A 56,956-nucleotide genomic window follows, 5' to 3' on the forward strand; every position below is an offset into this window, starting at 1 on the left:
GCGCGGGGTCGCCGCCGTACGCGTCGGTGCGGCGGTTGAGCCGCGGGTTCAGGAACTGCGGGAACAGGGACGAGCCGAGAGCGTGGATCTCAACGCCGTCGAACCCGGCCCGCCGCGCGTTCGCGGCCGCGCGCCGGAACTCGGCGACGGTGTCCGCGATGTCGGCGGGCGTCATCGCGCGCGGCGTCGGCGTCGCCTTGAACCCCTCGGCGGTGAAGGACTGTTCGTGCGGGTTCACCGCCGACGGCCCGGCCGGGAGAGCCCCGCCGAGGTGGTCCGGGTGCGAGGCGGCACCCGAGTGCCACAACTGCTGCACGATGCGCCCGCCGACCGCGTGCACCACGTCCGTCACCCGGCGCCAGGCGGCCACCTGCGCGTCGGAGTGGATCCCGGGCACGTTCAGGAATCCGACCGCCCGCTCGCTCACCCACGTGCCCTCGGTCACGATCAGTCCCGCGCTCGCCCGCTGCGCGTAGTACGCGGTGTGCAGTTCCGTGGGCGTCCGGTCCTCGTTCGACGCCCGGGCGCGGGTCAGTGGGGCCATCACGACCCGGTTGGGCAGGGTGAGCCGGCCGAGCCGGACGGCCGCCAGCAGCGGCTGGTCCAGGGTCGCGGCAACGCTCGTACGCATGGTGTTCCTCCTCGTCACGGGCCCTTCCCCGGACCGCGGGACCATCCTGCGAGCGCCCGGCCGGGACAAGGAGGCCAAGATCATGCTGGTACCGGCAGGGCGACCCTCGGCACTCCGGTCCCGAGGGCCGCCCGGCGACAATGGGCGTATGGACCGCACCGACCTCGGCAGCTCCCTGCGCGCATGGCGCGACCGCCTCGGCCCGGCCGAGGCGGGCCTGCCCGTAGGACAGCGCCGCCGCGCCCCGGGGCTGCGCCGCCAAGAGCTGGCCGCCCTCGCCGGGCTCTCCGTCGAATACCTGGCCCGGCTCGAACAGGGACGGGCCGGCCGACCCTCCGCCGCCGTCCTCGGCCCTCTCGCCCGGGCGCTGCGTCTCACCGACGACGAGCGCGACCACCTGTTCCGCCTCGCCGGGCACGCCTCGCCCGCACCCGGCATCGCGTCCACGCATGTCACTCCCGGGGTGCAGCGCATCATCGACCGCCTGCACGACGCCGCCGTCGTGGCGGTGGACCCGACATGGAACGTGGTGCTGGCCAACTCGCTGGCCGTCGCCCTGCTCGGCGACGACGTGACCGGCGACGACGGCGAACCCAACGTCCTGCGGCGCCACTTCACCGGCCGGCCGTCGCGCGTGGTGCGTACGCCCGAGGAGGCGGCGGCCTTCGAGGCGTACGCCGTCGCCGACCTGCGCGCGAGCCTCGCCCGCTATCCCCAGGACCCGCGCGTACGCGGGTTCATCGACGAACTCCGCTCGTGCAGCCCGGTGTTCGAGTCCCGCTGGACGGGCGGTGCGGACATCTCGTCCAGCACTTCACAGCTCAAGATCGTCCGGCACCCGGAGGTCGGCCGCCTCGCGCTGGACTGCGATGTCCTGGACGCCACCGGATCGGCGCTGCGACTCGTCGTCTACACCGCGGCCCCCGGTTCGCGCGACCAGGAGTCGCTGGACCTCCTTGCCGCGCTGGGCACGCAGTCGTTCTCCACGCGGCCCTGACATGGGATCCTCGACGTCCGGTACGTCGTCCGGTACGTCGCGGGAACGGCCATTGGGGGGGCGACATTGCTGTGCGCACGCTGTGGCGGTTGGTCGACGCGAAGCGCGGGGTGCACCAACTGCGGTGAGAGGTTCGACGACGCGAGGCAGGACCAGGGCGAGGCGCACGGCTACGGTGACGGCGGGGACCAGGGTCGGGACCACGGCCGGAACCGGGCCTGGCCCTGGGACCCGGCCCGCACCGGGCACGCCGGGCACCCCGAACAGGCGGGGATCGCGGGAGACGCGGCCTTCGTCGGACCGGACCTGCCGCGCCCCAGAGGCACCGGCCCGCTCGCCGGTTCCGTGTGTGCCCTCCTCGTGGTCGCCGCCGCGGCGAGTGCCGCCGAGATCTTCGCCCGGCTCCACCGCGCCCAGATCGTCCAGGACATCGTCGACGGCGACGGAAACCCCGCACACGACGTCGTGGCCGCCGACGGCTGGGTGGTCGGTACCGATGCCGTCGGATTGGTGTGCGGGGTCGCCGCCGCGCTGGCGTTCGCGGTGTGGTTGGTGACGGCGCGCGCCGACGCGGCCTCGATGCGCCTGCGGTGCGCCGACGCCGTGGGCTTCCCCGCGCGAGCGATCGGGAACGGAGTGCCCGGCCGCGGCCCCCTGTTCGGAGGATGGCTGCTCGTCGTCGCGGCCGCGGCGGCCACCCAGGCCACGGTCGGCGGCGGCGTCTCCTTGGGGACCCGGCAGCTGATGTCGTCCAGCCTTTCGGACCTGGTGGGCCTCCGGGACGACGACCGCGCCTCCGTCGTACCCACACTGGCCTGGATCGCCGTGTGCGGCGCGACGATCACGCTCGTCGCCCTGGTCACCCGGCGGCAAGCGGACCGGGAGCGCGAGCTATGGGTCGAGGCGGTGTACGCCCACGCCGCCGCGGCGGCCGAGGATCCCGCCGACAACTCCGCCGACGACCCCGTCGTCCACTCCGTCGACGACACTGCCGACAGCAACACGCCCAAGCAGCGACCGCCGGAGCCGCCCTCGGCCACAAGTGGGCCCTCTGCCGATCCCAACGTCGACCATTAGCGCGGCGTTGCCGACGCGGCTCGACCGGCCGCGCTACGCCGCGGCGGCCCGCTCCGCGGAGTCGAGGGTCTGCTCGAGGAGCAGCGCGATCGTCATCGGCCCGACGCCTCCGGGCACCGGGGTGATCAGACTCGCCCGTTCGAGCGCGCCCTCGAAGTCCACGTCGCCGACGTTGCCTTCGTTGTACCCGGCGTCCACGACCACCGCGCCGGGCTTGAGGTCCGAGCCCTTGATCAGCCGGGCCCGCCCGACCGCCGCGACCACCACGTCCGCCTGCCCGACGATCTCCGCCAGGTCCCGGGTACGCGAATGGCAGTACGTCACCGTGGCGTTCCGGGCCAGCAGCAGCATCCCGGCCGGCTTGCCGAGGATGGCGCTGCGGCCCACGACGACCGCGTGACGGCCGGCCAGTTCCACGTCGTACGCGTCGAGCAGCCGCATGATCCCGCCCGGCGTGCACGACACGAAGCCGGGCAGCCCGAAGCTCATCGCCGCGAACGACATGCTGGTGACGCCGTCCACGTCCTTCTCGGGGGCGATCGCGTCGAACGCCGCGCGCTCGTCGATGTGTTCGCCCACCGGGTGCTGGAGCAGGATCCCGTGCACCGCCGGATCCGCCGACAACGCGCCGATGGTGTCGACGAGTTCGGCCGTCCCGACGGTCCCGGGCAGCGCGATGTGCCGGGACTCGATGCCGGCCTTCGCGCAGCGGTTCCGCTTCATCCGGACGTACGTCACCGACGCCGGGTCCTCACCCACCAGCACCGTCGCCAGGCACGGCACCACACCGGTCCGCTCGCGGAGGTCTCGGGCGCGCTCCGCGGTGTGCTCCACCATCCTGCGGGCGAGGTCCGTGCCGTCCATGAGTCGCGCGGTCATGTGCGTCTCCCGAGAGATCTCGTGTCGAGGTCGCCCAGGCGCGCGGCACGCGGGGTTCGCGTCCGACCGACGTCAGTCCGGTCGGGTGGGCCGCTCCACGGTGGTACTCCACCTCAGCGCCAGTCACGGCCCCGCCCCATTGTAGGTCGAGCCCCCGAAACCGCCCGGAAGCAGCCCACCGGCACCCACCAAGGCCCGGAACACCCGCGGCCCGCGGCCCGCCGCGGCAACCGTGCCCCCGATCCGCCGGCACGCGCGGACCACCGCGCGAGAAGCCGGGGTTCCGCGCGCACCCCCCCCGGCGCCCCCGCACCTCTCGCCCGCCTGGATCTCCCACCCGCACCGCGGCTACTCCGGAGTGGACCGTCCTGGGCGGAAGACCGGGCCGTGGCCGGGGATGACTGGGTCGGGGGCGAGGCCGAGGACCAGGCGGCGCGACGCGCGCAGCTGCTCGCGGGCGGGTCGAGGATGTCGCGTCGGTCGGCGACCATGCCCGGGTCGACGACCACGAGCGCGTCGCCGTCGCGCAGGAGGGTGACGCTGCTTGCGACGTGCGTGGCCTCGCCTCCGCCGTGGGCATGCCGGCGTATCCCGTGCCGGGATGTCGACGACTGCCGAGGATGTCGACGACGGTCATGCGTGCCTCCCGAGGTCCTGCGCGGCCGGTCGCGGAGCCGGGTCCGCGGCCGCCGTGGGGACTCTTCCCCTCGCGCGGCGCTGGTACGTCTGGGGCACCCCGTCGCTCCGCCGGGTCTGAAAGGGCGCCGGAGGAGGTATCCGTCGGGGGAGCGACGGAGCGTACCGGCGCTCCGCCCGGGTGCGCGCGGGGCGCGGGTGACCCGGGAGCGCTCGGGAGGAGAGGTCGCGTGATGGCGGCGGACGAGGCGTCGGAGTTGTTCGGCGACGTGGCCGGGCTCTGCGCTGCCCTCGTCGACGGCACCGAGGCCGGCGTCGCGGTCTTCGACGCCGATCTGCGCTTCCGCTACGTCAACCCCGCGCTCGCCCGCATCAACGGGGTCCCGGCCGCCGACCACATCGGGCGGCGCGTCCGCGAGGTGGTGCCCGAGGTCGACGCGCGCGAGGACGTCATGCGCCTGGTGCTGGCGGACGGCGTCGCACGGGTGGGCGTGACGACCGGCCACACGCATGTGTCCTCGCCGCACGAGCAGCGCTACTGGCGCGGGAGCTTTCACCGCATCGCGCTCGGCGGCGGCCGGCCGGGCCTGGCCCTGGTCATCCAGGAGGTCAGCGAGGACCGGAGGCTTCTGAGCGAGCTGGAGCGCGCCCGGGAGCGCCTGCTGCTCCTCGACGCGGCCGCGGTTCGGATCGGCACCACACTGGACGTCGAGACGACCTGCCAGGAGCTCGCCGACCTGCTGACCGAGGCCATCGCGGACGGCACGACCGTCGAAGTGCTGCCGGGGCGGGGCGAGAACGCGCGCTCGCCGAAGGGGCGGACCCGGCTGCGGCGTACCGGCATGGCGGCGCGGCCGGCGCTGCGGTCGGCGATGCGCGGGTTCGGCGTGCCGGGACAGTACGTGGACTACCAGGCGACGGCGACGATCACCCGCGTGCTGCAGACCGGCCGTGCCGAGGTCGACAACCAGCTGGACGACGAGGCGCTGGGCCGCCGGGCGCCGAGCCCGGACCGGGTCGGGCCGTACCGCGAGGCGGGCATCCACTCGATCCTCGTCGTCCCGCTGTCCGCCCGGGGCGCCCGGGTGGGCACCGCGACGATGGTGCGCCAGGGCGACTCGCCGCCCTTCGACGACGACGACGTGGCGGTCGCGCAGGCGCTCGCGGACCGGGCGGCGATCAGCCTCGACAACGCCCGGCGGTACGCCCGCGAGCACGGCATCGCCGTCGAACTGCAGCGCAGCCTGCTGGCCACGCCCGGGCGGCCCGGCGACGGCCTGGAGGTCGTCGGCCGCTACCTGCCCGCCGGGGCGCAGGACCTGGTCGGCGGCGACTGGTTCGACTCGGTGCGGCTGCCCGGCGGCTGGACGATGCTGGCCATCGGGGACGTGATGGGCCACGGGGTGGAGGCCGCGGTGGAGATGAGCCAGTACCGGGCGGTGCTGCGCGTGCTCGCCGCGATGGACATCCCGCCGAACGTCATCCTGCAGCGCATGGACACGCTGCTCACCTCGCTGAGCGGGGAGCGCCCCGCGACGCTGCTGCTCGGTGCCGCGGACCCGACCAACCGGGTCTGCGCCTTCGCCAACGCGGGGCACCTGCCACCCGCGTTCATCGCCCCGGACGGGTCGGTGTCGCTGGTACGCCTGCCCGAGGCGCCGCCCATCGGGGTCGGAGTCGCGGGCCCGTACAGCACGGTCGTCGTGCGCTGGCCCGAGGACCACACGCTGCTCCTCTACACCGACGGCCTGGTGGAGCGCAGGGGTGTGGACATCGACCACTCGCTCGACCAGTTGGCCGGGCTGCGGCTCACCCCGGGGGCGTCGCCCGAGACGCTGATCGACGAGATCGTGTCGGCGCTGGCCCAGCCGTCGCCCGACGACGACACCGCCGTGCTGCTCGCACGAGTGGTCCCGCCGGAAGCCGGGAAGGGCTGACCCCTCCCTCCCGCGGGTGGGCGGCCCGGCCCGGGTCCGGAAAGGCGTGCGGCCCGCCCGGCGGATGCCGGACGGGCCTTTTCGCGTCCCCTTCGCGACGCCGCGACGGTCAGCGGCCGCCCGCTCGGGCGGTCAGTGGCCGCCGCCCTGACGGGCGTGCTTGGGGAGCAGGAACCCGAGCACGAACGCGACCGCGGTCAGAGCCAGCGCGATCAGCGTGGTCGTCGCGACCGCGTCCACCGCCGACTGCCGGTGCATGTGCGCGCCGCCCTGGCTGAAGAAGACGGTCCCGAACACCGCCACGCCGAGCGCCGCGGCCAGCTGCTGCATCGACTCCAGCGCGCTGGACGCCGACCCGACCTCGTGGTCCTTGACGTCGCCCATGATGATGTCGAACAGCGGGACGAAGATCATGCCCATGCCGAGCCCGAAGACCAGGAACGGCGCCACCAGGCTCCAACTTCCCAGGTCGGTCGTGGCGTTCGCGAAGACGAAGTACAGCCACGTGATGCCCACGGCCATGATCGACAGGCCGATGTGCAGGACCTTGCGGCCCAGCTTCCCCATCACCACACCGCTGATCCCGGAGCCCACGAACGCGCCCAGCGCCCACGAGCCCATCGTCAGGCTCGCCCGCATCGCGCTGAACCCGAGCCCGAGCTGCAGGAACAGGCCGATCGCCATCGACAGGCCGGTGATGGCCCCGAAGAACACGATCACGAACAGCACGCCCGAGCTGTACGAGCGCTTCGCGAACACGCTGAGCTGCACCAGCGGGGCCTTGCCGCCCTTGGCGGTCCGGCGCAGGGTGTACGCCACGAACCCGGCCAGCACCGCGACCGCGCCGGCGAGCATCGCGAACATCCAGACCGGCCAGCCCTTCTCCTGGCCCTGCACCAGCGGGTAGACCAGCATGAACATCCCGCTGCCACCGATCAGCACGCCGAGCAGGTCCATCGACTTGTCGTCCTTGGCGACCGGCGGCTTCGCGGGCAGCGCGAACCGGCCGACCAGCAGCGCGAACAGGCCCAGCGGCACGTTGATCAGGAAGATCATGCGCCATCCGGTGCCGAACAGGTCGGCGTCCACCAGCGCACCGGCCACGATCGGGCCGAGGATCGTGGCCAGGCCGATCGCCGGGCCGAACATCGCGAACGCCTTGCCCATCTCCTGCGGCGGGAACAGGTCGCGGATCAGCCCGAAGCCCTGCGGGATCATGACCGCGCCGGCGAGCCCCTGCAGGACGCGCGCGGTGATCAGCGCCTCCGGCGACCACGCCACCGCGCACAGCACCGACGCCGCGACGAACCCGACGATGCCGATCTGCATCATGCGCTTGCGGCCGAAGATGTCGCCGAGCCGTCCGCCGGTCAGCAGCCCGGCGGCGAGCGTCAGCGTGTACGCCGCCGCCATCCATTGCAGGGCCGAGTACGAGCCGCCGAGGTCCGCACGGATCGCCGGGGCCGCGACGTTGACCACCGTCGCGTCGAGCAGGTTCATCAGGGTGGCCGCGAGGACCACGCCGAGGCCGAGCCACTTGCGGTCGGCGCCGGTCCGCTTCGGGGCGGTGGGTCCTGCGTGGATCGGGGCGTCGGCTGCCACGGTCGGCGCCGCGGACTCCAGGACTGCGCTCACGGGACTGCTCCTCAGAGATGCTCGGAGACGTTCAGATGTCACGAACAGGGGGACGGTCTTGCCTTTGCCGGGAGTTCGGTGGCCACCGCTCATCTCCACTGTTTGAACTCTAGGAGGCCATTAGGCAAGCTTCGTTCCTAAAGGAAAGGCAGACTCGAAATATGTTGGAGACCTCGGCACGACTCTTGCGTCTGCTCTCCCTGCTGCAGACCCACCGCGACTGGACCGGCACCGAACTGGCCGACCGCCTGGACGTCACCCCGCGCACCGTGCGCAACGACGTCGAGAGGCTGCGCAACCTCGGCTACCCGGTGCACGCGACGCGCGGCGCCGCGGGCGGCTACCGCCTGGGCGCGGGCGCGTCCCTTCCCCCGCTCCTGCTCGACGACGAGGAGGCCGTGGCCGTCGCCGTCGGCCTGCGCACCGCCGCGGGCGGCACGGTGTCGGGCATCGAGGAGACCTCGCTACGGGCCCTCGCCAAGCTCGAACAGGTGCTGCCGAACCGGCTGCGCCGCCGCGTCAACGCCTTGCAGACGTACACCGTTCCGGTGCCGGGGCAGGAGGGGCCGCGGGTGGACGCGGAGGTGCTCACCACGATCGCGGCCGCCTGCCGCGACCACGAGCGCCTGCGGTTCGACTACCGGGACCACTCCGGGGCCGCGACGCTGCGGAACGTCGAGCCGTACCGCATGGTCAACTGGGGGCGGCGCTGGTACCTCGTCGCGTGGGACACGCAGCGCGACGACTGGCGGATCTTCCGCGTCGACCGGGTGTCGCCGCGCACCCCGACCGGGCCGCGGTTCACGCCGCGCGACCTGCCGGCCGAGGACATCGCGGAGTACGTCTCGGCGCGTGTGGCGGCGGCTCCGTGGCGGACGCGCGTACGGGTGACCGTCAAGGCCCCCGCCGCCGAAATCGCCGCCCGGGTCCCGGGGTTCGCCGGATCGGTCGAGCCGCTCGACGACGACACCTGCGTCTTCTCCACTGGCGCCGACAACCCCGAGACGCTGGCGATCTGGCTTGGCATGCTCGGCGCCGACTTCACCGTGGAGAACGCCCCCGAACTCGTCGACCACCTCAGGTCCCTGGCCGAGCGCTACGCCCGCGCCGCCGCCAACTGATCGCGCGGCACGTCCGCCGCGACCGCCCGTGCCACCGCGCCGGGGCGACACATCGCCCCGGCGCGGCAGTTGGCGCACATTGGTCAGCGGATCACACGGGCGGGTCCTGGAGGCCGGCGATGCGCGAACCGTCCAGCGGTACGCGGTACCAGACGTCGTTCGTCGAGCCGTCGCCCCAGTACTGCGTGACCACGACCGAGGCGTAGCCCATGCCGCTGCCCTCGTACCGCACGGTCCGGTCGGCCGGCACGTTCTGCGCGCGGAAGACCGGGTCGGCCTGGTTGGCCTCGGCCCAGGCGTCGAGCTCCGCGTTCAGCTCCGGCGTCAGGAACTCGCCGCGCACCTCCGCGGGGTTCATCACCGGGTTGGTGCCCAGGACCGCGGACTTGTACTGGTCCCAGAACGCCGTCACCCGGTGCACCACCCCCGCCTCGTCGGCACGCGGACCGGACGCCTGATGGGACTGCGCGACCCCCGGCGGCGAACCGCTCACGGCCAGAGCGGGCGCGGCCGCTCCGGCGCCGAGAAGCAGTCCCGAGGCCACCGCGATCGTGGCCGCCTTGCGCATCTTGTTCCTCATTTTGTGCCTCCGGATCACTCGGATCTTTCGGTCCCCCGTGCCTAAATGAGACGCATGGCTCGCCCATCGGGTTGGTAGTACATCCCGGTTTTGCCGTATCTATACGTAACTTGCTCCGTAACGCCCTCGCCTGCCGACCCTGCCTGCCGCCCCGGTGCATGATGGCCCGATGGACGATCACACCCTCGTGCCCGACGCCGTCCCGGGCCCGTCGCCCCTGGTCCGCCGGGCCCGGCCGCACGACCTGCCGCGGATCGTCGAACTGATGCGGGAGCACACGGCGTACGAGAAGGCCGCGCCGCCGACGGCCGACGTCGCCGACCGCCTGGGCCCGCTGCTGTTCGGCACCGACGCGCCGCCGCGCCTGCACTGCGTGGTGGCCGAGCTCGCGGGCGGCGAGGTCGTCGGCTACGCCACGTGCGCGGCGGAGATGTCGACATGGGACGCCCGCGAATACCTGCACATGGACTGCCTGTTCCTCCGCGACGGCACCCGGGGTCACGGCCTGGGACGGCAACTCCTCGACGCCGTCGTGGCCGTCGCGCGCGAGCTCGGCCTGACCGAGGTCCAGTGGCAGACCCCGGTCTGGAACGAAGGCGCGGTCCGCTTCTACAACCGCCTCGGCGGCGGGGCCAAGGAGAAACTGCGCTACACCCTTCCCGTGCCGCCGATCGGGTAGTTCGGGTGGGCGCCGCAGTGGGGTGGTCCGGACGGCTCGGGCTGATCAGCCGGTCCAGGCGGTTCGGTTCGGTCGGTTCAGATGGTCCCCGTACTGCGGGGTGGGGCACGGGGCTTCGCGCCGCGTTGCCGCCTGATGCCGTGTTCTGCCGTGCAGTGTCGTAGGGCCCCGGCGTCCCAGTGGGAGGCGCCGGGGCCCTGCGTAGTGGGTCAGGCCTTCGCGTGCGCCCTGGCGGGTGCCTCGGTCTGTGCCTCGGCCCGGGTGAGCTGGGCGATGAGGTCGGTGCGTGCCCGGGCGACGCGCGAGCGGACGGTGCCGATCGGGCAGTCGAGGATCCGGGCGGTCTCGGCGTATTCGAGGTCCAGGATCTGGGTGAGCACGAACGCCTCGCGCCGCGCGGGGTCCAGCGCGGCGACCAGGTCGGCGAGGGCTATGCCCTCCTCGAACCCCGGCAGGTTCGCGGGCCGGCGGCGCTCCAGGAGATCCGCCCAGTCCTCGGCGTCGACCGTGCGCGGGCGCGCGGCCGCGGCCCGGTAGCGGTCGACGACGACGCGGCGGCCGATCGACAGGAGCCACGTGCGCGCCGACGACTGGCCCGCGAAACCGGGCAGCGCCTTGAGCGCGCGCAGGTACGTCTCCTGCGTGAGGTCGTCCGCACTCTGCGGGTCGCCGAGGTACGCCAGGAACCGCCACAGGTCCCGGTGGGTGGCGCGGACGAACTCCTCGACCGCGCCCGGTGTCCCGGCACCCGCGGCCAGGGCGGTCGAGGTCACCGCGTCGTCGTCCATGCGGAACCCCCTCGGTGGTGGGCGCGGTCGGGCATCGGCGACGATGGCCGCATGGAGTGCGGAGATTGGCAGGAGGTGCTGTCGGCCGTCATGGACGGCGAGGTGGCGGAACTGGATGCGGGTGCGGGCACCGGTGCTGATGGATACGCGCAGGCGCGCGCCGCGCGGCGGCACGCCGCCGGGTGTCCGGAGTGTTCGCGGTGGGCGGCCGGCGCGGCGGCACTGCGCGAACAGGCGGCCGACGGCGTCGAACCGGGAGCGGACGCGGTCGAACGCGTGCTCAAGGCACTGCGCGGCGGCGCGGTGTAGGCGGTTCGGGAGCGGGCGTACGCACGCAGGCGTGGTCGCCGGATCTGGGGGGTTGTCACGAGTCTGGGTCCTCACGGGCAGGCGGGGACGAGGATCGGCCCGTGTGGGCGGATCCCGTCGCCGAAGCGGTCTCGGTCAGGCGAAGACCGTGAGGGGTGGGCCGCGGCGGCTGAGCGGCCGGAAAAGCGGGCGTGCGGGCGCGCGGGCGGTGCGCGGCCGGACGCACGGCACCTGCGGGAACGCCGGTTCCCCCCAGCGCAGCCAGGCCCGGATCAGCGCGCCGAGGCAGCGGGTCCGGGACGCCAGCAGGTGGAACAGGTCGAACAGCGCCCTGTCGCCGCGCCAGAGCCACAGCGCGCTGCCGATTCCCGCGGCGAGGTGCGCGAGCAGCATTCCCGCACCGCCGTGAGTGGGCAGCACCGATGCGGCGTGCGACCCGTGGGCGGCGGCCGCAGTACTGATGTCGTGCGCGGCTCCGGATCCTGTCCCGAGGCCGGTCCCCGTGCCCGCTCCGGAGCCCGTGCCGAAGCCCGAACCGCCCAACGGCCCCTGCCCGGGCGGCACCGCGGCCAGCGCGGGGTCCAGGCCCATCTGGTCGAGGAGCCGGGCGGCGGACCGCGTCGCCCCGGCGGGCGCGGGCACGTCCTCGTTGCACAGCAGGACGCGCAGCCACGCGGCCTCGATCTGCCGCGCCGTGGAACCCGCGTGGGCAGCGGAGCCGGTGGTGGCCGCACCGGAGCCGGCCGCCGCGGCCTGTTGGGCCCAACCGAACAGGCCGTGCAGCACTGACTGCGCTCCGACGAGTGCCACGCCGATCGCGGGGAGCCCGCGTTCGCGTCCAGCAGCCGCCCAGGCCAGTGCGGTCAGGACCGGCGTTGCGGCGGCCGGGGCCCACCAGGGCACCGGGCTGTCCGACATGAAGACGTGCCCGGAGACCGCGAGCGTCACGCACACGGCCGCGAACAGCGCGGCGCGTACGGCTCGGAGGCGTGACCAGGCAGGCATCGTCCGCTCATGCTGCCACCCGGGGAAGCCCCACGTGACGGCGGGGCGGCGGCGTCGTTTGGCCGCACACGGGAACTGTGCCGCACCCCGCGCCGACTACCTGGTCGGACGTGGGGCCGGAGGAACACGAGCACACGGAGGGCCGACGATGACAACCGCCACTGCCACTGCCACCGCCGCCACCACTGCCGCCACCGATGACGATGACGGTGAACTGCGCGGCTGGGGCAGGTCCGCGGCCTTCGTCGCGATCATGGTCCCGGTGTTCGTCTCCGCGCTCGTCATCGGACGCCTCACCGGTCCCGAGGCCCCCGACGCGGACCGCCCGCAGCGTCCGGCCGCCGTGCCGTCGCAGACCTCCGGGGGAGGCGGCGGGGGCGGCGGACACAACAACCACGGATCGGCGCAGTTCGGCACGGCTTTCGCTCCGACCGGCCCCTGAGTCCGGCGTACGCGCGAGGACCGGTAGTTCGGGCGAGTTCGGGCGCCGGGGCGGATCGGTCTCCGCATGGCGGCGGATTCGCATCGTTCAGGTTGCCGTGCCGTCACGAGTTCGCCGAAGCCTTGCCCCGACGGGCCGAACGGGCAGACCCTGCGCTGTGAGCTGCGCGAACGGTTCCCGCGCGACCACGGCCAGCGGAGCGACCGAGCCCGCGAGGTTCCCTGCTGTCCGATCGGCAACCGTCCCGGACGGCAATGCGCGGGGCGTGGACGGTGATTGGAGAGCGACGGACTCGTGCTGCCCTTGACCGCCGCCCAGCGCGGCGTACTGACCGGGCATCTCATCGCGCCGAACCCGGGTGCCTACAACATCGCCGAGTATGTCCGCATCGACGGTGAACTCCGGTACGGATACTTCGAGTCCGCGCTGCGCCGTGCGGTCGGTGAGGCGGACGCCCTCGGCATGCGCATTGTCGCCGGCCCGGCAGGTTCGGTCGGCCCGACCGGGCCGGGCCAGATCCCGGGGGCCGCCGTACGCTGGGCGCCGCGCTTCGTCGACCTGCGTGCCGAACCCGACCCGGAGGCCGCCGCCAGAGCCTGGATGGCGGACGACGCCGCGACCGCCGTCGACCCGTTCGGAGCCGAACCGCTGTTTGGCCACGCGGTGTTGCGGACGGGCACGGCCATGCACCTCTGGTACCACCGGATGCACCACGTGCTCTTGGACGGCTACGGCGTGGCGATCGTCATGCGCCGGGTCGCGGCGCTGTACACCGCCCTGGCCGCAGGCACCGAGCCTGATCCGTCGCCCTTCGGACGTCTGACCTCCGTGCTGGACGAGGAGGCCACCTACCTGGACTCCTCCCGGCGCCGGGAGTCCCGGGACTTCTGGAACGAGCACCTTGCCGACCGGCCGCCCGCGATCGGTCTCGGACGGGTTGCGGCCCACCCGTCCGTGCGTACGCTGCGCCTTGAGGCGGCGCTGCCGCACGCCACCGCCGAACGGGTCCGCGTAGTGGCCCGTGCCGCGAGGGCGACCTGGCCGGTGGCCTTGGCCGCGGGCGCGGGCATGGTCCTTTGCCGCCGCGTCGGCGTGCCCGAGACCGTGGTCGGTTTTCCGATGATGAACCGGGTCGGCAGCGCGGCGCTCCGGGTGCCCTCCATGGTCCTCAACGTGCTGCCGCTGCGGATCCGGGCCGGCGCGGGAGACTCGATCGCGGACGCCACGGCGGACGTCGCGCGCGAACTACGCACGGTACGCCGACACCAGCGCTACCGATACGAGGACATCGCGCGGGACCTCGGGCTCGTCGGCGGCGACCGGCGGTTGTTCGCGGCGGTGGTGAACGTCATGCCGTACGGCGAAGGACCGATGTTCGGTGCGGCGCGCAGCACCGCGGGGAACGTGTCCGCCGGACCGGTCGCCGACCTGTCGGTGAACGTCTACGACCGCGGCGAGGCCGGCGGCGGCATCCACGTCGCGTTCGACGCCAACCCTTCGTGCTGCACGGCGGATGATCTGGCGGAGTACGCCCAGGAGTTCCTGGCGGTGCTGGCGGGTGAGAGCGGTGCGGGGACCAGCGTCGTGACCGGCTCCGCCGCCCGCACCGGATCCGGGCCGATGCCCGGATGCCCGCGGCCTCCCGCGCCGGATGTGCTTGACCTGCTGCGCAGATGGGCCCGCGAACGGCCCGATGCGCCGGCGGTCGACTCGGCCTCCGTACGGCTGACGTACGGGGAACTGACGGCCGAGGTGGGGGCGTTCGCGGCGCGACTCGCCGATCTCGGCGTGGGGCCGGAGGACGTCGTGGCAATCTCCCTGCCACACGGGGCCGAGGCGGTTATCGCGCTGCTCGCCGTCCTTGCCGTAGGCGCCGCGTACATGCCGCTCGACCCGGAAGGTCCGCCGGGGCGCAACAGGTTCGTCGTGGACGACGTGCGCCCGGCGCTGGTGGTCACCCCGGAGGTGTACGCCGAACTTGCTTCCGGCGCAACGCCGGTGCGTGGCAGCGCGGTGCGTCCCGTGCGGCCGGACGCGGCGGCGTACATCATCCACACGTCCGGTTCCACAGGGCGCCCGAAGGGCGTTGTCGTGTCGCGCGCGGCCCTCGCGTCTTTCGTCGCGGCGGCGGGCGAGCGGTACGGGCCCGCTTCCGGCTCGGACTTCGGTTCGGACCTCGACTCGGGCTCCGGCCCGGGCTCGGGTTCCGGTCCGGGCTCGGGTTCCGGTTCCGGCTCGGGCTCGGGCTCGGGCTCGGGCTCGGGCTCGGGCTCGGGCGAGCGTCTACTGCACTTCGCGCCCCTGCACTTCGATGCCGCCGTAGAGGAGATATTCCTCGCGCTGGGCGCCGGAGCGACCTTGGTGCCCCGGGGGTCGGGGGCGACCGAGTCGGTGGCCGCGCTGCTGCGTACCTGCGCCGAGCAACGGATCACCTGGCTCGGCCTGCCGACCGCCTACTGGCACGAAGTCGCCTACGCACTGGGTGGTTCGGCCGCGAATGCCGTGCCGCTGCCGAGTGCGTTGCGAACGGTGGTGATCGGCGGAGAGCCGGCGCTGCCGGAGCACGTGCGCTCGTGGCGCCGCGCCGCGGGGGCGGATCGGGTGCGGCTGGTGAACACGTACGGTCCCACCGAGGCCTGCGTCGTCGCGCTGACCGCCGAACTCGCCGGCCCGGCGGCGGTGTACGACGGAAGCGGGGATGTGCCGATCGGGGCTCCGTTACCCGGCATGCACACAGTTGTGCTGCGCGGTGACGGGTCGGAGGTGGCACCGGGCGAGACGGGTGAGTTGTACGTCATCGGCGACCAACTCGCCGACGGCTACCACGGTCGTCCCGAGGAGACCGCGGCGCGCTTCGGCCCTGTCGGTGCGGTGTCCGGCTCGCCGCGTGCATATCGGACAGGGGACTTGGTGCGCACGCGTTGCGACGGGCTGCTGTGCTTCGTCGGCCGCGCCGACGACGAACTCAAGATCAGCGGACACCGGGTGCACCCCGCCGAGGTGGAGGCGGCCTTGGTGGCGCTGCCGGGCGTGCGCCACGCCGCCGTCGTCGGGCACGAACACGCGCCGGGGCTGTGGTCGGTGGTCGCATTCGTGGCGGCGGAGCAGCCGACCGCGCTCCCCGGGGTCGACGCGCTGCGTGCCCGTCTGCTGCGGGAGTTGCCGAGTGCGGTGGTGCCGAGCACGTTCCACTTCGTCGACGAGTTGCCGTTGACGCGTGCCGGAAAGACCGACAAAGCGGCCCTCCACGGGCTGCTGCCGGCCGCAATGCGGTCGCGGTCGCCGTCACCCTTGCCCGCGCCGTCGGCGTCGCATACCGAAGAGGGGTTACAGGCTCTCGTCGCGACTGTGTGGGCCGACGTACTCGGCGTCGACGCACCCGCACCCGACGAGGACTTCTTCGCGCTCGGCGGGCAGTCTCTCCAGACGATCCAGGTAGCGAACCGCCTGTCGGTCGCGACCGGCACCGAGATAGCCGTGGCGGCGGTCTTCGCGCGGCCGACGCCGCGCGAACTCGCGGCCTACCTCGGCTCGGTGACGGCCTCGGACTCGCCGTCGGACCTGGCTTCTGCTTCAGGCCGGTCCTCGGGCTCGGAGCCCGGCTCGGACCGCGGCTCGGACCGGGGCGCGGGCTCAGACCGCCAAGGGGCGGTGCTGCCCGGGCATGTACGACCGGCCCGTCGCGTACCGCGACCCGGCACGTCCGCCCGTCGCATCCTGCTCACCGGCGCCACCGGATTCGTCGGAGCCCACCTCTGCGCCGAACTCCTGGCGAACTTCGAGGACGTGCACCTCACGTGCCTGATACGCGGCGACGCGCCGTCGAATCGGCTGCACAGAGCCCTCACCTCGTGGGGTCTTCCCGCCGATCCACCGGCCCACCGCGTCGCGTTCGTCCGAACCGACCTGGGCCGACCCGATCTCGGACTCGCGGCAGCCGACCGTCGAGCGCTCGTCGACAACCGCGCGACCCGTGTCGACACGATCGTCCACGCGGCGGCAGAAGTCAGCCTGTTGCGCGGCACCCGTTCGCTTCGCGCGGTCAACATCGACGCGACTGCGGCGGTACTCGAACTCGCCGCCGAGGCAGGGGCCTCCGTCCACCACCTGTCGACACTTTCCGCGGCGCGGCCTGAACCCCCGCATATAGCCGACGAGCTCATTGAAGTCGGTGATGAGGGTGACGGGTACGCGCACAGCAAATGGATCGCCGAACGGCTGGTCGAACAGGCCGCGGCTCGGGGAGTTCCGGCCGCCGTGCACCGACTCGGCCGCGTCACCGGGGCGCGGAGCACCGGCATCGTCAACGAACGCGACATCCTGTGGCGCATCCTCTTCGCCGGGCTGCCCCATGGGCGGCTGCCGCAGCTCCACGACGCGGAGGTCTGGACGCCCGCCGACGAACTCGCCCGCGATCTGGCCCGCCTCGTCACCCGGTCTCCCGAGCCCGGGCTGGTCCTGAACCACGCGCCACAGGGGACGGTGGCGTTGGTGACGGTGCACGAGTGGCTGCGGGCGTACGGCTACCGCTTCGCCGTCGTTCCGGCCACGACCTGGGCGGCCGACCCGGCGCTGCGAACGGACGACGAATCGGCGGCGACACTGGCGTTGTTCGACGGGTCCGCGCCCGGGGCGCGAGCGGTTGCGGCAACCGCGAGGGTGATCCGTGCCGCGTCCCGGTTTCGTGCCCTCGGCGGGGCCGGATCGTCGGTGCGCCCCGTCGACGCCGCCCTGATGCACCGCTACCTCGACCACTGCGTCCGCCGAGGCCGACTTCCCGCCCCGGGCGCCCTGGCCGCCGCGGCCGCACACCCGCCCGCGCAGGCCGGGAACTCCGACCGTGCCGCGTCCGACTACCACTGAGCACGGCACGCGCAGGAAGCGTGTCGGCCCCACCTCGGCGCCCCGGGGTGCGGCGGGTAGGAGGAGGAACGATCCCCGTGAAGCTCCGGACGCGGTTGTGTGCGGCCGTACTGGTCATGTCGGCGTTGCTCGGCGCGGCGGCCTGCGGTGATGACGACGCGGGGTCGACGTCCTCTTCGTCCGCGGCGAGTCCGGGTAGCCCGGGGAGCCCGGCGAGTGGCGGCGTACCGAACAACGGGGCCGCGTACCCGGTGACGATCGAGAACTGCGGCAAGAAGTACACCTTCGGCAAGGCTCCTTCGCGGGTCGTGGTCATGAACGGCGGCTCGGTGGCCGAGGTCTCCGCGCTTGTCGCGCTGGGGCTCGGTGATCGCATCGTCGCCAACGCGCAGTCGTACGGGGCCTCCGACGAGCCCGGCCGCGCCGAGGCCATTGCCGCGCTGCCCACCGGCGGGATCAAGCTCAACGACGCCATGGACATCCCACGCGAGGCAATGCTCGGGTTGCGGCCGGACTTCGTGATGTCGACGTACGGCGGTGGCTTCGCCGCCGACAGCGGCTTCGCGACGCGTGAGGACCTGGCCGGAGTGGGCGCCAACACCTATGTCCCGCGGGCGACATGCGGCGGTGCCGGCGAAGTGGCGGGCAGCCAGACGATCGAGGACAGCTACGCCGTGTTGCGTGACCTGGGGCGCATCTTCGGGGTCAGCGGCAAAGCGGAGTCGCTGATCGCCACGTCGCAGAAGCAAGTCGCCGAGGCGGCGGGCAAGGTCGCGGGCACGACGTCGAAACCGAAGGTGATGCTGATCATCCCGGGCATGACGATGGGAGCCGCCGAGTTCAGCTCGATCGGCGCCAACGGGATCTGGAACGACATCATCGGCAAGGCCGGCGGCGTGAACGCGTTCGAGGGCAGCACCAAGGGCATGTTCGCGAACCTGAGCAAGGAGCAGGTCGCGGCGGCCCAGGTCGACGCCGTGGTCATCGTAGCCTTCATGAACCCGGACCCGGCCGGGGACGCGGCCAAGCTGTTCGCGCAGTTCCCGCAGTGGGAGGCGGCCAAGAGCAACCGCTTCGTGGTGCTGTCGGACTCGGTGTACCTGGGACCCGACAACGCGACGGCCGTGGACAAGCTGGCACGGGTCATCCACCCCGACCGGTTCTGAGATGAAGGCCGTCCACGGCAGCAGCAACAACACCAACGGCACCAACAGCAACGGCAGTACGGGCACGCGCGCCGACACCGGCACCGGCACCGGCACCAAGGGCACCGCGGGCGCCGACGCGCGGCCCGTTGGGAGAGGACGCGAGACGCGACCATGGCGACACCTGCCACGTCGCCAGGGCTCGGCCCGCGAGGCCGCGCGTCCCGCACCGCTGCACCAAATGCCCTTGGCCCCCTGCATCATCGTGCTCTCGGTCGTGCTGGTGGCCGTCATGCTCCTGGCGGTGGGCATCGGGTCGGTGGACGTGCCGGTCCGGGACTCGTGGCGCATCGTCGTACGGCACCTGACGGGCGGTTCGCGCGAAGGGCTCGACCCGGTCCAGGACCAGATCGTCTGGGAGTACCGGATGCCGCGCGTGCTGCTCGCGGCGCTCGCCGGCGCGGGACTGGCTGTCGCGGGTGTCGTGTTGCAGGCACTGGTCGCGAACCCGCTGGCCGATCCGTACGTGCTCGGGATCAGTTCCGGCGCGTCGACCGGTGCAGTGCTGGTGATGACCGCCGGCAGCGCGTCGACCGGCGGACTCGGTGTGTCGGCGGCGGCGTTCGTGGGGGCCGGGGTCGCCACGGTTCTGGTCTTCGCGTTGGGGAGGCGCGGCGGCCGCTTGTCGCCGCTGCGGCTGGTGCTGGCCGGGGTGGCCATCGGCTACCTGTTCCAGGCGGCCACCGGATACCTGCAACTCCAGGCCAGTCCCAACGAGTTGCGGCGGGTGATGTTCTGGTTGCTCGGCTCGGTGGCGGGTGCCCGATGGGACCAGCTCGAAGTCGTCGCGGTCGCGGTGGTCGTGCTGACGGTGCTCCTGCTGCTGTGCGGGCGGCGGCTGAACGCGCTCGTCACCGGGGAGGAACAGGCCACTGCTCTCGGGATCGACGTGAACCGGTTGCGCGTACTGCTGTTGGCCGCTTGTGCGTTGCTGACCGGGACCATCATCGCGGTCACGGGCGGCGTCGGTTTCGTGGGGCTATTGGTCCCGCACATCGTGCGGCTCGGCTTCGGCGCGGACCATCGGCGGGTGTTGCCGTTGTCGGCACTGACGGGGGCGTTGTACCTGGTGGCGGTCGATTTGCTGTCGCGCACCGTCGACTCGCCGAACGAGATTCCGTTGGGGATCTTCACGGCGGCGGTGGGCGCGCCCGTGCTGTTGTGGCTGCTGCGGCGCGACGGGGGAGCGGGGCGAGGCGTGTGAGGCTCGACCTGTCGGGCGTATGCGCTCGGCTCGGTGCGACGGAAGTCCTCGGCGGCGTCGACCTGTCGGTCGGGGAGGGCGAGTTCGTCGGCCTCGTGGGTCCGAATGGAAGCGGCAAGTCCACGCTGCTGCGGACGGTGTACCGGTCGCTGCGCCCGACGGGCGGAGTCGTGGTCGTGGGCGGGGACGACGTATGGGGGATGTCGGCGCGGGAGGCGGCGCGGCGTACGGCTGCGGTGCTGCAGGACAGCCCGGCGCCGGACGGGGTGACGGGCGGCGAGTTGGTGGCGTTGGGGCGTACGCCGCACCACGGGTTGTTCGACCGCGACACGGAGCGGGACCGGGAGATCGTGGCGGACGCGTTGCGGAGGACCGGCGCGGACGCGTTTGCGCATCGCGTGGTCGCCGGGTTGTCGGGCGGGGAGCGCCAACGGGTGTTGTTGGCCCGGGCGTTGGCCCAGGAGCCGCACGTACTGCTGCTCGACGAGCCGACGAACCACCTGGACATCCGGGCGAGGTTCGAACTGCTCGGTGTGGTGGCGGAGCTCGGGTTGACGACGTTGGCCGTGCTGCACGACTTGGATTTGGCGGCGCGTACCTGCGACCGTCTCGTGGTGCTGGACCGGGGTCGGGTGGTGGCGGCCGGGGGAGTGTTGGAGACGTTGACGCCCGGGGTGATGCGGGACGTGTTCGGGGTCAACGCGGAGGCGGCGCGGCATGCGGACGGGGTCGTGCGGATCGGCTACGACGCGCAGCCGCTCGCGCGGTTCGGGTCGGGGCCGGTAGTGGAGGAACAGCCCGCCTGAGGACGGGTTTGGCCGTGGGGCGCCGGGAGGGCCGAGGGCCGGTCGGACACCCTGGAGCACGCGCGGCCGTCGGGCGTATCGTGCGGCGTATGGCGACCGAGGCGGACGATCCACGCAGTGAACCCTTGCGCGACGCGGTGGACGAAGACGGGGCGGCCGACGCCGACTCCGGCGGGGGGCAGGCGGAGAAGCGCCACGTGCCGATGTCGCTGATCGACCGCATCGGGCGCGAGCGCGCGCAGGAGTTGATGGCTGAAGCGGTACGCAAGGCCATCGAGGAGCACCACGCCCTGGGGTTGCCGACCACCCACGGCGACGGGAAGGGGCGGTACTACCGGCTGTATCCGGACGGCAGGCAGGTGTATCTCGACGAGCAGGGTGACGAGCCGAGCGAGAAGTAGCAGGAGGCGAAGGTGCACCAGCCGCGATGAGCAGGGCGACTTCAACCCTGCTTCCCTGAACCCACCCCTTCACCCACCCGTTGGGTGGGTAGGGGGCCTCACCCCGCCGATTTTCCCGACTCGTGATCGCCAGAGCCCCTCCCGGCGCCCCACACCCACCTGTTGCCCCGCGCCCACTGCCCCGCGCGCGTATCGCGCACTCCCCGCCTCCGGCCCCGTGTCCGCGCCACCCGCTAGCGTCCCTGCCCGTGACCGAACGCATGGACGACGCGGCGCGCGTACACCCCGCCGCACGCACCGACGTCCGCATCGACGCCCGCCCCGACTTCACCGGTGACTTCGAGACGCACGTCACCGTGTCGGCGGCCGGACCGGCCACCGACACCCGACTGCGCGAGTGGGCCGCCCGCAACGGTGCGAAGTACACGCGGATCCTCCTCGACGCCGGCCGCGTCCCCGACCAGCCCATGCTGACCCTGCGCGGCCGCGGCACCCTCACGACCCAGCGCGCGGCCGTTGCCGCCCACACCGCCGACCTGCGCCGCGCCGGTTTCGACGTCGTCCGCGTCAAGATCGAGGCCGCGCCCTCCAACCAGGGGGTCCCGCGCACGTCAGGCGAGGCGAAGACCCTCCCGCCCGACTGCTATTTCGAGCACCACGTCAAGCTCGTGCTCACCACCCACGCCGACATCGGCCAGGTCACCGCAATCGCCGTACGCCACAGCGCCCGCGTCTCCCGCAACGCCCGCCGCCTCCGCCCCGACGCCGGCGGCCACGAGCGGTTCGTCACCCAGCGCTGCCACGGCGTCGGACGGCCCGAGGCGCACAGCCGACTGCGCCTCCTCCGCGACGCCCTCGCCGAAGCGGGCTTGCAAGTCGTCGAGATCGAGCAGGAGTTCGTCGTTCACGACGACAATCCGGCAGTCGACGCCGGGTGGTTCGGCGCAGTCGGCGGGGCAGTATGACCCACGCACCCGGCACCGACGCGTGGGAACGCGCCCACCGCGCCGCCCTCGACCACGTCCTCGCGCTGGTCTCGACGGCCCCCTGGTCCGACGCCCTCGTCCTGCGCGGCAGCATGGCCATGGTCGCGTGGGCGGGCCACCGGGCCCGCCCGCCGCGCGATCTCGACTGGATCGTGCTGCCCCCCGCCGCGGTCCCCGTCGACCGCCTTGACCCGTACCCCTACGTCGACAGCGTCGACCGCGTCCAGGACTGGCCGGAGGCCGACGGGGGAGCGACCGCGTACGAGTTGTATCGCGACGAGGGCGAGTTGCTCGACACCGGCGGCCGCCACCCCGTCGTGCCGCCGGAGGGCACGCACTGGGTGCAGGATCCGTACGACGACGAGCGCGATCCGAGCGGCGCCGTACTGTCGTTGCTCGAACAGCGTCCGGTGACCCCATGCGGCGTACGCCTCGCGCCGAGCCGGTACGACATCGACTCGACCTGGGACTACGACGAATACGACTTCGGACCGACCGGCGGCGGGGGTGTCCGCGTCCGCCTGCCGTGGCACGCCGACGGCGGTCTCGAGGGGCAGGTGCAGCTCGACTTCGCGCTGGACGAACCGATGCCTGAACCGCCGGTGTTCGCGCTGGTGCCGCGCGCCGACGAGCTGGGGCCGACGGTCGTGCGTACGGCGAGCCGCGAACTCTCGCTGGCATGGAAGCTGTTGTGGCTGCACGTGGACTCGACGGGCGACGACGGAGCCCGCGGCAAGGACCTCTTCGACGCGGTACTGCTCGCCGAATCGCCGCGCACCCGCCTCGAACCGGGGCTGCTGCGCCGCGTGTTCGCCAAGGCGGGCGCGCTCGGCATCGGCCCGTTGACGGACCACGACGTACGCAACTGGACGGTCGACTGGCGCTCCTTCCACGCCGAGCACCCCGCCGTACGCGGTGACGCCGACGCCTGGCAGGCCCGGCTCGCCAGGGCAATCGCACCACTGCTGGCCGAGCACAGCGAATCGCCGTCATAGCCCGCCCCCAACGCGCGCCAAGGCCAAACAAGGGGGGCGATCGCATCTCCCTCGCAGTCGACTGGCCTCGCGCGGCGGACCTCTTGTTCGGCGCCGAACTCGGGTTGCGGACCCCGGTCCACTGTCAGTAGTGGAACCGCACCCCACAACTCCGCGTGCGTGCCGCGGCGCCCGGGGATCGGGACGGCCGGCACGCTGTCCGCGAATGCCCGCGGCGGTGAGGGGGTTACTCGTCCGCGCCGGGGAGGTGCGGTTCTTGGCCGGCCAGCGATTCGGCGAGCAGGTCGTCGTCGGTGGCCCCGCGGCGCCAGTACCCGGTGAACGTCACGGCCTTGCGGTCGATGCCGCGGTCGCGGACCAGGTTGCGGCGCACGGCGCGGACCATGCCGGCCTCGCCCGCTATCCAGGCGTAGACCACACCGTCCGGGAGCTCCGCGCCCTCGACGGCCGCTGCGAGCGTGTCGGGGCCGCCGTCGCGCACCAGCCACCGCACGTCGACCTGGGCGGCGCTGGGGAGTTCGCGTTTGTCGCCCGCATGGTCGACGGACAGCCAGACGCGTGCGGGCAGGTCCGCGGGCAGCCAGCGCAGGATGCCCTCGACGGCCGGAAGCGCCGTCTCGTCGGCGGCGATCAGCACCCACTCCGAACCCTCCGGCGGGTTGAAGTCCGCACCGCCGTTGTCGGGTGCGGACGGGCCGATCACGATGACGCGGTCCCCGGGCTGCGCGCGGCGCGCCCAGCGCGACGCGGGGCCGGTGTCCCCGTGCATCGCGAAGTCGATGTCCATCTCGTCCGGGTCGCGGCGGGCGTCGCGTACGGTGTAAGTGCGCATGACGGCCCGCTCGTTCGCGTCCATGGCCGTCCAGGCGGCGAACCACTCCTCGCCCGCCTCGACCGGCACTATCGGCGCGTCCTGTCCCTCGTGTGCCAGGAAGAGCTTGAGCCGCTGGTCGCGGCCGTCGCTGACAAGGGCCTTCAGGTCCTCGCCGCCGAACGTGACGCGGACCATGCCGGGACCGACCTGCGCGACCCGCAGCACGTGCAGGTCGAAAAACCGGAACGGGACCTCGGGGTTGCCCATCGCGTGACTCCGATCGTGATACGTGCTGCGGGTTCCCGGCCGCCTGCGGCGGCGGTCGGCGTGCGTGGCGTAGGAACCGGGAGCGCGGGGCCGAGTTGGGCCGCCGGTGCGGGCCGGCCCGGGCCGCCCCGCGCGCCCGGCGAGGGTCACGCGAGCTTGCGCGACTTCTGGACGGCGGCGGCGAGTTGCTCGATCAGCGGGGCGACGCCCGCGTACGTGAAGCGCGGCTCGCTCGCCCACGGGATGACCTGGCCGGCCTTGACGGCGGGCAGTTCGTTCCAGGTCGGCTTGTTGGTGAGGTCCTTGGGCTGGAGCGCCACCGAGCGGTTGTCCATCATGATCACGTCGGCGTGGTACGCGCCGGCGTTCTCCCAGCTGAGGACCTCGAAGTAGCCGTCCGCGTCGAGGTTCTTCGGCAGCACGAACTCGACGCCGAGCTCCTTGAAGTAGCGCAGGTCGGCGGAGGGGTCGGGGGTCGACACGTAGAACTGCTCGGCGGCGCCCGACGCCGCCATGACCTTGAGGCCGCCTGCCGCCTTCGCCGCCTGGCGCAGGGTCTCGGACGCCGCCTCGAAGCGCTTCTTGGCGTCGACGGCCTTCGGGGCGTTGAGGTCGGCGCCCAGGGACGCGGCCAGTTCGGCGTTGCGTGCGAGCGGTTCGGTCAGCGACACCTTGGCCACCCGGATGCCGACGCTGGGGGCGAGCGGGAGGATCTTGTCCGCGCTGTCGTCCGGCACGTACCAGAGGGTGTTGTTGTCGTAGACGGCGGAGACGAGCAGTTCGGGCTGGAGGGCCGCGTACTTTTCGACGGAGAACTGGCCCCACTCCTCGCCGAGGATCGTGAGCTTGCTGATGTCCATGTCGCCGGCCTGCACGTTGGGCTTGCCGTCGGTGCCCTTCGTCGGGCCGAACACGCCCGTGCACTCGATGCCGTAGTCGTACAGCGCGGCGGCGCTGCCCACGAAGGCGACGATCTTCTTCGGCCGCTTCTTCGCGGAGACGTCCTGGCCGCGGTCGTCCCGGAAGCCCCACGCCCCGTCCGCGGAACCTCCGTTCGGTGCCGTCGAACCGCCGGTGTTCCCGGCGCCGCCCGCGCTGTCCTTCTTGTCGTCGCCGCACGCGGTGGCGAGCGCTCCGATGCCGAGGGCGGCGCCCGCGGCGAGGATTCTGCGCCGGGTCGGGGAGACGGCGGGAACGTGCGGCATGGACTGCTCCTTGTGCTGGACGTGCGGACTGCTGTGGTTGCGGGGACCGGCACGCGTACGCCCACCACCGCGAGAACGCGGCCGCGGCGGGTAGCTACCGGCGGGTCAGGAGGCTTAGGTTAACCTAACCTTCGTTTCTGTCCAGGGCCGGATGTGGGGGAACGCCGGCAGGCGCGCGATCGGAGCACGTGAGTGGGACCCGCGCAGTCCAGTAGCCCGCCGGTGTCCGGACGGGCCGATGCGGTGTCGCCCGAAGTGGGTGCCGGAGCAGGCCCGTTGGCCGGTCACCGGACCGCGACGGGTGCCGGCCGCGCCGCCCCGCCCGCCATCGGCGCGGGCGCCGCCGAGCGGAAGACGCCGCCCCGCCGCCACATACCGACAGCCGTCGGCATGGCGGTCGCGCTCGCGCTTCTCCTCGCGGCCGTCGTCCTCAGCCTGGCCCTCGGCTCACGCCACCTGAGCCCGGGTCAGGTCTGGAACGGCCTGTTCGACGCGGACTCCACCGGCTACACGGTTGTGCACGACATGCGCCTGCCGCGCACCGTGCTCGGTCTGCTCGTCGGACTCGCCCTCGGCGTCGCCGGTGCGGTCATGCAGGCCGTGACCCGCAACCCGTTGGCCGATCCGGGACTCCTGGGCATCAACGCGGGCGCATCCGCCGCCGTCGTCACGGCAATTACGGCGCTCGGTGTGTCAACATTCTCCGGATACGTGTGGTTTGCGTTCGCGGGTGCGGCCGTCGTCTCGGTCCTCGTGTACGCCGTCAGCGGCGGCCGCGGCGCCACTCCCGCCCGCCTCGCCCTGGCGGGCACCGCACTCAACGCGGCGCTGTACTCGTACGTCCAGGCCGTCATGCTCCTCGACAGCTCGGCCCTCGACGACCTGCGCTTCTGGACGATCGGCTCGCTCGCGAGCGCCGAGATGGGCACCGCCGCCAAGGTCGGCCCGTTCATCGCCGCCGGCCTCCTGCTCGCCCTCGGCCTCGCCCGCCCGCTGAACGCCCTCGCCCTCGGCGACGAAGCCGCCCGCGGACTCGGCGGCAACCCGGCCCGCACCCGCGCCGGGGCCATGCTCACCGTAACGCTGCTCTGCGGCGCAGCCACCGCCGCCTGCGGGCCGCTGGTCTTCGTCGGCCTGATCATGCCCCACGCGGTACGCGTCTTCACCGGACCCGACCTGCGCCTGCTGATCCCCTATTGCGCGATCCTGACTCCCGCGCTGCTGCTCCTCGCGGACGTCGTCGGACGCCTGGTCGCCCGCCCCGCCGAGGTGCAGGTCGGCACCGTCACCTCGGTGGTCGGCGGCGTGTGCTTCCTCATCCTGCTGCGCCGCGCGCAGGCGGTGCGCGCATGAGCGGCAGCCGGCTGACCGCACCCAAGTCGACGTCGGCCTCGACCTCGACCGCAGCCTCGCCCCCCGCCTCGACTCCTGCCTCGACGCCTGCCTCGACGTCGCGCCCGGCCTCCGGCGCGGCCTCGGACCGTGCCCTGCGCGTCGGACCGATGTCCGTCCGCTACCGCCCCCGCGCGATGGCCGCCGGCGCCCTCTGCCTCATCGCCGCGCTCGCCCTGGCGGTCCTGTGCATCGGCAGCGGCGACTACCCGATGGGCTTCGGCCGCGTCGTCGACGCCCTGCTCGGCAGCGGCAGCCCCGCCGACGAGTTCATCGTCCGCGAACTCCGGCTGCCGCGCGCGGGGGTGGCCCTGCTCGTCGGCGCCGCGCTGGGCCTGTCCGGGGCGGTCTTCCAGGCCGTCGTACGCAACCCGCTGGGCAGTCCCGACCTCCTCGGCTTCACCGCCGGCTCCGGCACCGGGGCGCTGTTCGCGGTCGTCGTGCTCGGCGGCGGCACGGGCGCGGTGGCGTTCGGCGCCGCCGCGGGCGGGCTGACCGCAGGCGTGCTCGTGTACGTCCTGGCCTGGCGCCGCGGCGTCCACGGCTTCCGGCTCATCCTCACCGGCATCGGCGTCACCGCGATCCTGACCGGCGTGAACGGCTACCTGCTCACCCGCGCCAAGCTCGCCGAGGCGTCCCGTGCGCTGCTGTGGCAGACCGGCAGCCTGGACGGGCGGGACTGGACCGACGTCATGCCGCTCGCGGTCGCGATGGCGGTGCTCGTCCCGGCGATCCTGATCGGGTGCGGTCCCGCCCTGCGCATGCTGGAGATGGGCGACGACGCGGCGGCGGCGCTCGGCGTACGGGTCGAACGCGTACGACTCACCCTCCTCTTCGGTGCGATCGTGCTGGTGTCACTGGCCGCCGCGGCCGCCGGACCGGTGTCGTTCGTCGCGCTGACGGCCCCTCAGCTGGCCCGCCGCCTCACGGCCGCGCCGGGGCCCAACCTGTTGCCCTCACTGTGCATGGGCGCCGTGCTGCTGGTCGGCTCGGACTGGATCGCACAGCGGGCGTTCGCCGACGACCCGCTGCCGGTCGGCGTGGTGACCGGCCTGCTCGGTGGCGGCTATCTCGTGGTGATGCTCGCGGCCCAGCGCCGCGCGGGAAGGATCTGACGGACAGTGAAGACCTCAGGAACGACCGGCACTCCGGACACCGTCACGGCCCCGGCGGCCGACAACGCGGTCGACCCGACGGCGGTGGACGACGACACCCGCGGCACCACTCCGGGCGCCACCGCGTCGACCCGCCTGCACGGCGACGCGATGACCCTCGGCTACGACAAGCGCGTCATCACCAAGGACCTCAGCGTCGCGATACCCGACCGGTCCTTCACCGTGATCGTGGGACCGAACGCGTGCGGCAAGTCGACGCTCCTGCGCGCGCTCGCCCGCATGGTCAAGCCGTCGTCGGGTCAGGTGCTGCTCGACGGCCGGGACATCTCGTCGATGCCCGCGAAGCAGGTCGCCCGCACCCTCGGCCTGCTGCCGCAGAGTTCGATCGCGCCGGACGGCATCACCGTCGCCGACCTCGTCGCCCGCGGCCGCTACCCGCACCAGAAGCTGCTGCGGCAGTGGTCGCCGGAGGACGAGCGCGTCGTCGACGCGTCGATGCGGGCGACCGGCGTGTTCGAACTCGCGGACCGCGCGGTCGACGAACTCTCCGGCGGACAGCGGCAGCGCGTGTGGATCGCCATGGCGCTCGCCCAGGAGACGCCGCTGCTGCTGCTCGACGAGCCCACGACGTTCCTCGACATCGCGTACCAGATCGAAGTGCTCGACCTGTGCGCGCGGCTGCACCGCGAGGAGGAGCGCACACTCGTCGCGGTCCTGCACGACCTCAACCAGGCGACCCGGTACGCGACCCACCTCATCGCCATGCGCGAGGGCCGCATCGTCGCCGAGGGCCGCCCCGGCGACATCGTGACCGCCGAACTGGTCGAGGAGGTCTTCCACGTGCCGTGCCGCATCATCGACGACCCCGAGACCGGTACCCCGCTGGTGATCCCGGCCGCTCCCGGCACCCCGCTGAGCATCCGCTGACCGCCGGCCGGGTCGGTGACCGACCCGGCCGGTCCGGTCAGCCCGCACGGATCCGGTCGACCGCGTCTACGACAACCCCGCGCCCAACGCCACGAACCCGCAGATGAGGACGAACAGGATCGCCAACAGCGGTGCCACGAACCGCAGATATTGGTTGTAGCCGACCTTCGCCAGCGACACGCCGCCCATGATGACGGCCGTCGTCGGGACCCAGAGGTTCATCCACCCCGACGCGGCTTGCCACGCCGTCACCACCAGCGCGCGCGGCACGTCCGCGAAGTCGGCGAGCGGGGCGAGGATCGGCATCGCGAGCGTCGCGTGGCCCGAGGTGGACGGGATCAGGAACGCCAGCGGCAGGTTCACCACGAAGATCAGGATCCCGAACACCGCCGACGACGTCCCCGACACCGCGCCCTCCATCGAGTGCAGCACGGTGTCGGTGACCTTGGAGTTGTTCATGATCACCGTGACGCCGCGGGCCAGCATGATGATCAGCGCGGGGGACACGAAGTCGCCCGCACCCTGGATCAGCGTCGCGCTCAGCTTCTTCTCGCCGAGCCGCGCGAGCACCCCGACGACCACCGCCGCGACGATGAACAGCGCGGCCAATTGCGCGAAGGACCAGTCCAGTTCCCAGCCGTACGGAGTGGCGTCCGCGTCGCCGGTCAGCACCTGCGCCCACGGGATGATCGAGAAGATCATGAACACGAAGGTCACCGTCACCGCGACCAGCACGATCTTGTGCGTGCCGGTGAGCGGCTCCGGCTCGGTGCCCGCCGACGCCTCCGCCTGCTCCCGGTCGCCCGGCAGGAACCCGACGATCGAACGGGACGGGTCGGCCTTGACGCGCGCGGCGTAGCGCACGACGTACGCGATGGTCACCGCGGTCAGCACCACCAGCATGAGCAGCCGCAGCACGATGCCGTCGCCGAGCGAGATCCCGGCGGCGGACGAGGCGACGCCGGTGGCGAACGGGTTGACCGTCGAACACAGCACGCCCACCCCCGCGCCGAGGATGATCGTGCCGGTGGCCACCATGCGGTCGTAGCCCAGCGCCAGCATGAGCGGCACGATCAGGCCGTAGAAGCCGAGCGTTTCCTCGGCGAACCCCTCGACCGATCCGAGCAGTGAGAACACCGCCATGATGGCGATGATCAGCACCGCGCCCCGGGTCCGGAGGCGGTGCGCGAGCCGCGCGATGCCCCGGTCCAGCGCGCCGGTGGCGAACACGACCGTGATGAACGCGCCGATGGCGAGCACGAACAGGAACACCGCGGCGCCGCCGTACAGATCGCCCGAGTTGTCCGGACCGACCTGGCCGGTCTGGGTGTCCTGGATGCCGTAGAGGCCGTTGACGGGCGACAGGAACAGGTCGTTGAGCCGCTGGACGAAGTCCTGGGGGGACGAGATCTCGCGGAAGCTGCCCTGCACGGGCTTGCCGTCGGCGTCCCGTTCGTACTGCCCGGACGGGATGAGGAAGGCCAGGGCCCACACCGCGATCGTGACGATCGCGAGCACGGTCAGCGCGCTGGGGAAGCGGAACCCGCGGCTTTCGGGCGGCTGCTCCTCGGTATCCGGACTCGCCTCGGCGCTACTCATGCCCCCACCTCGCTACGCTCGGTGGCCGCATTCGCGAAACGCAATCTCTCGCCGCTTCGCTCGCTTCGCTCCCTCATGCACGCAGCATCGAGACCCGGACCCGTCACCGGGTGGCCGACACCCCGCTGTTCACCCGGATGGCCCGCGGCCCGCAGCACACGCTCCGCGGTCCCACGCCCGCGGCCCCCGCGTCACGCGGCCTGGGCGCGCTCCCGCAGGAGGTCGGTGACGGCGTCGACGTACGCGCGCATCCGGGCGTTCTCGGCGGCGGTGCGCCACACCAGCGCGTGCCGCAGGTTGGGGACCCCGCTGAGCGGGACGTACGCGACGTCGGGCCGCGCGTAGTACTGCACGAGTTGGTGGTCGCCGATTGCGACGCACTTGCCCGCCGACACGAGAGCCAGGATCTCCTGATACGTCGAACACCTCTGCTCGGTACGCCCGATCGGCGTCCCGCCCGCCGCCAACTGCGGCAGATACTGGTCCAGCCAGTGCTGCGGCACCCGGTCGCTAACCATCGGGAACACCTGGCCCGCGAGGTCCTCCGGGGTCAGCGACGCACGCGCGGCGAGCGGGCTGGTGGCGGACGTCGCCAGATAGATCGGGGCGTCGAGCAGGAGCGGGCCGATGGTGATGTCCGGCTCCTGGATCGGCACCAGCGTCACCAGCATGTCGAGGGTGCCGTCGCGCAGCGGGTGCACGTACTCGTCGAGTTGGACCTCGACGACCTCGACCGCGCAGTCGGGGTGGCGCTCGCGGAACAGTGCGGCGCCCTGGTGTGCCCGGATTCCGGACATGACGCCTAGGAATCCGACCCGCAGCGTGCCCTCGATGCCGCGCGCGGCGCTCGTCGCCCGTTGCACGGCGGCCCGGAGCGCGTCGTAGTGCGGGCGCATGTCGTCGTAGAGCTGACGGCCGAGCGGGGTCAGCGTGACGCGGCGGCTGGTGCGTTCGAACAGCGGTCCGCCGAGGCGCCGTTCGATCTTCTTGAGGGTCTGGCTCACCATGGCGCCCGACAGATGCAGGCGTTCGGCGGTACGGCCGAAGTGCAGTTCCTCGGCCAGCGTCAGGAATATCTCCATCTCGTGGCGTTCCAAGCCCGACCCCACCTCCCCGAGATCGTTCACCTTGGGTGAACGATCAGCGCCGCCCCGTTCGCCGCCGACCACGAGCCCTTCGCCGTCGGCGTGCACGTCACCCTAACGCGACGATCACCGGTGATGAACGTTCGCCCGCCGGGGCGTCCGGCGGGGGCCCGGCGTCGGCGCACTCGGGAGATGAGTCATCCGGCGGACGCGCAAGGGCCCGGCCCATGTCGGGGCCGGGCCGCAGTGTCGGGGTTCCCGCCGGGGCGGGGGCGAAGGCCGGGCCGTCAGGCGGCGGCCGCGGTGCCGGCAAGCAGGCGCTGCGTGATGGTGGCGAGCCGGGTGCCCTGGTAGCGCGCGGCGTCGAGGATGTTCTCGCCGGGGGCGCCGGCCTCGGAGGCGTGCGCGGTGCCGTACGGGTTGCCGTTCGCGCCGAACACCACGGGGTCGGTGTAGCCGACGGGCACGATCAGCGAACCCCAGTGGTGCAGCGTGTTGTAGAGCGCGAGCAGCGTCGACTCGTTGCCGCCGTGCATGTTCCCGGCGCTCACGAAGCCCGTGGCGGGCTTGTCGGCGAAGGCGCCCTGCGCCCACAGCCCGCTGGTGGTGTCGATGAACTGCTTGAGCTGGGACGCGATGTTGCCGAAGCGCGTGGGCGTGCCGAACGCGTACCCGTCCGCCCACGCCAGGTCGTCCAAGGTCGCCACCTCTATGTGGCTCGTCGCGTCGTGGTGCTCGCGCCATGCGGGCACCGAGTCGACGACCGCGTCCGGGGCGAGTTCTTGTACGCGCCGCAAACGCACCTCGGCACCGGCCTTCTCGGCGCCTTCCGCGACCGCCGCGGCGAGCTGGTGGACGTTGCCGGTCGACGAGTAGTAGACGACGGCGATTTTGGCAGCCATGGGACCCCTCCTGAGGGCAATGAAGCGGATTGCTATCCGGTTCGCGGTGCGCCCAGTTAAACGGATCGCTATCCGCTTGGCAAGCCCAAGTGGATAGCTATCCGATACGGTGGGTGGCATGGACACAGCCCCGAGACACCGGCTTCCGATCGCCGGCGAGGCCCCGCCCGAGCGGGCCGACGCGGCCCGCAACCGCCGCCGGATCCTCGACGCGGCGGCCCGCATCGTGGCCGAGAAGGGCACGGACGCGCTGACGATGAACGCCGTCGCGCACGCGAGCGGCATCGGGGTCGGTACGGTCTACCGCCGGTTCGGCGACGTCGCGCAGCTGCTGTCGGCACTGCTCGACGTGCGTGAGCGCGAGTTCCAGGGGCAGTTCCTCGCCGGGCCGCCGCCGCTCGGACCCGGGGCACCGGCGGCGGAACGGCTGCGCGCGTTCCTGCACGCGTTGGTCGACCGCACGACGGAGCAGCACGAAATTCTGCTGGCGGCGGAGGTCGCCGACCCGTGCGCGCATTACACGTCGCCGCCCCAACGGGCGAGGCAGACGCATGTGGCGATGCTGGTCGCCGAACTGCGCCCGGGTGTGGACGCGGGCGCGCTCGCCGAGTTCGTGCTCGCGCCGGTCAGCCCCAGCATGCTGCACCACCTGATCGCGGACCGGGGCATGGGCGTGGCGGCGATCAAGTCGACTATCGACGAGTCGCTGAGGCTCTACGGGTTCGGGTGACGCGCGGCGGACCCGTCCGCCGACACCGCGATCGCCGTGACCGCGATCCCCTCCGCGACGGCCCAGCGCCCGGTGAAGCCGTCGACCGGACGATCCGCCACGAGGAGGCGGGCGGTGAACGTCCCGCCCTCGGGGTCGAACGCCACATCGGCCTCCTCGAAGCCGAGCCACCGCCGCGTGAGCGGGAACCACGCCTTGTAGACCGCCTCCTTGGCGCTGAACAGCAGCCGGTCCCAGGCGATTTCGGGGTGCGCCGCGGCGTACTCGGCGAGCCGTGCCCGCTCCAGCTCCGACGTCACCGAGTGCAGGACACCGCCGGCGGGCAGCGGTGCGGCGGGCTCCGCGTCGATCCCGATGGTGAGCACCTTCGCCCCGGTTGCGACCGCCGCCGCGCGGTAGCCGGCGCAGTGCGTCATGCTGCCGACGACGCCTTCGGGCCAACCCGGTGCGCCGCGCAGGCCGGGCAGCAGCGGTGCGGGTGCGAAGCCGAGTCGGCCGAGCGCCAGGCGCGCGCACCGGCGTACGGTCGTGAACTCCCGGCGCCGCTTGTCCACCGCCCGTTCGATGTGCGCCTCTTCCTCGGGGAACAGCTCGGTCCCCGGAGGGTCGTCGAAGCACTCCTCGGCCATCACGCCGTACGGCAGGATCGACGCCAGCAGCGCGGGAGCCGTCGCCGAGGTCGGAGCCGGAGCCGCCGCGGGGGCCGACGCGGTCGCGGAATCGCCGGTCGTCTCGGTCACGCGTTCGCCCTCTCCTCCGGCAGGATTCGCCGCGGTACGGGCCGCCGCAGCCCGTCGCGCCGTTCGCGAGGGTAGCCGAGCGACACTTCCTCGAAGCGCACGCCGTCGTACCACGTGGTCCGCGGGATGTGCAGGTGCCCGTACACCACCGCCGCGGTCGGGAAGCGGGTGTGCCAATCGGCGGTGTGCACCGTGCCGCACCACTGCACGAACTCGGGGAACCACATCACGTCGGTGGGTGTGCGGACCGTCGGGAAGTGGTTGACGAGCACGTACGGCGCGTCCGGGTCCGCCGCCTCCGCGAGCCGCGCCTCGGTGTACGCCACCCGAGCCTCGCACCACGCCTGGCGGCTCGGGTACGGGTCCGGATGCAGAACGAACTCGTCGGTGCACACCACTCCGGCGCGGTACGCCGCGGCGAGCGCCTCCTCGCGTGTGGTCGTCCCGGGCGGCAGGAACGTGTAGTCGTACAGCACGAACAACGGCGCGATCGTCACCGGTCCGCCCGCCCCGGTCCACACGGGGTACGGGTCCTCGGGCGTGTGTACGCCCAACTCCCGGCAAAGTTCCACCAGATGCCGGTACCGCGCCTCGCCGCGCAAGGTGTCGGGGTCGGTGCCGGTCGCCGCGGCGTCGGCGTCGTCCGGTTCGGAGGACCAGAGTTCGTGGTTGCCGGGTGTCCACAGCACCTGCGCGAAGCGGTCGGTGAGGAGCCCGAGCGTCTTGGCGATGTCGTCCGGCCGCTCGGCGACGTCGCCCGCCACGATCAGCCAGTCGCCCTCGTTGCGGGGGTGGATGCCCTCCACGATCGCGAAGTTCGACGGAATGGCGGTGTGCACGTCGCTGACGGCGTACAGCGCGGGCTCGGACTCGGGTCCGGCCTGGGGTCCCGGCTGGGATCCCGTCTGCGTTCCCTTCTGTGGTCCCGTCTCGGCTGCGGTCTCGCGTGCGGGAGTTGCGCTCATTCGGTGACGATATGCGCGCTCCCCGCGCAGGGGCGAGAGGGCCACGCCAACTCCGGGGGAACTTCGGGGCTTGCCACACATAGACAACCTGGTTACCTTTATCGACAACCTGATTGTCTATTTACGCGGACGGCCGCGTCCGCACCCGAAAGGACCGCCTTGACCGAGGCCTTCTTCCACGACCACACCCCCGACACCGCACCGCCCAGCTCGCGGCGCGCGATGGAGGGCACCGCCGCGAAGTTCGGCTACCTGCCCTCCGCGGTCGCGCGGCTCGCCGAATCCCCGGAAACGCTCGAGGCGTTCCTGAGGATCAGCAGCACGTTCGAACTCACGACGCTCGACAAGTTGGCGCGCGAGACGGTCGTCCTCACCGTCGCCACCCGCAATGGCTGCGAGTTGTGCGTCGCGATGCACACCGGCGTGCTGACCGCCGTGGGCGCCGACCCGGAGGTCGTCGGCGCGCTGCGCGACCAGGCGCCACTGCCCGACCCGCGCCTGGAGGCGGTACGCCGCTTCACCCTGCACGTGCTCGCCACCGCCGGGGCCGTCGAGCCGGACCGCATGCGGGAGTTCCTCGGCCACGGCTTCACCACGCGCAATGCGCTGGAGGTCGTGCTCGGGATCGGCGCCTACACGTTGTCCACGTTCGCGAACCGGCTCGTCGACGCCCCGGTGGACGAGCCGATGGCCCGTTTCGCCTGGCACCAGCCGACCGCCGCCGACGGGTCGGAGCCGGCACCGGCCCCGGCATGACGCGGCGTGGCGGCGTACGAGGTGCCGAACACCCGTACGCCGCCAAGCCGTCCATCACTCCCGCACCGAAGCGCTACCGCGTCACTTGTCGAGCGCCGCCACGCCCGCCTGCGCGAACTGCTCGTCCAGGTCGCCGCTCGGCGCCCCCGCGACGCCGATGCCCGCGATCGGCGCGCCCTTCGACTGGACCGGGGCACCGCCCGCGAGGAACAGCGTGCCGGGGATGTCCTTCAGGTTCGGAGCCTGCTGGAGGCGGCCGGCCAGGACCGAGGTCGGGGCGTTCCACGACACCGCCGTGTAGGCCTTGAGCTCGGCCGACTCGTACGACTGCGGGCCGGCGCCGTCGCCGCGCAGCGTCACCACCGTGTTGCCGTTGCGGTCGACGACCGCCACGGTGACCCGCTGGTTCGCCTTCTTCGCGGCGTCGAGCGCGGCCTGCGCGGCGCGGGTCGCGGCGTCGACGGTGAGGTGCTCGGTGTTGAACGTGTCCTTGTTCTTCACCTCGCTCACCGCGGCCGGCGGCTTGGCGGCGGAGTTGTCCGCCTGCGACGGGGCAGCGGCGGCCACCGCGCCGAAGGCACCGCCGCCGACGGCGACGAGCGCGGCGGAACCGGTCAGGACACGGGCACGCACGGACAGCTTCTTCATGGTTCTCGACTCCGGGATTCGTACGGGGGAGCGGCACGTTTTGCCGCGGTGAATCCATCGTCGGGTCGGATCCGGGCCACGAGGGTCCCCGGACCGGATGCCCCCGCGGGGCATGATGGAGGACACCCGTATCAACCGATCGGTCGATGGTGCCGACCGGATCGCGGGTTACAAAGCAAGGATGGACGTGAAGCACCAGCGCCCCCGGCGCGACGACACCGAGCCCGCCGCCCCGGGGCCCGGCTGGATGGACGCCGCGATGTCGGTGTCCTTCGTCGTCCTGCTCGTCGGAGCGATGGCCCGGTTCCTGATCCGGCACCCGGGCGCGTCCGACACCCCCGTGGTGGTCACGCTCACCGCGCTGGTCGCCCTGGCGTACGTGGTACGCCCCGGCGTGGGCGACGCGCCCGTCTCGCACTGGACCCGGCTGTGGCTGGCCGGTTTCACCTGCGCGTGGATCGTGCTCGTGGGCATCGCGCCGAGCTTCGCGTGGAGCGCGGTCCCGATCGTCTACACCGCGCTGCGGCTGCTCTCCGAGCGCGCCGCCCTGGTCCTCATCGCGCTGCTCACCGTGCTCGTGGTCGTGGCCCAGGTGCGCATCAGCGGCGCCGACCCGCTCCTCATCCTCGGCCCGCCCGCCGTCGCGGGCCTGGCCTCGGCCGTGTTCCTGCACATGCGGCGGCAGTCCGAACGCCAGCGCACCCTGATCGGCGACCTGATCCGCACCCGGGCCGGCCTCGCGGCGAGCGAACGCCGCGCCGGTACGCTCGCCGAACGCGAACGCCTGTCCATGGAGATCCACGACACCCTCGCGCAGGGGCTCTCCAGCCAGCGCATGCTGCTGCAGGCCGCCGACCGCGTCTGGGCGGCCGACCCGGCGGCCGCCCACCGGCACGTCGTGACCGCGTCCGCCATCGCCGAACGCAACCTCGCCGAAGCCCGCCGCTTCGTCCACGACCTGGCCCCGGCCGACCTCGCCGAGGGCGGCGGGCTGGAAGCGGCCCTCCACGCGCTCGCGGAGCGCGAGTCGGCCGCGGGGGAGGCCGCCGGCACCGCGTCCGACCGCCGGGCCCTGCGCGTCCGCTGCACGGCCGACGGCCGACCCGTCGTCCTCCCGGCGATCGTCGAGGCCGCACTCCTGCGGGTGGCACAGGGCGCGGTGGCCAACATCCGCGAGCACGCGCACGCGACCGACGCGACGCTGACCCTGAGCTACCTCGACGACCAGGTCGTGCTGGACGTCGCCGACAACGGGCGCGGCTTCGTCCCCGAGGCGGCCCGGCGGCCGGAGTCCGCCGACGGCGGCCGCGGCCACGGCCTCAGCGCGATGCGCGCCCGGCTGCGGCAACTCGGCGGAACACTGGCCATCGAGTCCTCGCCCGGCGACGGCACGGTCGTCTCGGCATCCGTCCCGCTGCCCGACTCCCGCCCTGAACCCGACCCCGCTTCCGGTCCCGATTCCCGTCCCGTTCCCGGCCCCAAGGAGTAGCCAGGCATGTCCGCGTCCCTCTCGCAGGATGTACGTGTCCTCCTCTGCGACGACCACACCGTCGTCCGTGCGGGCCTGCTCGCGCTGCTCGCCAGCGCGCCCGGCATCGAGGTCGTCGGCGAAGCGGCCACCGGCGAAGAGGCCCTGGCCGCCGCCGCGAAGCTGCGCCCCGACGTGGTGCTCATGGACCTGCACCTCGGCACCGGCATCGACGGCATCGAGACGACCCGCCGGATCGTCGCCGAAATCCCGGGTACGCGCGTGCTGGTGCTCACCACGTACGACACCGACGCCGACGTCACCAGGGCGGTCGAGGCCGGTGCGACCGGCTACCTCCTGAAGGCCGAACGGCCCGACGAACTCTTCGCGGCGATCCTGGCCGCCGCGCAAGGGCGAGCCGCGCTGTCGGCGCCGGTCGCCAACCGCGTCATGGAGCGCATGCGCAGTCCGCGCGCGTCCCTCACCGACCGCGAACTCGACATCCTCGGGCAGCTGGCCCGGGGCCTGGGCAACCGCGAGATCGCCCGGGCGCTGTTCATCAGCGAGGCCACCGTCAAGACGCACCTGGTCCGCATCTACACCAAGCTCGGCGTCGACACCCGCGCCGGGGCGGTCGCCGTCGCCAAGGAGCAGCGCCTGCTCCAGTGACCCCGGTGGAGTGACCCCGGTGGAGTTGCCCGGCGGGAACGACCCTTCGGATGCTCCGCGTCCGCTTCACCCGATTGCCAGCACAGGTCGGGCCGTTTGCGTGGGATAGGTGTTAGGTGCGCCCACGCAGGCCCCGGCGCGCAGTCAGTCCTGCCGCCGGCACAGAAAGACCCGTACGTTGAACGACGGTGACAGCACCGTCCGCCTCCTGGTGGACGGATCCGGCACGGTGACGGCCATCGCCCCCGCGCCCGCGACGCTCGGCGGACACGACCTCGAGCGCGTCCTCGGACGGCCGCTCGCCACGCTCTTCGACGCGGCGGGCGCGCTGACGGTCGCCGCGATGACGGCGGAACCCGACGGGCGGCCCGTCCGCCGGCTCGTCCTCGCGTCCGACGACGCCGTCGTCCACCACGTCTGGGCGGTCGCACACCCGTGCGGTACGTCGGACGGGGACGCGGCCACTGTTCTGGTCACCCTCGGCGAACTCGCCGACGCTGACGCTGACGCGGCCGCGTCAGCCGCCACCGCCGGCACTCCTGAAACTCCGGAGACCCCAAGAACCCCGGGAATCCTGGAAGCGCCGGCAACTCCAGGGCCATCGGCCGTCGCCGCACCGCGCATGGACCACACCGAAACCCTCGCCCGGCACGCCTCCGAGTCGCTGATCCGCACCTCCTCACGAGACGAGGTGCTCGACCTGCTCCTGCGTACGTTCCCGCCGCTGCTGTGTGCCACCCAGTCCGCGGTCGCGCTCGGCGACGGCACGCGCCTGCACATGCACCGCGTACCCGAGCCCGCGCCGGACGTCGTGGCGCCGCGCCTCGTCCCGCTCGACGCCGCGCACCCGGTCGCGGTCGCGGCCCGCACCGGCCAGGACCGGTTCCTGACCGTCGAACAGCACGAGGCGCTGCCCGGCGACGCGAAGCCGCTGGTCGCCGCGCCGGGCACCCGGGCGTGGTGGACGCTCCCGCTCACCGACGGGTCGGGCCGCGCGGTCGGCGCGTGGACACTCGGCTTCCGCGATTCGCACCGGCCCGCTCCCGCGTCGCAGGCGGCGATCCGCGAGGTCACCCGGATGGCCGGACACGCCCTGGTGCGCACCGTCGAGACGCAGCCCTACCTCGACTTCGTGGAGGCGTTCCGGGCCGGCACCTCGTTCGAACAGCCCACCGGCGTCCCGGGCATCGAATCGGCGGTCCGCCACCGCCCCGCCCACGAAGCCGCCGATCTCGGTGGTGACTGGTACGACGTGTTCGCCCTGCGCGGCGGGCTCGTCGTCCTGGCGGTGGGCGACGTCCAGGGCCACGGCCCGGAGGCGGCGCCGATGATGTCCCGACTGCACACACTGCTGCGGGCGTACGCCATCGACTACCGCGATCCCGGCATGGTGCTGACCCGCGTCAACGACTTCCTGGGCCGCTTCCCGACCCCGGTGCACGCGACGTGCCTGCTCGCCTACCTCGACACCGGAACCGGCGAAGTGGTCGTCGCGAGTGCGGGCCACCCGCCCCTGCTCGTGGCCGCCCGCCACGGCATCGAGGCGGTCGAACACCCGCGCGACACCCTGCCGTTGGGGGTGGCCGCCGAACAGCGCTTCATCTCCACCCGCCTGATGCTCCCGCCGGACGGCATCCTCGCGCTGTGCACCGACGGCCTGCTGGAGGGCCCGGAACTCGACCTCGACGACGGCATCGCGCGCCTCGCCCGCGACCTGGCGGCGCACCGCACGGAACCCCTCGACGACCTCGCCGCCACGATGTTCGCCCGCGCGGACGCCACCGGCCACCGCGACGACGCCACCCTCCTCCTCGCCCGCCGAGCCCCGGCAGGCTGAAGCCCGGCGCCGGACGCGCCCCGCGGCCCGCTACGTCAGCGGCGCGAGGCACAGGACGACGTCGGCGGGCGTCAGCGGGCCGCCGTCGGTGCGCTTCACGACATTCTGCGCGGTCTGGTCCTGGGACTGCGGGAACTGCCGGTCGGCCAGATCGGCGGCTTGGACGGACTCGTACTTGTCCGGGAGAAAGCTCGCGGTGTCCTGGTCCGTGATGTCCGACAGCCTAGGGGCGAAGGCGACCAGCGCGATCGCGGCGATGACCCGCAGACCGATGACCTTCCAAGGGTTGTGCGCCACCAGGCGGCGGAGTCGTCCGAACGTGCGGTGGCTCCCTCGTGTGATGACACCCGTCGACACCTTTTGCGAAATTAAGTGGGAATTATCAGAGGCGCGTGCGGCGCCGTCGCGCGCTGAGCCGTGCGAGCGACGCAAAACCACAGGCCGTGCAGGGGAGTGGCGGCGTACGGTGCCGGGGGCGTCGACGAGGGAGGGCAGTTGAGCGGGAACGGGCGCGGATCGGTCGGCAGCTCAGCCGACAACCCGGTCGGCGACTCAGCCGGCAAGCGGGTCGGCGACTCAGCCGACTCAGGCGGTGGCTCAGGCGGCGGCGCGGGGGGCGGCTCGGGCAATTCAGGCGGCACCTCAGGCGGCAACCGTGCGCGCGGCCCCTTCGCCCGACCGGCGTTCCGCCGCGTGTGGGCCGGGGAGACCCTCTCAATGCTCGGCGACTACAGCTTCGAAGTCGCCTTTCTGTGGCTCGTCCTCGAACACACCGACTCCACCACGCTCCTGGCCGCCGTCCTCATCGCCCAGGCCGTACCGCGCGGGTTGCTCATGCTGCTCGGGGGCGCCGTCACCGACCGGGTGTCCCCGCGCGCCGTCCTGATCGCGTGTCACCTCGTACGCGCGGGCGCGGTGGCCGCTCTCGCCGTGGCCTCCGCCGCCGGCCAGGTGCACACCTGGCAGTTCTTCGCCCTCGGTGTCGTCGTCGGCGTCGCCGAGGCGTTCTCGGTGCCGGCGGGCGGCAGCATCCTGCCGCTGGTCGTGCCGCGCGGCGACCTCGCCAAGGCCAACGCGTGGGTCGGCTTCGGCGAGCAGGGCGGCCGCCTCGCGGGGCCGCTGCTCGGCGGCGTCCTGGTCACCACGTTCGGCACCACGGAGGCGGCCTGGTTCAACGCGGCGACCTTCCTGGTCGCGGCGGCGACGCTGGCACGCCTTCCGGTGGACCGGCCGACCACCGAGCGGCCGACGGAGGAGCCCGCAGACGAGCCGCGGCCCGTCGGCATCCGGGCTGCCCAGGCCGCGCTGCGCCGCGACATCGCGGACGGGCTCGCGTACGCCCGCGGCAGCCGCGAGGTACGCGCCGTCCTGCTGCTCATCTCCGCCGCCACGCTCGCCTACGCCGGGCTCTTCGCCGTCGGCCTGCCCGCACTCGCCGCGACCTATCCCGACGGCTCCATGACGCTCGGCATCCTCATCTCGGCCTGGGGGCTGGGACAACTCCTCGGCTCGGTGTCGGCCGCCCTGACCGGCCTCCCCGCCCGCTGGGGCCTGCTGATCATCGGCATGACCCTGTGCGAGGGCACGGCTTTCGCCGCCCTCGGGTTCGCCCCGACCGCGTGGGGCGCGGCGGCGGTCCTCGTGGCGCTCGGCTTCGGCGTCGCCTACTCCAGCGACGTCGCGCTGCCTGCCTTCGTCCAGTCCCGCACGCCCGTCGAATTCCTCGGCCGCGTCAACAGCGTCGTCTTCCTGCCCCGCACGGTCCTGGAACCGGTCTCGATCGCGCTGATGGGTGTTCTGGTCGCCACCGACGTCCGCTGGGCCTTCGTGATGGCCGCGGTCCCGATGCTCGCGGTCGGTGTCCGGCTGGCCTGCGACCCCGAGGCGCGCGCCCTGCGGGCCTGAGCCCGGCGTCCGCTACCCGGCCGGTTCCCCCTCCCGCGGCTTCGCGTCGAGGACCGAGCGGGCGACCGTGGTCCCCACCCGGATCAACTCGGTGATGTCCGGCTGCGCCGCCGCCAGGGGAGCCAGCCGGTCCAGCACGCCGAGCAGCCACGCCGCCAGATCCGCGGCGTACCACCGGACGGCCTCCGAACCGGTCTCGTGCAACCGCCACGCCGCCATCGCCAGGGCCTGCGCCCAGAGCGAGCCGTACGCCGCGAAGTCGTGGCGCATCGCCGGTACTTCGCGCGCCGCCGCACCGGCGAACACCACGTTCGCCTCCAGGCACAGCCGCAGCCCGTGCGGGTCGCCCTCGCCGAGCATGCGCACCGCCGCCGCGGCCAGCGTCTCGGCGATCCCCGGCGCCACATCCGCCGGGCACCGGTCCGGCACCGACAGCGACGGCTGGACCGACCAGGGGTCGGCGAGCAAACCGTCCAGCAGCTCCGGGAGTTCGACGTCCCGCAGCATCGCCTGGGCGGCCCGCAGCGCGTCCGCCAGCGACGGGACCTCGACGCGGGCCCTGGCCAGCGGGTACGCCTCGGCCGCGACACGCGCGTATGCGCCCGGGTCGATCGCGCAGCTCTCCGCCAGAAAGGCTTCACTCTCGTCGGACTTGCCGTCCTCGGTCAGGCGGATCGTGTAGCGGGCGAGCGCACCCGCGTACGCCTGCTCGCGCCGCACGAAACCGTCGATCCGCCGCGCCGCGGCGGTCTGCCGGCCCACGTTGGCGGCGCTCAGCGCGAGGTCCGTGCGCCCGGCGGCCGCGTGCAGGTCGGACGCTATCTGCGCGGCCTCGAACAGACAGCGCGCGTGCGTCGGCGCGTCCGGGCGCCGGTTGATGCGCGCCGCGTTCTCGACGTACAGGCGGATCGCGTAGTCGGCGGTCGCGGCCGCGTGGTCCGGTTCGCCGTAGCGCGCCCGCACCGGCGCGACGGTGCTCAACACCCTTGCCAGGTCCGGGAGACAGCCGCTTTCCCAGTCCTCGGCGCCGAGTCCGACGTACATGCAGACGGCCTCGTCCGCCTCCAGCAGCGCGGCGGTGATCTGCCCGTTCCCGGCCAGCGCCACCGCGCGCCGGGCACGTACGTCGGCGGTCAGCGCGGTCGTCTCGGCGCCGGAAGCGCCGGGTGTACCACCGGACTCCGCTACCTTGGCGTACGCCGCGAGGCAGGCATCGGCGGACTCCAATGCCGCGGCGAAGTCCCCGGTGCGGGCGCAGGATTCGATCAGGGCGTACCGCGTCGCCGCGATCGCCTGCCAGGCCCGCACATCGTCCGGAGTGCGGGCGGCGAGGGCGGTCGCGATGTCGAGGGCAAGGGTCTGCGCGGTCCGTGCGGCGGCGAAGTCCTCGACGGCGACCGCGAGATCGGCACGGTCGTGCCACTCGAACATGCGCTCCACGAGATCCCGCTCGCGCGGTGCCGCGGGCTGTTGGGGGTGCTGCGCCTTGCGCCTACCCCACACCATTGCCGCGCCCGTCGGACTCGGACGGAGGGGGAGTGGCCGGGGGAGGAGACGGCTCGTCAGGCTCGTCGTCCCCGGGCGGAGGCCCTTCGGGCGGCGGCATATAGGGGGGCACCGACTGCGGATGCGGCGTGAAGGACGGCGGCCCGTACGGAAGCGGCCCGTACGCGACCCCGTACACGGGCGGCGCATAGGGCAGGCGGCCCTGCCACGTGCCCGGGGCGTGCGTCGGTGGCGGAGCGTCGGGACGGTATGGCGCATCGGGATACGGCGGCATCGGAAACGACGGTGGATACGGCGGGGTGCTGTACGGCGACGGCAGCAACGGCGGCCCCGGCAACCCCGGACCGACCGAGACCATGCCGCCGGCCGGCTGGGGTGCCGCCGCGTAGTACGTGAGCCCCGGGTACGCCCGGATCGCCCCGTCCGGCCGTCGCGGCAGGTCAGGCCATACCTCCACCGCGTCGCCGGCGGCCTCGCGTATCGCCGTGCCGTCCAGTTCGGTCCGCGTCTCCGGCACATGCTCGGCGGGCCACTCCACGACGACCGCCACCGGCCCTTCCGGTGGCAGCAAAGGCACTTCGGCGTGATACGAGGTGTTGTACATGCTGCCGCTGCGCACCATCAGAGCGATATCCAGGCGCCCGCGCGCGGCATTCCCGGTCCCGGCCTCGCGCCCGGCCCCCGCCTCGCCGAAGTCCGTTCCCGCCGCCCCGTAGCTTTCCCCGGAGCCGTCCCCACCCGCGTGCGGAAGGGAGTCCGGGTCGGCGTCCAGCCCCGGCGCGCCGGGCGGCGCGGGCAACGCATACCCGCGGCCGACCGACGTGGCGCGGGTCCCGTCCGCCATCACCAGCCCGATCCGCAGCACCGAGGGGTCGTCGCGCATCGTCGGCCCGAGCGACGGCCCCGACCGAACGATCCGCCGGAACACCGCCAGTTCCAGGGAAAATCCGCCCGTCCACACATCCACGCGGCGCAGCCACACCTGGGTATCCGGCCCGACCCCGAGCCGGCGGACCCACGGCAAAACCCCCGGAACGACATAGTCGCGGGCGTGGACTCCGTAGGACGCGCCTTCGGCGCGCGCATAGAGCACGTGGCCGCCCGTCTCCTCGGGGACGGGCGGCAAGTCGGCGTCGAAGAATCCCATGAGCCACATCCCCCGCAGCCTTGGTCGATCGTCGAACTCCCAGGCTGACAGGGACGAATCGGGCTGTCCACACGCTTCAGGGACGGGACGCGGCCCAAGGCGCGGGACGCGACGTGGGGGTGGGCGCGGGGCGCACCCGCTTGATGCCGAGAACGCGCGCGTACCGGGGCCGCGCCGCGAACTCGTCGTACGTCCACACCGCCGGAACACCCACCTCGGCGCACAGATGCAACACCCGGTCGGGAGCGAGGTGTATGCCGACATGCGCCGCATAGCCCTCTTCCGCATCCGCCCGGCGTCCGCCGTCGAACAGCACCAGGTCAAGCGGCCCGGCCACCTCGGCCACCTCGGTCGCGGCGCGATCCGCCCACAGCTCCGACGAGCGCAGCGGCGGCACCAGACGTCCGAAGTGCGCGAGCACCGCGTACGCGTACACCTGGCAGTTCGCCCCGCCCGCCACATCACCCGGCGCGGTCGCACCTGGATGTCGCGCGTATACGTACGGCACACGCCGCAGATGCGGCGGCAGGAACCCGAGATCCGGATCGCCCCAACCGCCCCGCTCACCGTGCCCCTTGCGCCGCCCGTGCGCGCCCTGCCCCTTGGCCACACAACAACTCTGTCAGTTGGCGGCCCCTCCCGCCAGGTGGCAACAGAGCCAGCAACAGATCCCCCACCCACCCCGCGCCCCTCGAAATCCCAGCGGGTGCCCGTACCGTCACCCGTACGCTCGCCCGGATGGCCGGCGCCCGGACGATCCACTCCCGAGCACAGGGACGCAGCACCGAAAGGTGCCCGCGCCGAACGGCCAGGCGGTGGCGGCGGAACGGACGGCTCCCCGCGCCTCTCGCGACCGCGACGGCGCCCCGACAACTCAGCGGTGCCCCGACGTACACACGGCGGGAGCGCGAGGGGGCGACGCCGGCCGTGGAGGCGCTCGGGCGGTTCTGGGCGATCGGGGTGCACGTCGGGGCGTGAAGTGGCGTTGGTCGTGGTTGAGTTCGCGTGCGGTCTGGTGGTGGTGGGGGGAGCGGTTCTCGCTGGTGGTCGCCGCGAATCTGGAGGCGGGGCGTAGGCGCCAAGCGTGGTGACGGCGGGTCAGGCGACGGTCGGCAGTGCGCCGGCCACCACCTCGCCGCCCTTGAGCACCGCGAGCGGTGGCCGGTCGGCCAGCACGCCGATGTCGGTGGCCGGGTCGCCGTCGACCACCAGCAGGTCCGCGAGCTTGCCCGTCTCGACCGTGCCGAGGTCGTGGCCGCGCCGCGCGAGTTCGGCGCCGTTGCGGGTGGCCCAGCCGATGACCTCCAGCGGCGAGACGCCCGCATGCTCGGTGTACAGGCGCAGTTCGCGTCCGTAGAGGCCGTGCGCGAAGCCGATGGCGCCGTAGTCGTCGCCCAGCACGAAGCGCACGCCGGCGGCCTGCGCCTTCGGGATCGCCTCGTACATGTGCGCGAGATCGGCGCGGATCGCCTCGGCGCCGAACCCGAAGCCGTCGCCCATCAGTTCCAGGAAGTGCTTCGGGAAGTGCAGCGACGGGACGACCGACGCGCCCGTCTCCACCAGCGCCGCGATGATCTCGTCGTCCATCTCGTCGCAGTGGTCGACGATGTCGATGCCCAGCTCCAGCGCCATCATGATGGCCGGCTTGTTGACCAGGTGGGCGCGGATCAGCACGCCGCGCGAGTGCGCCGCGTCGATCGCGGCCGCCAACTCGTCGCGCGTCATCTCGATGCGGTCCTTCGGGGCGAGGGTCCCGTGGCCGCCGGTGACGAACAGCTTGATGACCTCGGCGCCGCGCTTGATCTCGTCACGGACCCCGAACCGGAAGGCGTCGGCGCCGTCGCAGATGCGCACCGCACCCGGGGCCGGCATCCCCCAGTGCCACGGCACCGCGTCGTTGGCGTGCCCCGTCGTGGACAGTTCGCGTCCCGACGGCCAGAACCGCGGTCCCGGGACGAGCCCGTCCTCGATCGCCCGCTTGACACCGGGCTCGACCTCGTTCGCCCCGCCCGCGCCGACGACCCCCGTGTAGCCGTGCTCCAGCGCGGTACGCAGGTTCTTCGCCGCCACGATCGCCTGGTACGAGGGCGGGAAGTCGTTGCCGTACGGCACGTTCGGCCGCGAGCCCAGCTCGTGGTACGTCGCGTGGAAGTGGCACGTCCACATGCCCGGCATCACCGTGCGGCCGCCGAGGTCGACCAGTTCGTCCTGGTCCTCGGGGGCCGGGGCCTGGGCCGCGACGTCCGCAATACGTCCGTCCGCCACCACCACCGTGCGTCCGGCCGCGGGACCGTTGACGCCGTCCAGCACCGTGGCGTTGGTCAGGAGCAGTCGACCCACTGCGGCCTCGATTCCCCGGGGAGCGCCGCCGTCGCCGCTCCGCACCTGCGTGGCTTACCTGCATCACGTACGCGCATCACGTGCTGCCTTGCGCACCTGCATCGCGTGTCTACGTGACTTGCCTGTCTGTATGCCACGCGGCGGGTCAAGGAGCAAGGTCACCGACCGGTTGGACGACCGGTCCTCACGCGCAGGTCAGCGAGCTGAGGGCGGCATTGAGCCGGTGCGTGGCCTCGGTCGCGGCCGCCTCGAGCTCCGGGCGGCCGGTGACCTCCAGCATCACGTGCGGGTCGAGGGCCTGGACGACCGTGGTGTCCCCTTCGCGCCGCACGACCACGTTGCACGGGAGCATGACGCCTATCGAGCGGTCGACGCGCAGCGTCTGCCGGGCGATCGACGGGTTGCACGCCCCCAGGATGACGTAGTCCTCCATGTCCTCGCCCAGCCGCTCCTTGAGCGTCGCGGCCATGTCGATCTCGCTCGCGATGCCGAAGCCCTGGGCGGCCAGGGCCTCGCGCACGTCGGCCACGGTCGTGGCGAAGTCGCGGGTGACGCGGATCGTGCGGTCATAAGGCATGGGACTGCAGCCTCTCTCAACGTTCTCGTGGGCCCCACCTCCGAAGCATGCCCTGAAAGCCGATAAAGGTGCGGTCAGAGTCGGTGCAACTTCACTTAACGGGGACGCGGCCCTCAGCGGGGTCCGCGGGCCGCCGCGAGCCGGTCCAGTTCGGCGTGGTCCACCTTGCCGTTCGGCAGGCGCGGGAGGGCGTCGAGCACCACAAAGCGGCCGGGGACAGCGGCGGCGGGCAGGCGCTCGGCGACATGGGCACGCAGCGACCCGCGGTCCGGCGGCTCGGAAACCGCCACGAACGCCACGACGCGCGTACGGTCGTCGTCGTGCGCGACGCCCACGCCCGCCTCCACGACGTCCGGGAACGTGGCGACCGCGTGTTCGATCTCGGCGCGCTCGACACGCATCCCGCCCAGCTTGAGCTGCCGGTCGGCGCGCCCGCGGAACACCAGTGCGCCGTCCGCCCGCAGCGACACCAGGTCGCCCGTCGCGTACGCCGGGAGGCCGTCGCAGACCGCGTCCGCCACTCCCTCCGCCAGCCCGGGACCGGCGATAAGCAGTTCACCGACCAGGTCCGAGTCGGCCCGCGCACCGCTGTGACCGACGGAGCCCGGGGCATCGCGGTCCGCCACCGGGCGCACGCGCGCCGTCACACCGGGCACCGGCCGCCCGATGGGCACGGCGTCGGCCTCCGCGTCGCCCGGCTCACACCGGTGCACGGTGCTCCACACCGTGCACTCGGTCGGCCCGTACTCGTTGAACAGGGCGGTCCCCGGCAATGCCGCGAAGTGCCTGCACACCAGGTCGGGCGGGCACGACTCGCCGGCCACGATCACCGTCGAGAGCGTGGTCAGGCGGCTGCCGACACCGCCGCGCAGCGCGATTGCGTACAGCGACGGCACGAGCAACAGGTGTGACGCCGTGTGCCTTTCGGCGGCTCCCACGGCCGCGAGCAGGTCCCCGGGGCGCCCGTCGGGCAGGACGAGAGCGCCGCCGCACGCCAGCGTCCACCAGATGCCGGCCGCCGAACTGTCGAACGAGATGGCGGAAGCCAGCACGAACCGCCGTACCGGCTCCCGGTAGTACGCCAGCCGCGCCGCGGTCGAGGCGCCCAGCGCGGTCGCGGACACCAGCACCGGCTTGGGGCGGCCCGTCGAACCGCTGGTGAAGCAGGTGTACGCGTACGGCCCGCGCAGCCCCGGCGCCGGCCGCGGACCCGCAGCGTCTCCGCCGGCGTCGTTTCCCTCCACGTCGCCCCCGTGCGACTCCGCCCAGCGCGCGTCGTCCGCATGCGCATCGTCCGCGTGCGTGCCGTCCCCGTGTGTGGCGGCCGCGTTCGCGCCGCCCGGACCGCAGGTGTCGGTCGGCACCGTGTCCGCGGCGCGGGACAGCAGCGGCAGGCCCGGTTCGGCGAGCACCACCCGCGCCCCGGAGTCCTCGGCCATCATGCGCTGGCGCGCCGCCGGGAAGTGCGCGTCCACCGGCACGAACCGGCCGCCCGCACGAAGTACGCCCAGCATCGCGGCGATCGACCACCTGCTCGCGCCGCCGTGCACGACCACCGGATCGCCGGACGTCACTCCGAGTTTGCGCAGGGTGGCCGCGATGTCGTCGGAAAGCCCGGCCAACTCGCCGTGCGAGAGCGTGCCTTCGGCGTCGATCACGGCCGTGGCCGTGGATCGCGGGCCGTACCACCACGGTTCGAGCAGGTCGAGAATGTGCGGCGGCGGGCCCGGCAACTCCGGTCCCTGCAACACGTGTTGGACGTCCGTTGTCACCGGGCGATCTCCGCGAGCCGGTCCAGGAAAGCGGCGACGGACCGGTCCATCCACGCCGCCGAGAACAGGTTCGAGTCGTACATGACGTAGCCGTCGTACACGACGTAGCCGTCGAGGTGGTCGCGTTCGCGCATCGACCACAGGAACGGCGTCGTCAGCGGCAGCGCCGGCACCACGTCGTCCGGAACGTGGCGCAGCAGCCGGCCGGCGTCGGGGACGGTGTCGGGGATCGGCATCCGCGGGATCATCTGGAACACCGGAGGCAGCACGTCGCGCGAGAGCAGTGTCGTCAGCAACTCCGGTATCGCACGCAGTACATGGATGAGCGCGGTGTCGTGCGCGTACGCCTCCCGGCAGGCGCGGTCCACCCGCCCCACGAGCGCCGCGAGATCCTCGTCCGCCGTGTCGTCGATGCGGATCGGCAGCAGGTTGAGCAGGCATCCGACCGTCTGCCACTCCACGGCGGGCCGCCCCGACGTCAGCACCGGCACGACGTTGTCGCCGTCCGGGAGGACCGCCGACGCGAACGCGGAAAGCATGAGGGTGAACGGGGTGGTCCGAGCCCGGCGCGCGGCCTTGGCAACCGCGTCGCGCAGCGTGTCCGGCACGGCGAACGGGTGCACGACCGGGGGGCCCGTCTCGGGGCTCCGCGTCTCGACCGGCAGCCCGAGGCCCGCCACCCCGGCCAGCCGGTCGCGCCAGTACGGCAGCGCCCCTTCGATGCGCGCCCGCACCTTCGCCGAGTGGTCGTCCTCGCCGATCTCCCAGTACTGCAGGACGTCCGCGCCGAGCGGCGCCCGCTGCTCGCGCCGGGCCGCGTAGGCCGCGTTGACGTCGCGCTCCAGCAACCGCATCGACCACGCGTCGCACACGATGTGGTGCGCGACGAGGATCAGCGCGGTCCCCTCGGAGTGGCGGACGACGTGCGCCCACAGCAGCGGCGGCTCCTCCCAGCCGTAATCGCGCATCGTCACGTCATGCACGTACTCCGCCAACGACACGCCCCTGTCCAGGCGGTCGACGACCAGCCGCGCGGCCATCGGCGGCAGTACGCGCTGCCGCAGTCCCTCGGAGCCGCTCACCAGAACCGTGCGCAGCGCACTGTGCCGGGCTATGACATCGGCCAGGGCCAGCCGCAGCGTCTCGACGTCCACGTCGTCGGCCATCCGGAAGACACCGCGCATGATGAACCCCGGGTTGAACACCGTGCCGGGCTGGAGCGCGTCGACGTCGTGCATGAGCTGCTGGACGTATGTCGGCGGGGCGATGCGGGGCGCGGTCATCGCGGCCTCCATGGCTGGGTTCGGTCGGCCGACGCGGGAAATGCCGACGGCGGTCTCCAACGGGCGAACGCGCATGATCGTGCCGCCGCTGAGGGCCGCCAGGAACGCGGAAACCAGCCAAAGCAGGGGCGTTCCTGCGCCAGGTGGGCGGTCTGCTCCGGTATGCGCTGTTCCTGCGCGGGTCGCACGGGCTGCGCAGACTGTTCGGGCTGCGCAAGCGGTACGGGATGTGCGGCAGTACTGGATGTGCGGACAGTACGGCATGTGCAGGCGGTTCCCCGGTCGCGCCCATCCGGTGGTGGGCCGAACGGGCGGATTGCGTGCGGTTCGTGGCGTCGCGACGGGACTGCCGCCGGACGGCGTGATCCATTGGCCGCGTGGCAGGACGACTTCGCGGAGTACGAGCGCAGGAATCCGGCAAGACCGTTGCCGGGCGGGGAGGACGGCGAGGACGGGGAGGGCGGCGCCGCCGGGCGTTCCTGGCGGCGACAACGGCGACGGCAGCGGCAATGACCGCGACGGCCCTCGCGATCGGACCACAGCACACCGCACAGGCCGCACCCCTCATTCCTGCCCCGGCCACTCCCGCACTGCCTGTTCCCACCAAGCCTGTTCCCACACCGCCGATGCCGGCCCGCCCCGGTCCCGCACGGCCCGTGCCCGCGCCACCCGTTCCCGCACCGCCGGCCCCCGGCGTGCGGCCCCCGTCTGCCCTGCCGAACCCGGCGGGCGGCATCGGTGCGCCCCCTTCCGCACCGGTGCCGGCCGCCGCGCCCCTGCTCGATCTGCTGCGCGTGGGACAGCAGGTCGCCGCACTCTCGAAAGACATCGAAGAGGCCGACGCCCGTGCCGAAGCCGCCCGCGCGGCGGCCGACGCGCAGCGGCGGCGCCTCGGCGAACTCCAGGCCCGCGAGAGCAGGGCACGGGCGCGGCTGAGCGCGATGAGCACCGAGATCGGCCAACTGGCCAGTCTGCGCTACCGGTCCGCGGGTATGTCGCCCACCGCCGACCTCATCCTCCGCCGCGGCGGCACCGACCGCCTGCACATGGGGGCGGTGTACGCGCGCATCGCCACGTCGCAGGCCACGCTGGAGGCGACGTACGCGGCACAGCACCGCGAACTCGAAGCCGTCCTCGGCGAATCCCGCGCCGCGACGCGTACGCTCACCGACCGCGAGGCCGCGGCCGACCGCGAACTCGCCGCCCTGCGCGAGGCGTCCGCGCGGGCGACGCGCCTGCTGACCGGCCTCGACCTGGCCGGGTATCTGGTCGGGCAGCCGGCCCGTCCCGCGCGGGACCCCGGCCCGGGCGGGCGCGGCGCGCTCATGTTCGCGGTGTCGCAGATCGGACGCCCCTACGTCTGGGGTGCGACGGGGCCTGACGCGTACGACTGTTCGGGCCTCACCTCGCGGGCGTGGCAGAGCGTCGGCGCCACCGTGCCGCGCACGTCGCAGGAGCAGTGGGCGCAACTGCCGCGCGTGCCACTCCAGGAGGTTCGGCCGGGCGATCTCGTCGTGTACTTTCCCGACGCCACCCACATCGGGATGTACCTCGGCGACGGGATGATGGTGCACGCGCCGCGGCCCGGCCGACACGTCACCACGGCGAAGCTCGATTCGCTGCCCGTCCTCGGCGTCGTACGGCCGCAGTCACCGGGGGAGCCCACCCGGTAGGACCTCAAGGCGCGGGCCTGCCGTGCCGGAACCGGACGCGCCGGCACCGGACTTGCCGGTATCAGCCGTAACGCGAGACGTGCCGCGAGCACACGTGCCGCGAGCACACGTGCCGCGAGCACACGTGCCGCGACCACACGTACCGCGACCACACGGACGGGATCACACGGACGGGATCAGATGTACTCCGTCTCCTCGACGCCGCGCGCCTGCGCGTACGCGCACAGCAGGCGTGCCTCGGCGGACAGCGGGCGGCGCGTCCACACCAGCGCGACCGTGCGGACCAGCGGCGGCGACAGCGAACGGACGGCCACGGACGACGCGAACCGGTGCGCCAACTCGCGGTACCACAGCACCGATCCGTGCCCCGCGACCACGCAGGCGACCCACGCGCCGCGTTCGTCGGTCTCCATCACGACGCGCGGCCGCACCTCGTGCCGGGCGAACCACCGCTCGAACTGCCTGCGGCGGACGCTCCCCGGGGACGGCAGGATCATGTCGGCGCCGTGCAGCGCCTGCCACGGCACCGGGTCGGGCAGCCGCAGGCCGGTCGGCGACACGAGCACGATCTCGTGGTGGTGCAGCGGCTGCACCCGCAGGTCGGCGGGCACCGGCAGGTCGACCAGCAAGATGTCGACCTCGCCCTTGCGCATCGCCTCGATGGCCAGGTCAGGACTCTCGTACGGCGACGCGTCGGCGGCGATCTCCGGGTGCCGGGCCCGGAACGCCGGGAGGATGTTGCTGATCAGCTCGATCGCGAGGCTCTGCGTCGCCCCCACGACCAGGCGCCCGGTGGTGCCGCTCTCGTCGACCGGGTGGAAGGTGTCCTCGATCGCCCGCACGCCGCTCAGGATGCGTTTGGCGAGATGGGCGATGCGCGCGCCCTCGGCGGTCGGCACGACGGCCCGGCCGCCGCGTACGAACAGCTCGGTGCGCAGCTCGCGTTCGAGGGACTGCAAGGCACGCGACAGCGCGGACTGGTCGACGAAGAGGGCGTTCGCCGCGGCGGTCATGCCCCCGTGCTCGACCACCGCCAGCAGGTAGCGCAGCTGCTGGAGGGTCACTCGGCCTCCCGCCCGGCGACGGATCCGGGCGCCAGGATCGCCCGGAACGCCGCCCGGATGTCGTCCCTGCGCAGCGGCTCGGGGGAGACGAGTCCGAGCATCGACATGCCGTCCATCGCCGCGGTCAGCGCCATCGCCCGGGCCGGCGTGGTGCGCCGGGCGAGCATCGCGGTGGTCGCCGTCGAGTAGACGGTGGCGAGCTCGCGCAACTCCGGGTGCCGCATGGCCGCGACGGTCAGCTCGAAGTCGACGACGATCTGCTGCCGGTACTCGGCGTGGGCCGTCACGATCAGGTCGGCGAGGGCGTCCGCGAGCCCCTCGGGGCCGATGTCGCCCAGGGATTCCGCCCATTGGTGCATCCACGCGATGTAGCGGCGGACCACGCGTTGCAGCGCGACGTACCTGAGGTCGTCGATGGTCGCGAAGTAGTAGGTCGTGGAGCCGAGCGGTACTTCGGCCTGCCGGGCGACCGCCCGGTGTGTCAGGCCGTCGAGACCGTGCTCGAGCAGCACTTCCTCGGTGGCGGCGATGACCCGCTCGCGGCGCCGCGGGTCGGCAGGCCCGCGCGGCGGGCGGGAGTGGTCACGCGACAGCATCGGGCCCCCTCCCTTGAATGCCGTGACACCGTACCGAGAACCGGAACACGTGTACACAGATTCCGGGAGGTGGCACGGTGAACGGCAGCCGTGGAAGGGAATCCGTTGCTGAAGAGCCTCCTGAAGAGGGAATCCGTGCCGGGTTGACGAGTCAGTTGACGACTTCGGCCGCAGAATCGGCGTTCGGCCGCGGCGGCGGCCATCCGGGCACCAGCCCGAGGTCCTTGCACACCTTCTGCGCGCGCACGATCTCACCGCAGTACGCGTCCGCGTCGGGAGACGACGCGAGCCACCCGATGACCTCGCCCGGGACCTCGGCCGGGGCGCTGCGGAAGTGCGCGCTCAGGTGCTTCGCCGAGCCGCGTGCCTTCTGCGCCTCGGTGAGGATGTGTCCGGGATCGACGTTGAACGCCCGCAGCCCCTGGTCCCGGTACTCGGCGTGCAGGATGCCCGCGACGCGCGCGAACGCCGCCTTGGAGGCCGCGTACGCGACACCCCAGCCGCCCGCACCCGCGGGCCCCGGCGGGTTGAGCGTGGCCGATCCGGACGTCATGTTGACGACGTACGACCGCTCGTGCCGCAGCAGGTGCGGCACCAGCCTTTTGATCAGCACAAGTTGGTGCAGGTAGTTGCCGGTCAGCATGTTCTGCGCGGCGTCCAGCGGCAGGTCCAGGAGCCGGTCCATGGCGCCCGGGCCCTGGTAGATGGCGTTGTTGAACAGCACGTCGACGCGCCCCCACGCGTCGAGTGCCGCATCGCACGCCGCGGCGATCGAGTCCTGGTCCATCAGGTCCATGCGCAGCGGGAGCGCGCGGCGACCCAGCGCCTCGACCTCGCGCGCGGTGGTCTCCAGGCTGCCCGGGACGGCGACCGACTCCTGGGATCCGGAGGAGGTGGTCGGTCCGCTGCGGCCCTCGCCCTCGCGGAGGGTACGTGCGGTCAGCACGACGTCGTACCCGGCCCGCGCGAGTGCGAGGGCGCCGCAGCGGCCGATTCCCCGGCTGCCGCCGGTGACGAAAGCGACGGGGGCGCCTGCCGTTTGGTCCGGCTGAGTGGGAGTGCTCATGATCGCACCCTGGCAGGTTTAGTTGACCATGTCCAGTACTTCTCGGCCGTGCGCGGTCCGTCCGGTCAGGAGCCGGCGCCTCCGGCCGTCAGCTTCCCGGCGCGGTCGCGCGCCGCCGCCGCCTCGGCCGCGCGGCCCAGTCGTTCGGCGAGCCGCGCCCGGGTGAGCCAGTTGTACGGACTGCTCGGCCGCACCCCGATCCGCTCGCTCAGCAGAGTCCGGGCAAGGTCCTCGCGCCCGGCCCGGATCGCGGCCTCCAGCAGCGTCTTCTGCACGGCGTCGCGCTGCGCGTGGCTGCCGCCGTAGGTGTTGAGGCGGTGGCGCAGCGGCAGCAGGAGGTCCACGGTCTGGTCGTACCGGCCCTGCGCGTACGCGATGAGCGCCCGGCACACCGGGACCCCGACCTCCTCGGTCATCGCGTGGTTAGACACCCCCGGATGCGGCGTCGCGAGCCACGCCAGACGGTCGCGGACCAGTGCCTCCGCCTCGCCGGTCCGCCCCGCGCCCAGGTAGGCCATCACCGCGTGCACGTCGTTGAACGCGTAGAACGGCCCGTCGCGCCGCGCCGCCCACGCGTCCGCCAGCCGCGACCACCGCTCCGTCTCGTCCTCGCCGGCCAGCAGCAGGCGCCACAACAGGGCCGAGGCGTCGAGGAGTTCCATCGCCAGGCCCTCGGACTCCTCGTTGTGCAGCGCCGCGTCGTAGATGGCCAGGGCCCGTTCGGTGTCGCCCGCCTCGATCGCGTACAGCGCGTAGTGCCACCAGTTGTGCACGTTCAGGTAGTTGCCGCCCGACCAGTCGCCGGTCCGCGCGTCGAGGTACGCGATCCCCTCCGCGAAGCGCCCCTGCATCTCGTACGTGTGCACGACGGCGTGGATGCCCCAGACGTCGCGCGGGTTGGCCTCGACCGCCGCGAGCCCGATCTGCTCGGACCGGTCGTAGTGCCCCGACTCCTCCAGGCCGAACGCGTACATCCCCAACAGCGGCCCGTGGTGCGGGTCGTGCTCGTCCCACGCGGACAGCGCGCCGCCCACCCGGTCGCGCAGCCGCACCGCGTCGCCGGTGAAGAAGTCGATCTGGTGGCCCACCGCCAGGGCGAGCAGGTCCCGCGGGTGCGCCACCACCAGCTCGCCGAGCAGCCGCCCGGCTCCCTGGAGGTCGCCGTCCAGCCACGCGGACGCCGCGTCCACGTGCGCCAGTTCGCGCGGCGTGGCCGCCGCCCGGTCCAGGCCCGCGCGGAAGCGGCCGAACCTCTCGCGCGCCTCGGCCGCGTCGGACTCCTCGGTGCCCAGAAGCCCGAGGTACGCCGAGAACACCTGGGCCAGCGGCGAACCGGGTGCCGCCTGCACGGCGGCGGACGTCTCCCGGACGACCTCCGGCCGGAAGAACACCAGTGCGTCCAGAGCGCGTTCCAGGTGCTCGGCGGCCTCGTCGCCCGTCTCGGTCATCGGCTGTCCGTGCCGGTCGGCGGTCATCGCCACTCCCATCCGGGCCCCGCCCACGGGGACCCCAGTGCCCTCTGTACCGATTCAACCGCCTTCCAGGTCACGAGGTGGGTGCAGACATCGCCGAACAGTGGGGCTAGGCCCACCCCGGCCCGGCGGCTGGGGGCAATGTCCGCCGACCGCCGCCGCAACAGACTCAAATCCGTGGACGAAACGTCGAGCAACACGCACACACCGCACGCATCGCGCACACCGGGGACGACGAATCGACGAGGGGACGGGGTCGG

At 72.9% G+C, this 56,956-nt stretch carries 50 protein-coding genes and 1 riboswitch (1 of these 51 only partly in view); of the genes, 24 read left to right on the forward strand and 26 right to left on the reverse strand.

All coding sequences use genetic code 11. The annotated features are described in order from the left end of the window. Window positions 1-631 carry the 5' portion of an alkene reductase gene (locus tag ACWD12_RS27365; RefSeq protein WP_450101765.1) on the reverse strand. Its footprint begins 509 nt before the window's first position, so the window shows 631 of its 1,140 coding nt (coding positions 1-631); it begins with the start codon at window positions 629-631; its stop codon lies beyond the left edge, outside the window. 148 nt (window positions 632-779) lie between these two features. On the opposite strand from ACWD12_RS27365, the gene ACWD12_RS27370 reads away from it, so the two are divergent. Then, window positions 780-1,628 carry a helix-turn-helix transcriptional regulator gene (locus ACWD12_RS27370; protein ID WP_450101766.1) on the forward strand — a complete coding sequence of 283 codons (849 nt, stop codon included), beginning with the start codon at window positions 780-782 and terminating at the stop codon, window positions 1,626-1,628. A 345-nt stretch (window positions 1,629-1,973) separates the two neighbouring features. Then, window positions 1,974-2,705, forward strand: a complete 732-nt coding sequence (locus tag ACWD12_RS27375; RefSeq protein ID WP_450101767.1) for a hypothetical protein — start codon at window positions 1,974-1,976, stop codon at window positions 2,703-2,705. Window positions 2,706-2,738: 33 nt separating this feature from the next. On the opposite strand, the gene ACWD12_RS27380 is transcribed toward ACWD12_RS27375, so the two are convergent. Beyond that, on the reverse strand, window positions 2,739-3,584 hold the full coding sequence (locus ACWD12_RS27380; RefSeq protein ID WP_450101768.1) for a bifunctional 5,10-methylenetetrahydrofolate dehydrogenase/5,10-methenyltetrahydrofolate cyclohydrolase: 846 nt from the start codon (window positions 3,582-3,584) through the stop codon (window positions 2,739-2,741). A gap of 25 nt (window positions 3,585-3,609) precedes the next feature. Further along, window positions 3,610-3,721: riboswitch (ZMP/ZTP riboswitch) on the reverse strand. 732 nt (window positions 3,722-4,453) lie between these two features. On the opposite strand from ACWD12_RS27380, the gene ACWD12_RS27385 reads away from it, so the two are divergent. Next, window positions 4,454-6,157, forward strand: coding sequence for a SpoIIE family protein phosphatase (locus tag ACWD12_RS27385; RefSeq protein WP_450101817.1), 1,704 nt, complete (start codon window positions 4,454-4,456; stop codon window positions 6,155-6,157). Between the two features lie 132 nt (window positions 6,158-6,289). On the opposite strand, the gene ACWD12_RS27390 is transcribed toward ACWD12_RS27385, so the two are convergent. Further along, window positions 6,290-7,792, reverse strand: a complete 1,503-nt coding sequence (locus tag ACWD12_RS27390) for an MFS transporter (protein ID WP_450101769.1) — start codon at window positions 7,790-7,792, stop codon at window positions 6,290-6,292. Window positions 7,793-7,953: 161 nt separating this feature from the next. On the opposite strand from ACWD12_RS27390, the gene ACWD12_RS27395 reads away from it, so the two are divergent. Next, window positions 7,954-8,913, forward strand: a complete 960-nt coding sequence (locus ACWD12_RS27395; protein ID WP_450101770.1) for a helix-turn-helix transcriptional regulator — start codon at window positions 7,954-7,956, stop codon at window positions 8,911-8,913. A 91-nt stretch (window positions 8,914-9,004) separates the two neighbouring features. Here ACWD12_RS27395 and ACWD12_RS27400 read toward each other — a convergent pair whose 3' ends face one another. After that, on the reverse strand, window positions 9,005-9,493 hold the full coding sequence (locus tag ACWD12_RS27400) for a hypothetical protein (protein WP_450101771.1): 489 nt from the start codon (window positions 9,491-9,493) through the stop codon (window positions 9,005-9,007). 169 nt (window positions 9,494-9,662) lie between these two features. Between ACWD12_RS27400 and ACWD12_RS27405 the strand changes: the two genes are divergently transcribed. After that, window positions 9,663-10,172 carry an N-acetyltransferase family protein gene (locus ACWD12_RS27405; RefSeq protein WP_450101772.1) on the forward strand — a complete coding sequence of 170 codons (510 nt, stop codon included), beginning with the start codon at window positions 9,663-9,665 and terminating at the stop codon, window positions 10,170-10,172. A 209-nt stretch (window positions 10,173-10,381) separates the two neighbouring features. Here ACWD12_RS27405 and ACWD12_RS27410 read toward each other — a convergent pair whose 3' ends face one another. Continuing rightward, complete coding sequence (locus ACWD12_RS27410) at window positions 10,382-10,960, reverse strand: sigma-70 family RNA polymerase sigma factor (RefSeq protein ID WP_450101773.1); 579 nt, start codon at window positions 10,958-10,960, stop codon at window positions 10,382-10,384. A gap of 51 nt (window positions 10,961-11,011) precedes the next feature. Between ACWD12_RS27410 and ACWD12_RS27415 the strand changes: the two genes are divergently transcribed. Beyond that, the gene (locus ACWD12_RS27415) at window positions 11,012-11,269 is read left to right on the forward strand and encodes a hypothetical protein (protein ID WP_450101774.1); all 258 of its coding nucleotides are present in this window, start codon (window positions 11,012-11,014) and stop codon (window positions 11,267-11,269) included. A gap of 135 nt (window positions 11,270-11,404) precedes the next feature. On the opposite strand, the gene ACWD12_RS27420 is transcribed toward ACWD12_RS27415, so the two are convergent. After that, window positions 11,405-12,274 (reverse strand): hypothetical protein, encoded by an 870-nt coding sequence (locus ACWD12_RS27420; protein ID WP_450101775.1) that lies wholly within the window; start codon window positions 12,272-12,274, stop codon window positions 11,405-11,407. Window positions 12,275-12,422: 148 nt separating this feature from the next. Here ACWD12_RS27420 and ACWD12_RS27425 point away from each other — a divergent pair, with 148 nt between their 5' ends. The 8 genes from ACWD12_RS27425 to ACWD12_RS27460 all read left to right on the forward strand — a co-directional run bounded on the left by ACWD12_RS27425 (window position 12,423) and on the right by ACWD12_RS27460 (window position 23,176). Then, complete coding sequence (locus ACWD12_RS27425; protein WP_450101776.1) at window positions 12,423-12,716, forward strand: hypothetical protein; 294 nt, start codon at window positions 12,423-12,425, stop codon at window positions 12,714-12,716. A 276-nt stretch (window positions 12,717-12,992) separates the two neighbouring features. Then, on the forward strand, window positions 12,993-17,579 hold the full coding sequence (locus ACWD12_RS27430) for a thioester reductase domain-containing protein (RefSeq protein ID WP_450101777.1): 4,587 nt from the start codon (window positions 12,993-12,995) through the stop codon (window positions 17,577-17,579). 77 nt (window positions 17,580-17,656) lie between these two features. After that, window positions 17,657-18,745, forward strand: coding sequence for an ABC transporter substrate-binding protein (locus tag ACWD12_RS27435; protein ID WP_450101778.1), 1,089 nt, complete (start codon window positions 17,657-17,659; stop codon window positions 18,743-18,745). Between the two features lie 271 nt (window positions 18,746-19,016). Beyond that, window positions 19,017-19,988: a FecCD family ABC transporter permease gene (locus tag ACWD12_RS27440; protein WP_358353733.1), complete on the forward strand. Its 972-nt coding sequence runs from the start codon at window positions 19,017-19,019 to the stop codon at window positions 19,986-19,988. Next, a complete protein-coding gene (locus ACWD12_RS27445) occupies window positions 19,985-20,794 on the forward strand; it encodes an ABC transporter ATP-binding protein (protein WP_450101779.1) in 810 nt (269 codons plus the stop codon). Before ACWD12_RS27440 ends, ACWD12_RS27445 begins: the two co-directional genes overlap by 4 nt. An 89-nt stretch (window positions 20,795-20,883) precedes the next feature. After that, window positions 20,884-21,195, forward strand: a complete 312-nt coding sequence (locus ACWD12_RS27450; RefSeq protein ID WP_450101780.1) for a hypothetical protein — start codon at window positions 20,884-20,886, stop codon at window positions 21,193-21,195. 248 nt (window positions 21,196-21,443) lie between these two features. After that, on the forward strand, window positions 21,444-22,160 hold the full coding sequence (locus ACWD12_RS27455) for a hypothetical protein (protein ID WP_450101781.1): 717 nt from the start codon (window positions 21,444-21,446) through the stop codon (window positions 22,158-22,160). After that, entirely contained in the window at window positions 22,157-23,176 is a 1,020-nt protein-coding gene (locus tag ACWD12_RS27460; RefSeq protein WP_450101782.1) for a nucleotidyl transferase AbiEii/AbiGii toxin family protein, read from the forward strand. Before ACWD12_RS27455 ends, ACWD12_RS27460 begins: the two co-directional genes overlap by 4 nt. Before the next feature lie 226 nt (window positions 23,177-23,402). Here ACWD12_RS27460 and ACWD12_RS27465 read toward each other — a convergent pair whose 3' ends face one another. Continuing rightward, window positions 23,403-24,257, reverse strand: a complete 855-nt coding sequence (locus tag ACWD12_RS27465) for a siderophore-interacting protein (protein WP_450101783.1) — start codon at window positions 24,255-24,257, stop codon at window positions 23,403-23,405. A 146-nt stretch (window positions 24,258-24,403) separates the two neighbouring features. Continuing rightward, the gene (locus ACWD12_RS27470) at window positions 24,404-25,462 is read right to left on the reverse strand and encodes an ABC transporter substrate-binding protein (RefSeq protein WP_450101784.1); all 1,059 of its coding nucleotides are present in this window, start codon (window positions 25,460-25,462) and stop codon (window positions 24,404-24,406) included. A gap of 276 nt (window positions 25,463-25,738) precedes the next feature. On the opposite strand from ACWD12_RS27470, the gene ACWD12_RS27475 reads away from it, so the two are divergent. The 3 genes from ACWD12_RS27475 (at window position 25,739) to ACWD12_RS27485 (ending at window position 28,896) form a co-directional block, all read left to right on the forward strand. Then, a complete protein-coding gene (locus ACWD12_RS27475; RefSeq protein WP_450101785.1) occupies window positions 25,739-26,815 on the forward strand; it encodes a FecCD family ABC transporter permease in 1,077 nt (358 codons plus the stop codon). Further along, entirely contained in the window at window positions 26,812-27,969 is a 1,158-nt protein-coding gene (locus ACWD12_RS27480; RefSeq protein ID WP_435839045.1) for an iron chelate uptake ABC transporter family permease subunit, read from the forward strand. Before ACWD12_RS27475 ends, ACWD12_RS27480 begins: the two co-directional genes overlap by 4 nt. 150 nt (window positions 27,970-28,119) lie before the next feature. Next, window positions 28,120-28,896, forward strand: coding sequence for an ABC transporter ATP-binding protein (locus tag ACWD12_RS27485; protein WP_358353729.1), 777 nt, complete (start codon window positions 28,120-28,122; stop codon window positions 28,894-28,896). A 66-nt stretch (window positions 28,897-28,962) separates the two neighbouring features. Here ACWD12_RS27485 and ACWD12_RS27490 read toward each other — a convergent pair whose 3' ends face one another. From ACWD12_RS27490 to wrbA, 3 genes are all read right to left on the reverse strand, one after another. Further along, the gene (locus tag ACWD12_RS27490) at window positions 28,963-30,495 is read right to left on the reverse strand and encodes a YfcC family protein (RefSeq protein ID WP_450101786.1); all 1,533 of its coding nucleotides are present in this window, start codon (window positions 30,493-30,495) and stop codon (window positions 28,963-28,965) included. A gap of 191 nt (window positions 30,496-30,686) precedes the next feature. Then, a complete protein-coding gene (locus ACWD12_RS27495) occupies window positions 30,687-31,592 on the reverse strand; it encodes a LysR family transcriptional regulator (RefSeq protein WP_450101787.1) in 906 nt (301 codons plus the stop codon). A gap of 275 nt (window positions 31,593-31,867) precedes the next feature. Further along, a complete protein-coding gene (gene wrbA, locus ACWD12_RS27500; protein WP_358353680.1) occupies window positions 31,868-32,482 on the reverse strand; it encodes an NAD(P)H:quinone oxidoreductase in 615 nt (204 codons plus the stop codon). Between the two features lie 118 nt (window positions 32,483-32,600). Here wrbA and ACWD12_RS27505 point away from each other — a divergent pair, with 118 nt between their 5' ends. After that, the gene (locus tag ACWD12_RS27505) at window positions 32,601-33,212 is read left to right on the forward strand and encodes a TetR/AcrR family transcriptional regulator (RefSeq protein WP_450101788.1); all 612 of its coding nucleotides are present in this window, start codon (window positions 32,601-32,603) and stop codon (window positions 33,210-33,212) included. Here ACWD12_RS27505 and ACWD12_RS27510 read toward each other — a convergent pair. Then, window positions 33,197-33,871, reverse strand: coding sequence for a 4'-phosphopantetheinyl transferase family protein (locus ACWD12_RS27510; protein WP_450101818.1), 675 nt, complete (start codon window positions 33,869-33,871; stop codon window positions 33,197-33,199). The genes ACWD12_RS27505 and ACWD12_RS27510 overlap by 16 nt on opposite strands. 77 nt (window positions 33,872-33,948) lie before the next feature. After that, window positions 33,949-34,917 (reverse strand): metallophosphoesterase family protein, encoded by a 969-nt coding sequence (locus ACWD12_RS27515; RefSeq protein WP_450101789.1) that lies wholly within the window; start codon window positions 34,915-34,917, stop codon window positions 33,949-33,951. A gap of 159 nt (window positions 34,918-35,076) precedes the next feature. Between ACWD12_RS27515 and ACWD12_RS27520 the strand changes: the two genes are divergently transcribed. After that, window positions 35,077-35,673, forward strand: coding sequence for a carboxymuconolactone decarboxylase family protein (locus ACWD12_RS27520; protein ID WP_450101790.1), 597 nt, complete (start codon window positions 35,077-35,079; stop codon window positions 35,671-35,673). An 81-nt stretch (window positions 35,674-35,754) separates the two neighbouring features. Here the strand turns inward: ACWD12_RS27520 and ACWD12_RS27525 are convergent, their stop codons facing one another. Further along, the gene (locus ACWD12_RS27525) at window positions 35,755-36,321 is read right to left on the reverse strand and encodes a GlcG/HbpS family heme-binding protein (protein WP_358353675.1); all 567 of its coding nucleotides are present in this window, start codon (window positions 36,319-36,321) and stop codon (window positions 35,755-35,757) included. Between the two features lie 181 nt (window positions 36,322-36,502). Here ACWD12_RS27525 and ACWD12_RS27530 point away from each other — a divergent pair, with 181 nt between their 5' ends. The 3 genes from ACWD12_RS27530 (at window position 36,503) to ACWD12_RS27540 (ending at window position 40,295) form a co-directional block, all read left to right on the forward strand. Then, a complete protein-coding gene (locus ACWD12_RS27530) occupies window positions 36,503-37,810 on the forward strand; it encodes a sensor histidine kinase (protein WP_450101791.1) in 1,308 nt (435 codons plus the stop codon). A 6-nt stretch (window positions 37,811-37,816) separates the two neighbouring features. Next, window positions 37,817-38,458: a response regulator gene (locus ACWD12_RS27535; RefSeq protein ID WP_450101792.1), complete on the forward strand. Its 642-nt coding sequence runs from the start codon at window positions 37,817-37,819 to the stop codon at window positions 38,456-38,458. Window positions 38,459-38,636: 178 nt separating this feature from the next. Next, complete coding sequence (locus tag ACWD12_RS27540) at window positions 38,637-40,295, forward strand: SpoIIE family protein phosphatase (protein WP_450101793.1); 1,659 nt, start codon at window positions 38,637-38,639, stop codon at window positions 40,293-40,295. Window positions 40,296-40,325: 30 nt separating this feature from the next. Here ACWD12_RS27540 and ACWD12_RS27545 read toward each other — a convergent pair whose 3' ends face one another. After that, the gene (locus tag ACWD12_RS27545) at window positions 40,326-40,592 is read right to left on the reverse strand and encodes a hypothetical protein (RefSeq protein ID WP_450101794.1); all 267 of its coding nucleotides are present in this window, start codon (window positions 40,590-40,592) and stop codon (window positions 40,326-40,328) included. Between the two features lie 156 nt (window positions 40,593-40,748). On the opposite strand from ACWD12_RS27545, the gene ACWD12_RS27550 reads away from it, so the two are divergent. Then, entirely contained in the window at window positions 40,749-42,200 is a 1,452-nt protein-coding gene (locus ACWD12_RS27550) for an MFS transporter (protein ID WP_450101795.1), read from the forward strand. Between the two features lie 12 nt (window positions 42,201-42,212). On the opposite strand, the gene ACWD12_RS27555 is transcribed toward ACWD12_RS27550, so the two are convergent. From ACWD12_RS27555 to ACWD12_RS27585, 7 genes are all read right to left on the reverse strand, one after another. Further along, entirely contained in the window at window positions 42,213-43,706 is a 1,494-nt protein-coding gene (locus tag ACWD12_RS27555; protein ID WP_450101796.1) for a hypothetical protein, read from the reverse strand. Then, window positions 43,693-44,853, reverse strand: coding sequence for a hypothetical protein (locus tag ACWD12_RS27560; RefSeq protein ID WP_450101797.1), 1,161 nt, complete (start codon window positions 44,851-44,853; stop codon window positions 43,693-43,695). The genes ACWD12_RS27555 and ACWD12_RS27560 overlap by 14 nt, the downstream gene beginning before the upstream one ends. 76 nt (window positions 44,854-44,929) lie before the next feature. Further along, window positions 44,930-45,382 (reverse strand): cell wall hydrolase, encoded by a 453-nt coding sequence (locus tag ACWD12_RS27565; RefSeq protein ID WP_450101819.1) that lies wholly within the window; start codon window positions 45,380-45,382, stop codon window positions 44,930-44,932. Between the two features lie 569 nt (window positions 45,383-45,951). After that, window positions 45,952-47,193 (reverse strand): amidohydrolase family protein, encoded by a 1,242-nt coding sequence (locus ACWD12_RS27570; RefSeq protein WP_450101798.1) that lies wholly within the window; start codon window positions 47,191-47,193, stop codon window positions 45,952-45,954. A gap of 184 nt (window positions 47,194-47,377) precedes the next feature. Further along, window positions 47,378-47,770 carry a DUF302 domain-containing protein gene (locus tag ACWD12_RS27575; protein WP_358353655.1) on the reverse strand — a complete coding sequence of 131 codons (393 nt, stop codon included), beginning with the start codon at window positions 47,768-47,770 and terminating at the stop codon, window positions 47,378-47,380. Window positions 47,771-47,883: 113 nt separating this feature from the next. Beyond that, complete coding sequence (locus tag ACWD12_RS27580) at window positions 47,884-49,542, reverse strand: amino acid adenylation domain-containing protein (RefSeq protein WP_450101799.1); 1,659 nt, start codon at window positions 49,540-49,542, stop codon at window positions 47,884-47,886. Next, a complete protein-coding gene (locus ACWD12_RS27585; protein ID WP_450101800.1) occupies window positions 49,539-50,825 on the reverse strand; it encodes a condensation domain-containing protein in 1,287 nt (428 codons plus the stop codon). The genes ACWD12_RS27580 and ACWD12_RS27585 overlap by 4 nt, the downstream gene beginning before the upstream one ends. 695 nt (window positions 50,826-51,520) lie before the next feature. Between ACWD12_RS27585 and ACWD12_RS27590 the strand changes: the two genes are divergently transcribed. Beyond that, on the forward strand, window positions 51,521-52,498 hold the full coding sequence (locus ACWD12_RS27590; RefSeq protein ID WP_450101801.1) for an NlpC/P60 family protein: 978 nt from the start codon (window positions 51,521-51,523) through the stop codon (window positions 52,496-52,498). Between the two features lie 176 nt (window positions 52,499-52,674). Here the strand turns inward: ACWD12_RS27590 and ACWD12_RS27595 are convergent, their stop codons facing one another. The 4 genes from ACWD12_RS27595 to ACWD12_RS27610 form a co-directional block, all read right to left on the reverse strand. Further along, a complete protein-coding gene (locus ACWD12_RS27595) occupies window positions 52,675-53,562 on the reverse strand; it encodes a LysR family transcriptional regulator (protein ID WP_450101802.1) in 888 nt (295 codons plus the stop codon). Beyond that, on the reverse strand, window positions 53,559-54,158 hold the full coding sequence (locus tag ACWD12_RS27600) for a TetR/AcrR family transcriptional regulator (protein ID WP_450101803.1): 600 nt from the start codon (window positions 54,156-54,158) through the stop codon (window positions 53,559-53,561). The genes ACWD12_RS27595 and ACWD12_RS27600 overlap by 4 nt, the downstream gene beginning before the upstream one ends. A 151-nt stretch (window positions 54,159-54,309) precedes the next feature. After that, the gene (locus tag ACWD12_RS27605) at window positions 54,310-55,224 is read right to left on the reverse strand and encodes an SDR family NAD(P)-dependent oxidoreductase (protein ID WP_450101804.1); all 915 of its coding nucleotides are present in this window, start codon (window positions 55,222-55,224) and stop codon (window positions 54,310-54,312) included. 65 nt (window positions 55,225-55,289) lie between these two features. Beyond that, on the reverse strand, window positions 55,290-56,699 hold the full coding sequence (locus ACWD12_RS27610; protein ID WP_450101805.1) for a tetratricopeptide repeat protein: 1,410 nt from the start codon (window positions 56,697-56,699) through the stop codon (window positions 55,290-55,292). Between the last annotated feature and the right edge of the window lie 257 nt (window positions 56,700-56,956).

This window comes from Streptodolium elevatio, assembly GCF_053592165.1.

Bases quoted from the DNA above. Each gene is read 5' to 3' on its own strand.
- ACWD12_RS27370 (WP_450101766.1), top strand. From the start codon at position 780: ATGGACCGCACCGACCTCGGCAGCTCCCTGCGCGCATGGCGCGACCGC.
- ACWD12_RS27380 (WP_450101768.1), bottom strand. From the start codon at position 3,584: ATGACCGCGCGACTCATGGACGGCACGGACCTCGCCCGCAGGATGGTG.
- ACWD12_RS27385 (WP_450101817.1), top strand. From the start codon at position 4,454: ATGGCGGCGGACGAGGCGTCGGAGTTGTTCGGCGACGTGGCCGGGCTC.
- ACWD12_RS27395 (WP_450101770.1), top strand. From the start codon at position 7,954: ATGTTGGAGACCTCGGCACGACTCTTGCGTCTGCTCTCCCTGCTGCAG.
- ACWD12_RS27400 (WP_450101771.1), bottom strand. From the start codon at position 9,493: ATGAGGAACAAGATGCGCAAGGCGGCCACGATCGCGGTGGCCTCGGGA.
- ACWD12_RS27405 (WP_450101772.1), top strand. From the start codon at position 9,663: ATGGACGATCACACCCTCGTGCCCGACGCCGTCCCGGGCCCGTCGCCC.
- ACWD12_RS27410 (WP_450101773.1), bottom strand. From the start codon at position 10,960: ATGGACGACGACGCGGTGACCTCGACCGCCCTGGCCGCGGGTGCCGGG.
- ACWD12_RS27415 (WP_450101774.1), top strand. From the start codon at position 11,012: ATGGAGTGCGGAGATTGGCAGGAGGTGCTGTCGGCCGTCATGGACGGC.
- ACWD12_RS27420 (WP_450101775.1), bottom strand. From the start codon at position 12,274: ATGCCTGCCTGGTCACGCCTCCGAGCCGTACGCGCCGCGCTGTTCGCG.
- ACWD12_RS27425 (WP_450101776.1), top strand. From the start codon at position 12,423: ATGACAACCGCCACTGCCACTGCCACCGCCGCCACCACTGCCGCCACC.
- ACWD12_RS27440 (WP_358353733.1), top strand. From the start codon at position 19,017: ATGCTCCTGGCGGTGGGCATCGGGTCGGTGGACGTGCCGGTCCGGGAC.
- ACWD12_RS27450 (WP_450101780.1), top strand. From the start codon at position 20,884: ATGGCGACCGAGGCGGACGATCCACGCAGTGAACCCTTGCGCGACGCG.
- ACWD12_RS27460 (WP_450101782.1), top strand. From the start codon at position 22,157: ATGACCCACGCACCCGGCACCGACGCGTGGGAACGCGCCCACCGCGCC.
- ACWD12_RS27465 (WP_450101783.1), bottom strand. From the start codon at position 24,257: ATGGGCAACCCCGAGGTCCCGTTCCGGTTTTTCGACCTGCACGTGCTG.
- ACWD12_RS27470 (WP_450101784.1), bottom strand. From the start codon at position 25,462: ATGCCGCACGTTCCCGCCGTCTCCCCGACCCGGCGCAGAATCCTCGCC.
- ACWD12_RS27480 (WP_435839045.1), top strand. From the start codon at position 26,812: ATGAGCGGCAGCCGGCTGACCGCACCCAAGTCGACGTCGGCCTCGACC.
- ACWD12_RS27485 (WP_358353729.1), top strand. From the start codon at position 28,120: ATGACCCTCGGCTACGACAAGCGCGTCATCACCAAGGACCTCAGCGTC.
- ACWD12_RS27490 (WP_450101786.1), bottom strand. From the start codon at position 30,495: ATGAGTAGCGCCGAGGCGAGTCCGGATACCGAGGAGCAGCCGCCCGAA.
- wrbA (WP_358353680.1), bottom strand. From the start codon at position 32,482: ATGGCTGCCAAAATCGCCGTCGTCTACTACTCGTCGACCGGCAACGTC.
- ACWD12_RS27505 (WP_450101788.1), top strand. From the start codon at position 32,601: ATGGACACAGCCCCGAGACACCGGCTTCCGATCGCCGGCGAGGCCCCG.
- ACWD12_RS27515 (WP_450101789.1), bottom strand. From the start codon at position 34,917: ATGAGCGCAACTCCCGCACGCGAGACCGCAGCCGAGACGGGACCACAG.
- ACWD12_RS27525 (WP_358353675.1), bottom strand. From the start codon at position 36,321: ATGAAGAAGCTGTCCGTGCGTGCCCGTGTCCTGACCGGTTCCGCCGCG.
- ACWD12_RS27530 (WP_450101791.1), top strand. From the start codon at position 36,503: ATGGACGTGAAGCACCAGCGCCCCCGGCGCGACGACACCGAGCCCGCC.
- ACWD12_RS27535 (WP_450101792.1), top strand. From the start codon at position 37,817: ATGTCCGCGTCCCTCTCGCAGGATGTACGTGTCCTCCTCTGCGACGAC.
- ACWD12_RS27555 (WP_450101796.1), bottom strand. From the start codon at position 43,706: ATGGTGTGGGGTAGGCGCAAGGCGCAGCACCCCCAACAGCCCGCGGCA.
- ACWD12_RS27560 (WP_450101797.1), bottom strand. From the start codon at position 44,853: ATGGGATTCTTCGACGCCGACTTGCCGCCCGTCCCCGAGGAGACGGGC.
- ACWD12_RS27575 (WP_358353655.1), bottom strand. From the start codon at position 47,770: ATGCCTTATGACCGCACGATCCGCGTCACCCGCGACTTCGCCACGACC.
- ACWD12_RS27585 (WP_450101800.1), bottom strand. From the start codon at position 50,825: ATGACCGCGCCCCGCATCGCCCCGCCGACATACGTCCAGCAGCTCATG.
- ACWD12_RS27600 (WP_450101803.1), bottom strand. From the start codon at position 54,158: ATGCTGTCGCGTGACCACTCCCGCCCGCCGCGCGGGCCTGCCGACCCG.
- ACWD12_RS27605 (WP_450101804.1), bottom strand. From the start codon at position 55,224: ATGAGCACTCCCACTCAGCCGGACCAAACGGCAGGCGCCCCCGTCGCT.
- ACWD12_RS27610 (WP_450101805.1), bottom strand. From the start codon at position 56,699: ATGACCGCCGACCGGCACGGACAGCCGATGACCGAGACGGGCGACGAG.